Source organism: Chitinophaga sp. Ak27 (genome assembly GCF_012726295.1).
In the GTDB taxonomy this organism is placed as follows: Bacteria; Bacteroidota; Bacteroidia; order Chitinophagales; family Chitinophagaceae; genus Chitinophaga.
Genome location: NZ_JABAOB010000010.1, coordinates 1 through 57671, shown reverse-complemented (window position 1 = coordinate 57671; position 57671 = coordinate 1). Strand labels below are relative to the sequence as shown.

55 protein-coding genes (1 of these 55 running past the window's edge) are annotated in these 57671 nt (G+C 45.3%); 32 read left to right on the top strand and 23 right to left on the bottom strand.

Annotation, left to right across the window (positions count from 1 at the left end; translation table 11 throughout):
* Positions 1 to 963, top strand: the end of a protein-coding gene (locus tag HGH90_RS27045; RefSeq protein ID WP_169192323.1) for a hypothetical protein. The gene continues 1836 nt to the left of window position 1, outside the view; 963 of the gene's 2799 nt are visible here — the last part of the coding sequence; its start codon lies off the left edge, out of view; it ends in the stop codon at positions 961 to 963.
* Position 964: 1 nt separating this feature from the next.
* Here HGH90_RS27045 and HGH90_RS27040 read toward each other — a convergent pair whose 3' ends face one another.
* The 3 genes from HGH90_RS27040 to HGH90_RS27030 all read right to left on the bottom strand — a co-directional run bounded on the left by HGH90_RS27040 (position 965) and on the right by HGH90_RS27030 (position 5252).
* Complete coding sequence (locus HGH90_RS27040; RefSeq protein ID WP_168767171.1) at positions 965 to 1444, bottom strand: hypothetical protein; 480 nt, start codon at positions 1442 to 1444, stop codon at positions 965 to 967.
* A gap of 59 nt (positions 1445 to 1503) precedes the next feature.
* Positions 1504 to 4155, bottom strand: a complete 2652-nt coding sequence (locus tag HGH90_RS27035; RefSeq protein ID WP_168767170.1) for a valine--tRNA ligase — start codon at positions 4153 to 4155, stop codon at positions 1504 to 1506.
* An 80-nt stretch (positions 4156 to 4235) separates the two neighbouring features.
* A complete protein-coding gene (locus tag HGH90_RS27030) occupies positions 4236 to 5252 on the bottom strand; it encodes a threonine aldolase family protein (protein WP_168767169.1) in 1017 nt (338 codons plus the stop codon).
* A gap of 330 nt (positions 5253 to 5582) precedes the next feature.
* On the opposite strand from HGH90_RS27030, the gene HGH90_RS27025 reads away from it, so the two are divergent.
* From HGH90_RS27025 to HGH90_RS27005, 5 genes are all read left to right on the top strand, one after another.
* Positions 5583 to 6440: an RNA polymerase sigma factor RpoD/SigA gene (locus HGH90_RS27025; protein ID WP_012793808.1), complete on the top strand. Its 858-nt coding sequence runs from the start codon at positions 5583 to 5585 to the stop codon at positions 6438 to 6440.
* Between the two features lie 147 nt (positions 6441 to 6587).
* Positions 6588 to 7469: a DUF4249 domain-containing protein gene (locus HGH90_RS27020; RefSeq protein WP_168767168.1), complete on the top strand. Its 882-nt coding sequence runs from the start codon at positions 6588 to 6590 to the stop codon at positions 7467 to 7469.
* Between the two features lie 18 nt (positions 7470 to 7487).
* The gene (gene trxB / locus HGH90_RS27015) at positions 7488 to 8438 is read left to right on the top strand and encodes a thioredoxin-disulfide reductase (protein ID WP_168767167.1); all 951 of its coding nucleotides are present in this window, start codon (positions 7488 to 7490) and stop codon (positions 8436 to 8438) included.
* An 89-nt stretch (positions 8439 to 8527) separates the two neighbouring features.
* Positions 8528 to 8878, top strand: a complete 351-nt coding sequence (locus HGH90_RS27010; RefSeq protein WP_168767166.1) for a dihydroneopterin aldolase — start codon at positions 8528 to 8530, stop codon at positions 8876 to 8878.
* Between the two features lie 91 nt (positions 8879 to 8969).
* Positions 8970 to 9725: a hypothetical protein gene (locus tag HGH90_RS27005; RefSeq protein WP_168767165.1), complete on the top strand. Its 756-nt coding sequence runs from the start codon at positions 8970 to 8972 to the stop codon at positions 9723 to 9725.
* 7 nt (positions 9726 to 9732) lie between these two features.
* On the opposite strand, the gene HGH90_RS27000 is transcribed toward HGH90_RS27005, so the two are convergent.
* Positions 9733 to 11064, bottom strand: coding sequence for an MATE family efflux transporter (locus HGH90_RS27000; protein WP_168767164.1), 1332 nt, complete (start codon positions 11062 to 11064; stop codon positions 9733 to 9735).
* Positions 11065 to 11203: 139 nt separating this feature from the next.
* Here HGH90_RS27000 and HGH90_RS26995 point away from each other — a divergent pair, with 139 nt between their 5' ends.
* From HGH90_RS26995 to HGH90_RS26980, 4 genes are read left to right on the top strand one after another with little or no spacing between them, the layout of a single operon-like run.
* Positions 11204 to 12073: a DUF3822 family protein gene (locus tag HGH90_RS26995; RefSeq protein ID WP_168767163.1), complete on the top strand. Its 870-nt coding sequence runs from the start codon at positions 11204 to 11206 to the stop codon at positions 12071 to 12073.
* The gene (locus HGH90_RS26990; protein WP_168767162.1) at positions 12064 to 12618 is read left to right on the top strand and encodes an RsmD family RNA methyltransferase; all 555 of its coding nucleotides are present in this window, start codon (positions 12064 to 12066) and stop codon (positions 12616 to 12618) included. Before HGH90_RS26995 ends, HGH90_RS26990 begins: the two co-directional genes overlap by 10 nt.
* 29 nt (positions 12619 to 12647) lie before the next feature.
* A complete protein-coding gene (gene coaD / locus HGH90_RS26985) occupies positions 12648 to 13124 on the top strand; it encodes a pantetheine-phosphate adenylyltransferase (RefSeq protein WP_168767161.1) in 477 nt (158 codons plus the stop codon).
* A 15-nt stretch (positions 13125 to 13139) separates the two neighbouring features.
* On the top strand, positions 13140 to 13571 hold the full coding sequence (locus tag HGH90_RS26980) for a hotdog fold thioesterase (protein ID WP_168767160.1): 432 nt from the start codon (positions 13140 to 13142) through the stop codon (positions 13569 to 13571).
* Positions 13572 to 13621: 50 nt separating this feature from the next.
* Here HGH90_RS26980 and HGH90_RS26975 read toward each other — a convergent pair whose 3' ends face one another.
* Positions 13622 to 14239, bottom strand: a complete 618-nt coding sequence (locus tag HGH90_RS26975; RefSeq protein WP_168767159.1) for an NUDIX hydrolase — start codon at positions 14237 to 14239, stop codon at positions 13622 to 13624.
* Between the two features lie 148 nt (positions 14240 to 14387).
* Here HGH90_RS26975 and pyrE point away from each other — a divergent pair, with 148 nt between their 5' ends.
* Genes pyrE through HGH90_RS26960 form a run of 3 tightly spaced genes read left to right on the top strand, consistent with a single transcriptional unit; the run spans position 14388 to position 16070 of the window.
* Positions 14388 to 15023, top strand: coding sequence for an orotate phosphoribosyltransferase (gene pyrE / locus HGH90_RS26970; protein WP_168767158.1), 636 nt, complete (start codon positions 14388 to 14390; stop codon positions 15021 to 15023).
* Positions 15024 to 15072: 49 nt separating this feature from the next.
* Positions 15073 to 15450: a heavy-metal-associated domain-containing protein gene (locus tag HGH90_RS26965; protein WP_169192322.1), complete on the top strand. Its 378-nt coding sequence runs from the start codon at positions 15073 to 15075 to the stop codon at positions 15448 to 15450.
* 38 nt (positions 15451 to 15488) lie between these two features.
* Positions 15489 to 16070 carry a hypothetical protein gene (locus tag HGH90_RS26960; RefSeq protein WP_169192321.1) on the top strand — a complete coding sequence of 194 codons (582 nt, stop codon included), beginning with the start codon at positions 15489 to 15491 and terminating at the stop codon, positions 16068 to 16070.
* Here the strand turns inward: HGH90_RS26960 and HGH90_RS26955 are convergent.
* Complete coding sequence (locus HGH90_RS26955; protein ID WP_169192320.1) at positions 16056 to 16511, bottom strand: LEA type 2 family protein; 456 nt, start codon at positions 16509 to 16511, stop codon at positions 16056 to 16058. The two genes, HGH90_RS26960 and HGH90_RS26955, sit on opposite strands and share 15 nt — an antisense overlap.
* A 415-nt stretch (positions 16512 to 16926) precedes the next feature.
* Between HGH90_RS26955 and HGH90_RS26950 the strand changes: the two genes are divergently transcribed.
* Together HGH90_RS26950 and HGH90_RS26945 are read left to right on the top strand one after the other, a co-directional pair.
* Positions 16927 to 17565: a WbqC family protein gene (locus tag HGH90_RS26950; RefSeq protein WP_169192319.1), complete on the top strand. Its 639-nt coding sequence runs from the start codon at positions 16927 to 16929 to the stop codon at positions 17563 to 17565.
* A 252-nt stretch (positions 17566 to 17817) separates the two neighbouring features.
* Positions 17818 to 19224 (top strand): arginine decarboxylase, encoded by a 1407-nt coding sequence (locus tag HGH90_RS26945; RefSeq protein ID WP_145674920.1) that lies wholly within the window; start codon positions 17818 to 17820, stop codon positions 19222 to 19224.
* Positions 19225 to 19600: 376 nt separating this feature from the next.
* Here HGH90_RS26945 and HGH90_RS26940 read toward each other — a convergent pair whose 3' ends face one another.
* Complete coding sequence (locus HGH90_RS26940; RefSeq protein ID WP_168767153.1) at positions 19601 to 20434, bottom strand: hypothetical protein; 834 nt, start codon at positions 20432 to 20434, stop codon at positions 19601 to 19603.
* Positions 20435 to 20620: 186 nt separating this feature from the next.
* Positions 20621 to 21073, bottom strand: coding sequence for an Hsp20/alpha crystallin family protein (locus HGH90_RS26935; protein WP_169192318.1), 453 nt, complete (start codon positions 21071 to 21073; stop codon positions 20621 to 20623).
* Between the two features lie 239 nt (positions 21074 to 21312).
* Here HGH90_RS26935 and HGH90_RS26930 point away from each other — a divergent pair, with 239 nt between their 5' ends.
* The 15 genes from HGH90_RS26930 to HGH90_RS26860 all read left to right on the top strand — a co-directional run bounded on the left by HGH90_RS26930 (position 21313) and on the right by HGH90_RS26860 (position 35296).
* Positions 21313 to 21726, top strand: coding sequence for a BrxA/BrxB family bacilliredoxin (locus HGH90_RS26930; RefSeq protein WP_145674926.1), 414 nt, complete (start codon positions 21313 to 21315; stop codon positions 21724 to 21726).
* A 127-nt stretch (positions 21727 to 21853) separates the two neighbouring features.
* The gene (locus HGH90_RS26925; RefSeq protein WP_168767151.1) at positions 21854 to 23155 is read left to right on the top strand and encodes a prolipoprotein diacylglyceryl transferase; all 1302 of its coding nucleotides are present in this window, start codon (positions 21854 to 21856) and stop codon (positions 23153 to 23155) included.
* A gap of 9 nt (positions 23156 to 23164) precedes the next feature.
* A complete protein-coding gene (locus tag HGH90_RS26920; protein WP_168767150.1) occupies positions 23165 to 23596 on the top strand; it encodes a hemerythrin domain-containing protein in 432 nt (143 codons plus the stop codon).
* 165 nt (positions 23597 to 23761) lie between these two features.
* Positions 23762 to 24694: a DUF2167 domain-containing protein gene (locus HGH90_RS26915; RefSeq protein ID WP_168767149.1), complete on the top strand. Its 933-nt coding sequence runs from the start codon at positions 23762 to 23764 to the stop codon at positions 24692 to 24694.
* A gap of 362 nt (positions 24695 to 25056) precedes the next feature.
* Positions 25057 to 27531: an outer membrane beta-barrel family protein gene (locus tag HGH90_RS26910; protein WP_168767148.1), complete on the top strand. Its 2475-nt coding sequence runs from the start codon at positions 25057 to 25059 to the stop codon at positions 27529 to 27531.
* A 319-nt stretch (positions 27532 to 27850) separates the two neighbouring features.
* Positions 27851 to 28417 carry an RNA polymerase sigma factor gene (locus tag HGH90_RS26905; protein ID WP_168767147.1) on the top strand — a complete coding sequence of 189 codons (567 nt, stop codon included), beginning with the start codon at positions 27851 to 27853 and terminating at the stop codon, positions 28415 to 28417.
* Entirely contained in the window at positions 28417 to 28974 is a 558-nt protein-coding gene (locus tag HGH90_RS26900; RefSeq protein ID WP_169192317.1) for a hypothetical protein, read from the top strand. The genes HGH90_RS26905 and HGH90_RS26900 overlap by 1 nt, the downstream gene beginning before the upstream one ends.
* Positions 28958 to 30040: a DUF4097 family beta strand repeat-containing protein gene (locus HGH90_RS26895; RefSeq protein WP_168767145.1), complete on the top strand. Its 1083-nt coding sequence runs from the start codon at positions 28958 to 28960 to the stop codon at positions 30038 to 30040. Before HGH90_RS26900 ends, HGH90_RS26895 begins: the two co-directional genes overlap by 17 nt.
* Before the next feature lie 43 nt (positions 30041 to 30083).
* Positions 30084 to 30818, top strand: a complete 735-nt coding sequence (locus tag HGH90_RS26890) for a head GIN domain-containing protein (protein ID WP_168767144.1) — start codon at positions 30084 to 30086, stop codon at positions 30816 to 30818.
* A gap of 93 nt (positions 30819 to 30911) precedes the next feature.
* Positions 30912 to 31403, top strand: a complete 492-nt coding sequence (locus HGH90_RS26885) for a YajQ family cyclic di-GMP-binding protein (protein ID WP_168767143.1) — start codon at positions 30912 to 30914, stop codon at positions 31401 to 31403.
* Between the two features lie 74 nt (positions 31404 to 31477).
* Positions 31478 to 31729 (top strand): type B 50S ribosomal protein L31, encoded by a 252-nt coding sequence (locus tag HGH90_RS26880; protein ID WP_145674946.1) that lies wholly within the window; start codon positions 31478 to 31480, stop codon positions 31727 to 31729.
* Between the two features lie 69 nt (positions 31730 to 31798).
* Complete coding sequence (locus HGH90_RS26875; protein ID WP_168767142.1) at positions 31799 to 32977, top strand: putative sugar nucleotidyl transferase; 1179 nt, start codon at positions 31799 to 31801, stop codon at positions 32975 to 32977.
* A 13-nt stretch (positions 32978 to 32990) separates the two neighbouring features.
* A complete protein-coding gene (tpiA, locus tag HGH90_RS26870) occupies positions 32991 to 33752 on the top strand; it encodes a triose-phosphate isomerase (protein WP_168767141.1) in 762 nt (253 codons plus the stop codon).
* 135 nt (positions 33753 to 33887) lie between these two features.
* A complete protein-coding gene (locus HGH90_RS26865; protein WP_168767140.1) occupies positions 33888 to 34484 on the top strand; it encodes a 2'-5' RNA ligase family protein in 597 nt (198 codons plus the stop codon).
* 524 nt (positions 34485 to 35008) lie between these two features.
* Complete coding sequence (locus tag HGH90_RS26860) at positions 35009 to 35296, top strand: acylphosphatase (protein ID WP_247680036.1); 288 nt, start codon at positions 35009 to 35011, stop codon at positions 35294 to 35296.
* A 165-nt stretch (positions 35297 to 35461) separates the two neighbouring features.
* Here the strand turns inward: HGH90_RS26860 and HGH90_RS26855 are convergent, their stop codons facing one another.
* From HGH90_RS26855 to HGH90_RS26825, 7 genes are all read right to left on the bottom strand, one after another.
* A complete protein-coding gene (locus tag HGH90_RS26855; RefSeq protein ID WP_168767139.1) occupies positions 35462 to 36592 on the bottom strand; it encodes a C1 family peptidase in 1131 nt (376 codons plus the stop codon).
* A gap of 132 nt (positions 36593 to 36724) precedes the next feature.
* Positions 36725 to 39085 carry a M56 family metallopeptidase gene (locus tag HGH90_RS26850; RefSeq protein ID WP_169192316.1) on the bottom strand — a complete coding sequence of 787 codons (2361 nt, stop codon included), beginning with the start codon at positions 39083 to 39085 and terminating at the stop codon, positions 36725 to 36727.
* A 10-nt stretch (positions 39086 to 39095) separates the two neighbouring features.
* The gene (locus tag HGH90_RS26845; RefSeq protein ID WP_211093128.1) at positions 39096 to 39485 is read right to left on the bottom strand and encodes a BlaI/MecI/CopY family transcriptional regulator; all 390 of its coding nucleotides are present in this window, start codon (positions 39483 to 39485) and stop codon (positions 39096 to 39098) included.
* Positions 39486 to 39582: 97 nt separating this feature from the next.
* A complete protein-coding gene (locus tag HGH90_RS26840) occupies positions 39583 to 40458 on the bottom strand; it encodes a sterol desaturase family protein (protein WP_168767137.1) in 876 nt (291 codons plus the stop codon).
* Between the two features lie 115 nt (positions 40459 to 40573).
* On the bottom strand, positions 40574 to 41440 hold the full coding sequence (locus HGH90_RS26835) for a DUF4249 domain-containing protein (protein ID WP_168767136.1): 867 nt from the start codon (positions 41438 to 41440) through the stop codon (positions 40574 to 40576).
* Between the two features lie 20 nt (positions 41441 to 41460).
* Positions 41461 to 43842: a TonB-dependent receptor gene (locus HGH90_RS26830; protein WP_169192315.1), complete on the bottom strand. Its 2382-nt coding sequence runs from the start codon at positions 43840 to 43842 to the stop codon at positions 41461 to 41463.
* Between the two features lie 182 nt (positions 43843 to 44024).
* On the bottom strand, positions 44025 to 44237 hold the full coding sequence (locus HGH90_RS26825; protein ID WP_168767134.1) for a hypothetical protein: 213 nt from the start codon (positions 44235 to 44237) through the stop codon (positions 44025 to 44027).
* A gap of 108 nt (positions 44238 to 44345) precedes the next feature.
* Here HGH90_RS26825 and HGH90_RS26820 point away from each other — a divergent pair, with 108 nt between their 5' ends.
* Complete coding sequence (locus HGH90_RS26820; RefSeq protein WP_168767133.1) at positions 44346 to 45344, top strand: helix-turn-helix transcriptional regulator; 999 nt, start codon at positions 44346 to 44348, stop codon at positions 45342 to 45344.
* Between the two features lie 33 nt (positions 45345 to 45377).
* Here HGH90_RS26820 and HGH90_RS26815 read toward each other — a convergent pair whose 3' ends face one another.
* The 8 genes from HGH90_RS26815 to HGH90_RS26780 form a co-directional block, all read right to left on the bottom strand.
* The gene (locus HGH90_RS26815) at positions 45378 to 46007 is read right to left on the bottom strand and encodes an NAD(P)-dependent oxidoreductase (RefSeq protein WP_168767132.1); all 630 of its coding nucleotides are present in this window, start codon (positions 46005 to 46007) and stop codon (positions 45378 to 45380) included.
* A 264-nt stretch (positions 46008 to 46271) separates the two neighbouring features.
* Positions 46272 to 48482, bottom strand: a complete 2211-nt coding sequence (locus HGH90_RS26810) for a sodium-translocating pyrophosphatase (RefSeq protein WP_168767131.1) — start codon at positions 48480 to 48482, stop codon at positions 46272 to 46274.
* A 247-nt stretch (positions 48483 to 48729) separates the two neighbouring features.
* Positions 48730 to 50247: an NAD(P)H-hydrate dehydratase gene (locus HGH90_RS26805; protein WP_169192314.1), complete on the bottom strand. Its 1518-nt coding sequence runs from the start codon at positions 50245 to 50247 to the stop codon at positions 48730 to 48732.
* A gap of 86 nt (positions 50248 to 50333) precedes the next feature.
* On the bottom strand, positions 50334 to 50858 hold the full coding sequence (locus tag HGH90_RS26800; RefSeq protein ID WP_145674966.1) for a hypothetical protein: 525 nt from the start codon (positions 50856 to 50858) through the stop codon (positions 50334 to 50336).
* Positions 50859 to 50935: 77 nt separating this feature from the next.
* Positions 50936 to 52153 (bottom strand): Na+/H+ antiporter NhaA, encoded by a 1218-nt coding sequence (gene nhaA, locus HGH90_RS26795; protein ID WP_317166182.1) that lies wholly within the window; start codon positions 52151 to 52153, stop codon positions 50936 to 50938.
* A gap of 72 nt (positions 52154 to 52225) precedes the next feature.
* A complete protein-coding gene (locus tag HGH90_RS26790; RefSeq protein ID WP_168767129.1) occupies positions 52226 to 54115 on the bottom strand; it encodes an OstA-like protein in 1890 nt (629 codons plus the stop codon).
* A gap of 9 nt (positions 54116 to 54124) precedes the next feature.
* Positions 54125 to 55123: an MlaD family protein gene (locus HGH90_RS26785; RefSeq protein ID WP_168767128.1), complete on the bottom strand. Its 999-nt coding sequence runs from the start codon at positions 55121 to 55123 to the stop codon at positions 54125 to 54127.
* 128 nt (positions 55124 to 55251) lie between these two features.
* Positions 55252 to 56478, bottom strand: a complete 1227-nt coding sequence (locus tag HGH90_RS26780) for an N-acetylmuramoyl-L-alanine amidase (protein WP_168767127.1) — start codon at positions 56476 to 56478, stop codon at positions 55252 to 55254.
* A 329-nt stretch (positions 56479 to 56807) separates the two neighbouring features.
* Between HGH90_RS26780 and HGH90_RS26775 the strand changes: the two genes are divergently transcribed.
* Positions 56808 to 57671 (top strand): LPS-assembly protein LptD (locus tag HGH90_RS26775; protein ID WP_169192313.1); only part of this gene is annotated, 864 nt, incomplete at its 3' end.

The window sequence follows — 57671 nt, the reverse complement described above, 5'->3', positions numbered from 1 at the left end:
AGCTGGGTACCCTCTTTCAATGACCCGGATTATGGTATCTCCCTTATCGGCGAAAATATATTAAGCACCACGAATACCACGATTGGATATACCTACAACCGGAATGAAGAAAGCTCCAATATCGGCGCTGGATTTACCTTTGCCGGTTGGTTCCCGGTGCTGTACCTGGGCGCCGACTATACCATTAATCGTAACGGACTTGATCAGAACCGGCAGAGAGTATACTGGAATGAGGCCACCGCCTACATGGGTTTCAGCATACCACTCAATTTATCCGCCGGTATGTATAGCCGCAGCTTGTCTTTTGGCAGTAACTATAATATCCGTCACCGTTACCTGGACAGCAAATACAAGGGAAATGATTTACAGTTCCTCTCCAATTCAATTACCTTCAGTAATCAACGTATTAAGGGCGCCCAGAATATCTTTACTCATTTTGGCCAATACCTGGCCCTGCAGTACAACCATTCTGTGACCGGCTTATTTGCAGAACAACTGTATGGGCGGCTAGATCAGTACCTGCCGGGACTCTGGCATAACCATAACCTGGTATTACAGGGAGCGTTCCAGCAAAGGGACAAGTCGTTCAACTACACCTTCACCGACAATTTCGTATATGCAAGGGGATATAATACGCCTTTATATACCCGTATTTATAAGCTAGGTGCAAATTATCACCTGCCGCTGGCATATCCTGATTGGGGCTTTGCACAGTTACTTTACTTTAGCCGTGTCCGGGCCAACTTGTTTTATGATTATAGCGTAGCTAATTTTTACCAGCAGAATGTCAATACCCGCTTTACCTCTGCAGGTACGGAATTGTTTCTCGATACACGTTTAGGCAATGCACTGCCATTCACATTCGGGGTACGCTTCAGCCACCTGTTCGATAAAGACCCGGTAGACAATGCGCAGAACCGCGTGGATTTTATTATCCCGATCCAGCAATTATTTAACTATTGAGTTATTTAACGTTGATGCGGATGGAAGGCGCTTTGTAGTATTTTTCTTCCGCATATTTGATGATGATTTCATCGAAGTATAAGACATCGCCTGATTGTAAAGATTCCTTCAGGCCTTTGCTCCAGAGCGGAGTGAGGGATGGTGATTTAAAATTATCTCCCGTAAAATCTTTATAAATGGCCGGTTGGCCGGTAGTATCATTCAGATAAGGCTCATGCTTTTCGTAGGTAAAAGCAAAGGAAATGACCGGGTACTTGTTATTTTTTTCATCTCTTACTACCAATGCAGAATCGAGTAGTTTGGTTACTTCCGTTTTAGGCAGGGTATCGCTCAGGTAGATACCCCAACTGCTACGCAGTTTCATGGGTCTTTTGTTGCTGACAGCGGTAGTGGTAGCGGCAGGAACTTTTTTATGAGTTTGCGCAAATACCGGCATGGCAACAGCGGTGAGTAAGCAACTAAGTAACAGGTGTTTTTGCATGATAGTACCGGGATATAAAAAAATCGCCCGGTATAGTAACGACCGGGCGATAATAAAAATTATAAGGATTTTAAACTTTCCTCGATCACAGAAATTTTTGCTTCGGCGTCTGCTTTTTTCTTGCGTTCTGCTTCTACCGCTTCAGGTTTCGCTTTCTGTACAAAACCTTCGTTGGAAAGCTTCTTCTCCACAGATACCAGGAATCCTTTCAGGTATTCCAGGTCTTTCAGCAGCGTGGCTTTCTGTGTGGTGGTATCCAGCTCGGTTTCAGTGCCCAGGTAGAATTTATCTTTCCCGATAACCACTGTGATACAGCCAGGTACCGGTTCCTGTACGTAGTGGATGGCGGAGGCGTTCACCTGTTTCGCGAGCATACCTTCCAATTGTTTGAAAGTGTTGTCATGTTTGGTTTCTACGTGCAGTACGATCGGATCTTTCGGCTTAATCTGGTTTTTATTACGTGCATCACGGATGCCGGTGATAATTTCCTTAGCCAGTGTTCCTTCCAGCAGGGTAGCATGTACAGGAGCTTCTGGCGTAGTGAATTGTTTTATCATCAAAGAATCAACAGCGGCACGTTCCGTTAACAGCTGATAGATTTCTTCCGTAATAAACGGCATATATGGATGTAACAACTGCATGAGTTGCTCAAAGAAGTATACGGTTTTACGATATACAGATGCGGCAATGGGTTGCTCAAAACCAGGTTTCACCCATTCCAGGTACCAGCTGCAGAAATCATCCCAGATAAGGATGTAGAGTGCTTTCAGTCCTTCGCTGAGACGGAAATCTTTATGCAGCGCGGCTACTTCAGCCTGTACTTCATTCAGCCTGCTTTCAAACCATTTCACGGCGAAGTTATTGGCGGTAGCTTCGGCAGCGCCATCATCTTCCTGGCGTTGTTCCCACATTTTCACCAGCTTCAGGGCATTCCATATTTTATTACAGAAGTTACGTCCCTGTTCGCAGCTGGCGTCATCGTAGAGTAAGTCGTTGCCGGCAGGAGAGGAGATCATGATACCAAAACGTACGGCATCTGCGCCAAAGGAGTGGATCAGTTCCAGCAGATCGGGAGAGTTACCCAGCTGTTTACTCATCTTACGTCCTTGCTTGTCGCGTACCATACCTGTAAAGTACACATCGCTGAAAGGCTTCACGTCTTTATATTCCAGGCCGGCCATAATCATACGGGCCACCCAGAAGAAGATAATATCCTGACCGGTTACGAGTACGGAGGTAGGGTAGTAGTAGTTGATGTCTTCGTTGCCAGGTTGGGAAATACCATTAAATACTTCCATAGGCCATAACCAGGAGCTGAACCAGGTATCGAGGCAGTCCTCATCTTGTTTCAGTTCTGCTGCGCTGATGGTGATATTGCGGGTGGCAAATTGTGCGACTGCTTCCGCAGCGGTGGCAGCTACTTCGAAAGTGCCATCCGGTGCGTACCAGGCGGGTATTTGTTGTCCCCACCAGAGCTGGCGGGAAATACACCAGTCCTTTACATTTTCCATCCAGTATTTGTAGGTCGCCAGGAAGCGATCACCGGGATGTATTCTTACATCGCCATTTACCACTGCGTCCAGGGCTGGTTTGGCCATTTCAGCCATTTTCACAAACCATTGGGTGGAAATACGGGGCTCTACTACTGTGGTAGGGTTACGCTGACTGTAGCCAACGCGGGTAGTGTACTCCTGTTCCTTTACCAGCAGGCCAGCTTCGGCCAGGGCCGTTACAACTTTCTTGCGGGCCACGAAGCGGTCTTCTCCTACGAAAACAACAGCGGCAGCGCTGAGGGTACCGTCATCGTTCAGGGTATCTACAATTTCCAGGTGATGTTTAAGGCCCAGGTTATAGTCGTTGATATCGTGTGCTGGCGTTACTTTCAGCGCACCGGTGCCAAATTCTTTATCTACATAAGTATCAAATATTACCGGTATGCGACGGTTTACCAGCGGCACAATAGCAAAGTGACCTTTCAGGTGTGTATACCTTTCATCCTCTGGGTTTACGCAGATGGCGGTATCACCCATAATGGTTTCAGGGCGTTGGGTGGCGATGGTAATGTACTCACCGGTAGGCGTGCCTGTAGCGTCGGTGATGGCATACTTTACATGATATAGTTTACCCTGTATGTCTTTGTATTCGACTTCCTCATCGCTCAATGCTGTTTTGGCCTTTGGATCCCAGTTGATCATACGTGCACCACGATAAATTACTCCTTTCTTATAGAGATCAATAAAAACGGTGATCACCGCTTTATAATAATGATCGTCCATAGTAAAGGTAACGCGGTCCCAGTCGCAGCTGCAGCCAAGTTTTTTTATCTGGTGGTAGATGATATCACCATATTTATCTTTCCATTCAAAGGCATGTTTGAGAAACTCTTCGCGGGTGAGCTGGGATTTTTCAATTCCTTTTTCCTGCTTGAGCATATTTACCACTTTCGCTTCGGTAGCAATGGACGCGTGATCGGAGCCTGGTACCCAGCAGGCATTGAATCCGCTCATACGGGCACGGCGTACCAGGATGTCCTGTACGGTTTCATTGAGCGTATGGCCAAGATGCAATACCCCGGTCACATTGGGAGGGGGGATGACGACAGTAAAAGGTTGACGGCCATCCGGTTTAGAGCGGAAATAGCCTTTGTCCATCCATTGTTGGTACCATTTTTCCTCCACCGATGCCGGCAGGTAATTTTTCGAGAGTTCCATGCTATTCATAATATAAGGTTGCAAAAATAACGGAGATTAGGGAGAGATGAAAATTAAAAGAACGAGGATCTCCCCCGGTACTACGCCATTTCTGCGATTATTTCGCAGGTGCGCGCTACCATTTCCGGTGTGATATCGAGATGGGTGACTATTCTGACCTGTGTAGGAGAGATGGGCATCACTAGGATATCTTCGTTTTTAAGGTAGTCGGCAAAGTATTGCGGCGTCCAGTCGCCAGTAACTTCAAAGATGAGGATATTGGTTTCTACCGGCAGCATATGACCCACAAAGGATTTTTCCAGCAGGGCCTGGGCTATTTGTTTGGCGTGCAGGTGATCGTCGGCCAGCCGGGCAATATTGTTTTCCATGGCGTAGATGCCGGTGGCAGCCATGTAGCCGGCCTGCCGCAGGCCGCCGCCGAACTTTTTGCGGATACGGCGGGCAGATTTTATAAATGCTTCACTACCAAGTAATACAGAGCCCATCGGGCAGCCCATGCCTTTGTTGAGGCATACGGAGATGCTGTCAAATAATTGCCCGTATTGCACCGGATTCTGCCCCGTGGCTACCAATGCGTTAAATAGGCGGGCTCCATCGAGGTGGAGGGCCAGGCCATGCTCCTGGCAAACGGCTTTGATTTTTTCCATTTCTTCCCAATCGTAGCAACATCCGCCGCCTCGATTGGAGGTATTTTCCAGGCATACCAGGCTGGTGCGGGCTTTATGTACGTCGTCCGGGTTAATCGCAGCTTCCACCTGGGGGGCGCGGATCATGCCGCGGTCGCCGATAATGGCATGTACCTGGGCGCCTGAGTTGAAGGCAATGCCGCCTCCTTCATAAATATATACATGCGCAAGATTGCTGCAAACCACTTCATCCCCTGGCAACGTATGTACTTTAATAGCAATCTGGTTACTCATTGTGCCGGAAGGGCAGTACAAGGCTGCCGCTTTGCCAAAATAAGCTGCCATCATGGCTTCCAGTTTGTTGATACTAGGGTCTTCTCCGAAAACGTCATCACCGGTTTCTGCCTGTAACATAGCCTGCAACATGCCAGGGCCGGGACGTGTAAAAGTGTCGCTTCTAAAGTCAATCATTTTATTGAAAAATTTGCAACGCCTTAACCCATAAATTAGTTAAGATGTTAATTTGATAGTGATTCTTTATCAATTGTTAAAATTTGTATAAAGCAGCCTTTTACGGGGACTAAAGCACTATAAAATTCCGTTTTAAAACTGTATTTTGTTATAAGGCTGACAAATATAAGAAGGATTTGGTAGAGTGATTGGTTAGCACGATCTTTGCAGACTTATTTTTGAAGAAAACGATAAAAGCGCGGGAAACTTTGTAAGTTAATAATTTTTAAAAATTCGAACAAAAATTTTCTTTCGCTGTTATTTTATTTATAAACCAATACAATTTTTCATATGAGGCAACTTAAAATTGCCACCCAGATCACCAATCGTGATTCGCAGGCGGTAGAAAAATACCTGCAGGAAATCTCGAAGATCCCTTTGTTAACACCCGAAGAGGAGACCGTTTTGGCGCAGCGCATTAAAATGGGCGATCAAAAGGCTCTTGAAAGATTGACTACAGGAAACTTACGTTTCGTTGTATCTGTTGCAAAACAGTATCAGCACCAGGGGCTTAGCCTCAGTGACCTTATTAACGAAGGTAATCTTGGCTTGATCAAGGCAGCACAACGTTTCGATGAAACGAAAGGTTTCAAATTCATTTCTTATGCAGTATGGTGGATTCGCCAATCCATCCTGCAGGCGTTAGCCGAACAAGGTCGTCTTGTCAGGTTACCGCAAAACAAAATTGGCACCTATAATAAAGCTAACAAAGCTTACATGGCATTTGAGCAGGAAAACGAGCGTGAACCTTCTACCGAGGAACTCGCAGAAATCCTGGAAATGTCTGAATCAGAAATAAACAATATCTTCCAAAGCAACACCCGCCACATGTCACTGGATGCACCTGTGCACGAGGCCGAAGACGTTGCCATGGGCGATCTGCTGGAAGGTGGAGATATTACTGACGACGACGTTATGAGAGATTCACTCCGTGAGGAAATCCGCAGGGTCCTGAAATCCCTGAGCCCCCGCGAAGCTGAAATTGTGAATGCTTACTTTGGTCTGGATGGTGAAAACGGCGCAACAATCGAACAAATCGGTCAGAAATATGATCTGACAAAAGAAAGAATCAGGCAGATTAAAGAACGTGCTATCAAAAGGCTGCAAAAAGCCCGTTATAGCGGCGCGCTGAAATCGTATCTGGGATAATCCTTTTACTCCATTGGCCATACTGCTATATCGCGGCATGACCAGTTGAATAAATCTACTAATCCTCTTTATTCTATAAGAACACCGGCCTTGTAAATACATGGCCGGTGTTCTTATTTTAGTACACACCCCTTATTTTTGCAGTCTATGCGTAATTGGCTCTTCTTCCCGTTGCTTACACTGATCTTTTCCGCCTGTGAAAAAGATATCAGCGTTCACCTGCCTCAACAGGCGCCGCAACTGGTAGTGGAAGGCCGGATCGAAGATGGAACATATCCCCTGGTAATACTCACCAATAGCCTTGGCTATTTTTCCCGGATAGACCAGGCTACCCTGCAAAACTCCTTCGTGCACAATGCCACCGTCACCGTTTCCGACGGCAGCAAAACCATGAAGCTGGTAGAACAATCTGTAGATACCGGTAAGTTAAAGCTCTTTGCATATGTGCCGGATACCAACCAGCCGGCTGCCAACCTCTTTACAGGAAAAGTGTCAGGCACCTATACTTTAACAATCAGTGCTGACAATAAGACATACCAGGCAGTGACAACCATACCTACCGCCGGTATGAAACTGGACTCTTTGTGGTACAACTCCGTAATGGTAGACGGTTACGATAATAAGGTGCGCCTCTGGGTGAAAATCACCGATGCGCCGGCATTTGGTAACTATGCCCGCTACTTTACCAGCCGGAATAGCGAAACATTTCTTCCCGGACTCACTTCCGTGCTGGATGATAAGCTGGTGAACGGCACAACATTTGAAATTCCCCTGGACGCCGGCGTGAATAAAAATGAACGGCTGAATGCTGCTACTTATGCATTATTCAACACGGGCGATACTGTAACCGTCAAGTTTTGTAATATTGACAAAGCAACGTGGGACTTCTGGCGAACACTCGACTTTGCATTTAACAGTAATGGGAATCCATTTTCATCGCCCATAAAAATATTGGGAAATATTCCCGGCGCATTAGGCTACTGGGGCGGATACCAGGCAACCTATAAAACAATTATTATAAGCAAGTAATTATACAGCAAAAAAAGTATGGAAAACAAGCAACAAGAGCATGTACATTTATTGATCATCGGTTCCGGACCTGCCGGCTATACCGCTGCCATTTATGCTGCAAGAGCCAACCTTAAACCAGTATTATACCAGGGTATTCAACCTGGAGGACAATTAACCATCACCACAGAAGTAGAAAACTATCCCGGCTATCCCGAAGGTATCCAGGGCCCTGAAATGATGGTTGATTTCGAAAAACAGGCTACCCGTATGGGGGCTGATATCCGCTATGGTTTAGCTACCTCCGTGGACTTCAGCAAACAGCCTTATAAAGTAATCATCGACGAGGAGAAAGAAATTACCGCAGACGCGATCATTATCGCTACCGGCGCCTCCGCTAAATGGCTAGGACTCCCGTCAGAACAGCGCCTCAATGGCAGCGGTGTTTCTGCCTGCGCCGTATGTGATGGTTTCTTCTTCCGTGGTAAAGAAGTAGCCATCGTTGGAGCTGGCGACACCGCAGCAGAAGAAGCGCTGTACCTTTCTAAAATGTGCAGTACAGTACATATGCTGGTACGCCGCCATGAAATGCGCGCCTCTAAAGTAATGCAGGACCGCGTACTGAAAACATCCAATATCATCGTTTACTGGAATTCAGAAACAGATGAAGTATTGGGTGATAATAAAGTAGAAGCCATCAGGATCCTCAATAATAAAACAAAGGAAAAGAAAGAAATTCCGGTAAGCGCGTTCTTTGTGGCTATCGGTCACCAGCCTAATTCTGCCATCTTCAAAGATTACCTGGAGCTGGACGAACAGGATTACATCGTAACAGTGCCCGGCTCCAGCCGTACTACTGTAGAAGGTGTATTTGCCTGCGGCGATGTACAGGATAAGATCTACCGCCAGGCGGTAACAGCAGCTGGTAGCGGATGTATGGCAGCCCTGGATGCTGAAAGATACCTGTCAGCGAAAGAACATCACGCCTGACTTTAACTTTAGAATGTTATCCGGATAACCGGTTACTCTGGTAACCAGTTGTCCGGATAATCCGTTAATAACAGCACTAATTTTTTTGAATGCTCACCATTGCACTCGAACAGGCAAGCTTTTATGCCTACCACGGCTTATATCCGGAAGAAACCATTCTTGGCAATTACTTCATGCTGGATGTTGCCGTTCGTATACCCGGCACCGTGCCGGTAGATGACTTGTCTGAAACGGTGAACTACCAGGGCATTTATGAAATCGCTCAAACCGTGATGGCGGTTCCCCGCCCTCTGCTGGAGGAAGTGGTATATGAGCTGTCGGCTGCACTCAAACAACGTTATCCCACTATACAACATAGTATCGTTACGCTGCGCAAAATGAATCCCCCTATGGGCGCCAGTATCCGTAACTCTCTCGTATCACTGGAGAAAGATTATTAGTTCCCGTTTTTGGGATATGAATGATGTTTCTCATTTGTAATTTTCGTAGATTTATAGCATTAAGTTATTCAACAACGAAAAAACCTGTCCTATGTTTAAGAGGATCATGGCAGTTTGCTTTTTGTTATCAGCAGCCTTATTTGTAAAGGCTCAGAGTGTTAGTGATATGGTGGAAGAAGCCAAACAGCTGGAGAAGCAAATGAAGGAAAGTGAAGCATTCGAGAAAGATAAAGATATCCTGAAAATACAGCCTGCTCAGCTGGATGCCCTGAACCAGGCCAGCCAGTTATGTTCCCGTATAGGCAACCGGCAGAAAAATAAGGAAGATAAAGTCAACTATTATAACCAGGCAAAAAGTTACGCACTACAGGCCCTGAAAGTAAATCCAAACAGCCCGGATGCCAATTTATCGATGGCTATCGCTATGGGGCGCATGGCCTTGATCTCCGGTGCCAAGGATAAGGTGGCTGCTTCCAAAGATGTAAAGAAATACGCCGAGCTGGCCATTAAATTCAACCCCTCCCTGGCACAAGGTTATCACGTATTAGGTAAATGGAATTTTGAAGTGGCCAATTTAAATGCCTTTGAAAGGGGCGCTGCCAAAATGCTATTTGGCGGGCTGCCGGATGGCTCGCTGCAAAATGCCATCACAAATTACGAGAAATGCCGGCAGCTGGACCCCGCATTTGTCCTCAATTATTACGAACTGGCCCGCGCTTATAAAGAAAATGATCAGCAGGATAAAGCTATAGATGTACTCAAAAAGGCATTAACGCTGCGCAATATCGCTCAGGACGATGCCGGTATCAAAGTGGATTGCCGGAAAATGCTGGACGACCTCCAGTAGACACCGGTTAGATCTCTTTCCCTTTCCACCTGCCGCTGCGCAGGTACCAGTAACTCAGCCCGAAAATGATAGTCCAGTAGATGAAATCGGCTCCCCAGGCCCATTGCAGCTCGCTGCGCATACGTTCTATCACAATATCGCAATAGAGCATATAGCCTATTACTGCCGTGATTTCTGTAACCAGGTTCATACGGGTATTACCGGTACCAATTACCCCACTCATCGTTACTGCCGATACCGCCATGAGAATGGTACTTAAGGTAATGATCCGTATGGATGGAATAGCCACTGTAATCAGGTCGGCATTATTCGTATAGATATGCAGCAACGTGTAGGGAAACAGGTTGACCAGGATACATACGGTAGTAGCGCAAATCACACTGATACCCACTATTTTCCGGATGGCTTTGAATACCAGTTCAGACTTCCCCTGCCCGATCACATTGCTGACCATCGTATTGCAGGCCGCGGCCAGCGACCACGTAAAAATCCCGAAGAACCCGAAAATACTACGGAGCATATTAGATACGGCCAGTGGTCTTTCACCCAGGTGTTCAATAAATATAAAAAACACAAACCAGCTGCCAATGCTAAAAAGGAATTGTACAATCAGGGGCGCCGAAACATCCAGGATATTCCGGACAATAGCCCAGTTAACCCTCAAATAGCCAAACAGGCTGTATTTCCGGTGGTAACCTTTGATAAACAGCATACTGCAAGCCACCAGGCAACCCGTAAATTCAGCAATGATGGATGCTATGGCTGCGCCATTCAGGCCTATTGCGGGTAATCCCAGCTTACCGAAAATAAGGGTGTAATCAAAAAAAATGTTCATCATTTCCTGGCAGAGGGAAATCACAATCAACATCTTAGGATGCCCGCTGCCAATATAAAAGGCATCGGCCATATTGAGCAACATCAGGAAGGGGAGTCCCCAGATACGGATGCGGATAAACGATACCGCTGCTGACAGGATATGTTGGTCGTGCAAACTTTTTGCAAAGAACCAGGGAGCAGCCAGCAGCGTAATCAGGATAGCAATCAGGGAGAAAACAAGGCCCACCTGTATCCCGTTGGAAAACAATTGCCCGATACCCGCATACTGACCCTGTCCTGCTCTGCGGGCAATCAACACCTGTAGTCCGTTGTTGAGGCCATACACAATCATATACATCACCAGGTAATAAATCCCGGCGATGCCGTTGGCCGCCAGCTCAAATTCGCCCAATCGCCCCAGGAATGCGGTATTTGTAATATGATTGATTTGTGGAATAATCAGGGCAAGGCATATAGGTCCTGCTATCTTTATAATCTGCCGGGTGGTTACTTCCAGTTGCATGTATCTTCTGCTGATTGTGGGTATAAAAACAAATATATGGGAATCTGGTGATCATCTCCCCTGATAAAACAACAAAACGCCCCCACCAATTAACTAAAAAGACTATTATTGTAATTCATTTGAAAGGTAAATTATGCCCGTGGCTTATAACATCCATCCTGCATTTACAGTAGACGATGAAACCCTGCTGGAAACTGACCTGACGGCCTGCTATTTATTTGTATTGGTAGGAAGCGGCACCTTTAGTTATGTGGTGTATGATCCGGCTGTAAGGAAATTCCTGGCATTGAAGTCCTATCATTTTACCCCACGGAAAATGGCCCTTGCCGACCTGGAGATGATAGAGAATGTATTTGATACAGACAAACTGTTGTTTACTGCTTTTAAATCTATACTGTTGGCCTTTAATACCGGTAGCGGCGTATTGGTGCCCCACCTGTATTACATGCCGTCCATGAAGAAAGAATACCTGCATCTGGCCATGCCGGAAAAGATGCAAGAAGCCATCTTGTCGGATCTTCTTCCCGAATTACCCATGGTCAACGTTTACAGCGTTGATAAAGACCTGTTGGGCTTCCTGAGAAAAGAGTTTTCAACAGACCTGGTAATTCATGCCAATTCTGCCCTGTTGCAAGCCTATCCGCTGGACCTGGATTTCCACGCCAGCGAAGGGGTGGCTTTTGTAGAAGTACAACAGCAATGCTTTACACTCACTGTCTACGAGAAAGGAAAGCTCCTTATCCAACAGGAGTCGGACTATGAAACAGGATTGGATGTGGTATACACCCTGGTAAGTACTTTGCGCCAGTTAGGATTGGATGAACAGCAGGTGAAGGTAAAGCTGGGAGGGGTACTGGCTACCGATACAGGCGTATACCAGGAAATGTACAAGTTCATCCCGCGCCTGGAATGGATGCAACGATTACCGGGTTTCCACTACATCACTAAAATGCAGGAGATACCTGGTTATTATTTTCATAATCTATATGCGTTAGCGTTATGCGTATAATTGGAGGAGCGAGTGGAGGAAGAAGGATACAACCACCGGCAAAAATGCCGCATACCCGTCCTACTACAGATATTGCCAAGGGCGGTTTATTTAATATTCTTGAAAACAACCTGGATATTTCGGCGCTGAAAGCACTGGACCTGTTTGGCGGCACCGGGAGTATCAGCTATGAACTGGCTTCGAGGGGAGCTACCGATATTACCGTTGTTGAAAAAGATCCGGCCATGGCGGCCTTTATCGGCAAAACGGCGCAATCGCTGGGAATTACTACCCTGAAAACGGTAAAAATGGATGTTTTTAAATACCTCCAGCAGTGTACAGAGCAATTTGATCTGATTTTTGCAGACCCGCCTTATATGATGGAAACGCTGGATCAGTTGCCATTGCTGGTATTTGAAAGGGGATTACTGCATCCGGAAGGTTGGCTGGTGGTAGAACATACGCAGCATGAGAAATTCAAGGATTACTCCTATTACCGTTCTGAAAGAAATTATGGGGCTACGGTTTTCTCCATTTTTATCAACCGGGAGGCGCTCAAACGTTGACAGATATTATTTAAATCAATACCACTATCATGAGGATTTGTTTATTCCCAGGTACATTCGATCCCATTACACTGGGACATACGGATGTAATTAACCGCGGGCTCGATTTGTTTGACCGCCTGGTGGTCGGCATTGGTGTAAACAGCAACAAAACGCCGATGTTTGCACTGGAAGAGCGGATAGCGTGGATTAAAGAAATTTATAAAGATGATCCCCGGGTGGAAGTGGCTTCCTATTCGGGGTTAACGATTGACTTTTGTAAGCAGCTGGGCGCCCGTTTTATTCTCCGGGGTATCCGTTATGTCAGTGATTTCGAATATGAAAAGGCGATTGCCGATGTGAACCGGACGATAGCTCCGGGCATAGAAACCATTTTCCTGACCACTGTACCACAGTATTCCAGTATTGCCTCCACGCTGGTAAGGGATATTCACCGCTATGGCGGAGATGTGGCTCCTTTCCTGCCGGAAGTAGTGATGGAAGGCATCAGGCGTATTAAGCAATAACTTAAAGTAGTAGATATGAAAACGATCTGGCACAATACAAAAATTTCGCTGGATGATTTGAATGAGATGGGAGAAGCTACCATGGCCACTGTTTTGGGAATGGAGTTTACCGAGATAGGACCGGATTACCTGAAAATGATGATGCCGGTAGATCATAGAACCGTACAACCTTATGGATTGTTGCACGGCGGCGCCTCTGCTGCCTTGGCGGAAACCGTGGGCAGCATGGCATCAGGGCTCATTATCAACCCCGAAAAACAGATTTGCGTTGGAATGGAAGTTAATGCCAACCATGTGAGAGGGGTAAGAAGCGGGTATGTACATGCCTGCGCCCGTCCTTTGCATATAGGGGCCAACAGCCATGTATGGGATATTCGTATTACAGACGACCAGCACCGGCTGGTTTGCGTAAGCCGGCTCACCGTAGCCATCCTGGCCAAAAAGTAAACAGGCAGTACAGGTTCATCTGGAAAGATGATTCCAAATGAACCTGGTGCTTAAATATGTGCTGCCCTGAAAACTTCCCTGATATTTTCGTAGGAGTACTTCAAGTATTTATCCACGTTTTCAGGTCTGATCCATTGCAGGTCCTGGATGTCTTCTTCAATCTGAGGTACCGTCAGTTCTGTACCGGTAAAGTGCATACGGTACCAATAGGTATGTTTCAATACCTTCTTATTTTTCATCGGGTAATAGTGAAATGTTTCCGTAATTTTCTTTTCCAGGGAAACGGTATGTAAACCGGTTTCCTCCGCCACTTCCCGCAGGGCACAAATCTCCAGGTCTTCCCCGGGATCACGTTTACCTTTAGGCAAATCCCACTTTCCCCTGCGGAACATCATCAGCACTTCCCCGGCAGGATTGGTAATTAATCCACCTGCAGCCACCAAGGTAGTAAAATGCAGAGACACCTTTTTAAAGAGTTTTTTTACATCCGGCGCGATGAAAACCGCCGCATCTTTTTTCCCATTTTCCAGTTTCTGTAACACACTTTCCATTTTCTCTGGGTCGGGATTATTATACGCTTTAGCATGGGTAAAGTGTGCCGGCATCGCTGTATCCGCGGTTAGTAGAAGAGGTCGCTCGTTGAGATAGATCGTAATGTTTTCTTGCATGCCGCAAATTTAAGCAGAAAGCGGAAAGCAGAAAGCAAAAAGCTATTAAAGCGGATGACGACCTGCATAGATACTTCGCTTTAATAGCTTTTTGCTTTCTGCTTTCCGCTTTCTGCTCTTAAAAAAAACAAGTACTTTTGGCGATTGTATGAATAAAGTAAGCGAAAAACAAGTTGCAGAAAAATTACTGCAGGTGCAGGCCGTAAAATTAAGTCCTGCCCAACCCTTTACATGGGCTTCCGGCTGGAAATCGCCGATCTATTGCGATAACAGGAAGATTTTATCTTATCCTTACGTGCGTGACTATATTAAATCTGAGTTGTGCAACCTGGTATTTGAAACTTTTCCTGACGCGGCAGTAATTGCCGGTGTAGCTACGGCGGGTATTCCGCACGGAGCGCTGGTAGCTGATCAACTAAAACTTCCTTTTATTTATGTAAGATCCAAGCCTAAAGAACATGGCATGGGCAACCAAATTGAAGGCGTATTGCAACCTGGTCAGCCGGTAGTGGTGGTAGAGGACCTGATTTCTACCGGTAAAAGCAGCCTCGAAGCAGTACAGGCTATTCGTGCTGCCGGCGGCGAAGTTATTGGCATGGTGTCTATCTTCAATTACGGATTTGATGTAGCGGTAAAAGCGTTCGAAGCAGCCGGAGTTCCTTTCCATTCGCTCAGCAATTACAATGCAATGATTGCGCTGGCAGAAGAAAAAGGTATTGTTTCTACCGATGAAATCAGCACCCTGCAAGCCTGGAGAGCCGCTCCGGATCAGTGGGGCCGTTAGTTCAATGGTATATCACTTTTTTTGTATATTCGGGTATAATATTACAACTATGCGTATCCTAAAATTAGTCGTGTTATTCCTGTTTGCCAGTGTGGGCATGACCATGGCACAACAGAAACAGAAGTCCATCGAAACCGTAAAGATCAGCACACCTACCGTGCAATGCGAATCGTGCAAAAACCGTATTGAAAGGTATATGTCGCACGAAGAAGGCGTACAGGCCGTGAAGGTAGACTTCAAAAAGCATATTACCACGGTAAAATACTGGACCGACCGTACCAATATTGAGAATATCAAGACAGGTATTGCCAATGCGGGATACGATGCAGATAATGTAACTGCTAATCCTGAATCTTATGCCAAACTGCCTACCTGCTGTAAGAAGCCGGAAGACGGCGGTGGTATGGATCCCAAGAAAAAGCATTAATGAATAACAGCAACAGCCTTTAACCCAGTTAAAGGCTGTTGTGTTATATACTTTCCGCTTTTAAACCTACTCCTATTCCCATACTTTTTAACCCGCTGAAGCATCATCTCGCTGCGCTCCAGCATACGCTTTTACAATCGGAGCCATCCGAAATCCGCCAAAAATTACTGGCGCTGGGCAATTCCCAGATGGATATGTATGCCGGGGAGCTGGATACCACCACTATTTTCAATAAAGTCAGAAACTGGTTACAGGAACGAAGGATCTACGAAAAAACGGCTTATGCCGCTTTCCTGGTACGGCAACAGGGGTATGCCACGGTGGTATTGTCGGATACCTCCCGTTGGATATTACGGATAGCGGCTGACCAGCAGTTGTATATCCATCTTCATCCAGGGCGCTATAGTCCTCATACCTTCCGGGTAAAAGCTACAGCGCTTAAAACGGCCCTCGCTTACCGGGTAGCAGAACGGCACCGGTTATTGACAGGTAATTTGCTGCAGGATCTGAATGCATTGCGGAAAGAGCTTCAACTGTCGCCGTTAAGAAGCGCCACAGAAAGCAGTCATATTATGGAAATTATTGACTTATTAAAGCGAACGGGATCAGAAGAAATTTAAGGCTTGTTTGGTTTCGCATTTAATCGGGAAGGGGAGAAAGATGCCTCCTTTACCTACTTTACAGCGGCCGTTGGCCCGGATGGTTACTTCTTTATTGGAGAAGGCGGACATGGCATTTTTGAAAATGTTGCCCATATTTACTTCTAGTTTTACCGGGAAGTAAAAAGTATCCCTGGCAGGTATGGCGATGGTAGAATCCTGGATAGAATGACCTACCGGGGTGTCATCAAAAAAGAGATCGAAGTCGGCATCTTTTAACTGGAGCCGGTAACTATTGGGATTGTAATATGCCAACGTCAGCCGTACAATACTTTTAGACATACCGAACTCGTCCATACTCACACCAGCTACCCTTACAAACTGAATATCCTTGTTTTTTTCGCAAGAGCTTGCTAGTCCCCAAACAATAAAAATGGCCAATATTAATCTAAGCAGTTTCATCAGTAAGCCGGTAATTTAAATTTACCCAAACCTACTGCAAAGCTTTTAGTTCTCAAAACGGGATAGTTGAATTGGGAAACTTTTAACGATACCCCGTTTTCAATGGCAGAAGTGGCTTAAAAGAATGATGCATTAAATACATATAAATAAAAACTTTCTTTAGGAGAATATGTTATCTTAGCATTCCTTCCTGTGTTCGCTAAAAATGAACGAAAAAGCGACTAATTTCTTTAGTATTTTTGCATTCCGGAGACTTTTTGACTAAAGTAAAAGCTACTAATTTTATTAGCATATTATTATAAATGCTATGAATTCTTAACCAATTACTTAAAGTAAATTGTTAAGTAACTGACTTGAAGTAAACGCCAGGTAAAAAGGGGAATGTTCGGGTACCTGGTTTTAAAAATTTGACATTATGACAGCGACTGCAAAAATGAGAGTATTATTAATTGAATCTCAGTATTTTCCACCCATTGATTCATATAAAACTTTATTAAACCACGATATATTACAGATTGAGAAATATGAACACTATCAAAAGCTGAGTTACAGGAACCGTTGTTATGTAGCGGGCCCAAATGGACGAATGATTTTGAGTGTGCCCTTGACCCGGGGGAAGAACCAGCGGACCGTGATGAAGGATGTGAGGATCAGCAATGAGGAAAAATGGCAGAGTTTGCATTGGAAAACGCTGGTGTCTGCTTATCGTCGCTCTCCCTGGTTTGAATATTATGAAGCGGATTTGCAGGAGTTATATGAGCAGGAATTTAAATATTTGCTGGATTGGAACCTGGCTTGTTTTGAATGGATGAATAGCAAGCTCGGCATTGTCGTGCCGATTACCTTTACCGAAAGTTATCAAAAGGAAACCAGCGGAGTGACAGATGCCCGGGATACGATACTGCCGGGACCGGTAGTTACGGGAGGGCCTGCTTTGTACACCCAGGTATTCCAGGAACGTACCGGATTTCTCCCGGGATTAAGCTGCCTCGACCTGCTTTTTTGTGAAGGAAAACAGGCATTAAAAGTACTGCAGGAGGGCAGTGGAAAATAGTGTTTAATATTATTTAACTTATTGATTTGTAATTGTCTGTATATTTGCCAGGGTAATGAGGCCTGTAAAATCAATACCTCCCGAAAAAAATTAGGGTGGCAATCAACAAAATATTTAGATTTGCAACCTATTTTGCTGGGGTTCGAACTGACGTAGGTGTGTAAACCAGGAGTTTCCCAGTGAGGGAAAAATGGATTGTTATCCTGATATTTTTTTCTATTACTAATTCCTAAAATTCATTTGCAGTACTAAATGAACAACACCTACACAGACCTGGTTAAGCAGACTTTTGAATTTCCCCAGGAGGGCTTTGAAGTAAAAGACAACTACCTGGAATTTAATGGTCTGGATATTAAGGCATTGATTGACAAGTACGGAACTCCATTTAAGTTGACCTTCCTTCCTAAGATCGGAATGCAGATCAACAAGGCTAAGAAGATGTTCCAGGACGCCATTAAAAAGAACAGGTACGATGGAGAATACTTTTATTGCTACTGTACTAAAAGTTCACATTTCTCCTTTATTATGGAGGAAACGTTGAAGCATGGTGTTCATATTGAAACTTCCTTTGCCTACGATATCGACATTGTCAATAAGTTGTATGAGCGTAAGAAGATCAGTAAGGATACTTACATTATCTGCAACGGGTTTAAGACCAAGGCCTACACACGGGCTATCTCCAGGCTGATCAACAGTGGATTTAAGAATGTGCTGCCTATTCTGGATAACAAGGAAGAGCTGGAAGATTATAAGAGAAACGTTCGGATCAAGGATAAGGATAAAGTGAAACTGGGAATACGTGTGGCAGCAGAAGAAGAGCCTAGCTTTGACTTTTATACCTCCCGCCTGGGCATTCCTCCGCGTGATATCCTGGAATATTACGTGGATAAAATAAAAGGTAATGAGAAGTTTGAGCTCAAGATGCTGCACTTCTTTATGAATAAGGGGATTAAGGATGATATTTATTACTGGAGCCAGTTTAACCGTGTAATGAATCTCTACTGCCAGCTAAAAAAAATCTGTCCTGAACTGGATAGCATTAACATAGGCGGTGGGTTCCCTATCAAACACTCTCTTGGTTTCGATTATGACTATAATTATATCGTAAACGAGATTGTGGCCAATATCAAGAGCATGTGTAAAAAGAACAAGGTACCTGTACCGAATATTTACACAGAGTTTGGCTCATTTACTGTAGGTGAAAGCGGCGCCGTGATCTATAGCGTAGTAGGAGAGAAAATGCAGAATGATCGCGAGTCATGGTACATGATCGATAGCTCTTTCATTACTACCTTGCCTGATACCTGGGGGATCGGGGAAAAATTCCTGATGTTGCCGATTAATAAATGGGACCAGGAATACCAGGAAGTACATCTTGGCGGACTTACCTGTGACGGATACGATTTTTATACATCTGAAGAACATATTAACGCCGTATTCCTGCCTAAGCAACAGGCGTCTGGGGAGCCACTGTATATCGGATTTTTCCATACAGGCGCTTACCAGGATCAATTGAGCGGCTATGGAGGGATCAAGCACTGCCTGATTCCTTCCCCCAAGCATGTGATTGTGGGATACGATAAAAATGGCCAGTTGAAGGATTGGTTATATGCGAAAGAACAAACTTCTCAGAGTATGTTAAAGATTTTGGGTTATTAAAAAAATGGGTTAGTAATCCTACTGAAAGCCCCCCGATTATTCGGGGGGCTTATTTTTTTCATTTTTTTCTCTCAGTATAATAAAAAAAAGGCTTTCATTTTATTGAAAGCCCATCATGGCATAGGTTATAAATAATATTCATCGGCATAAGGAAAATAGGTGATGAATTTGATAGCGCGAAGATAGGGTTATCCTATAGCACTGATAAGCCCCGAAAGTTGTAATTTTTTCTAATCTCTTTTTGATCAAACAACCGGCTAAAGCAATAATTTATTATCATGTTGGTCCAAAATAGGACAAATGGTAATATTTACTCATCCATATCCATCGAAAGGTTTCAATAGCATTTAAGGTGGTATAACACAGATGTGTAAGATTACATTTCGCCGGGTTCATTCAGGAAATCAATAGCAGTACCACATTGTTTTTCGATTTCTGTAAAACAGGCTTCCAGGAATTCCGTCTCTCCTTTCAGGAAGGCAGATTTCCCTGAGCGGGAAAATCCTTTTACCAGCAGAAACTGTTTGGTTAAATGTTGATTAATCAGGGAAAGGTGCTGTTGTTGTTTTTCGGCTGTTCTTTTTTGCTCCAGGGAGATAATGTTCCGGTAATATTGTCCGAGCGCCCTGATAAGAAACAGCAGGTACATGCCCACAATCAGCGGATTAGCCAGGTATTGAAAAACGGGTGAATAGCCGGGGCTTACATACACCGCAATATTATTGAGTTTAACATAGGCTATCGTTACCAGGTAAGTGCAGAGGATAAGGCTCCATAACAGTGTGGCTGCGAGGTTGGCTGTAATGTAGCAGAGCAGGATGCTCATAATCCATATCAGTGTGTACTTGGGGCTTAGGTCCTGGTTGTTGAGAAAAGATGAAATGATAGGAATGATGAGCGTGGTCATAGAAGTGAGCAGCCCCACTTTCTTAGCCGCTACTCCCTTTCTGAGCAACATCAGGCAGCCTATAAGAATACCGATCATCACCGGGATGAGTATCATATTCACCCTGTTCATGCTAAGCATATTGATGAACAGTAAACTCATGAGCAGTACCGCATAGAAGAATGCATAATCAAAGATGAGTTTGATCTTTGCCTGTTCATAAGTGTTTGGGGTGTGAAGGATCACATGGCCAATTACCGCCTTTTCTGCGTTTAAGTAGATATTTTTTATGAATAACCAACCTTGTTGGAAGCGCTTTGCCATTAGTAGGTGCTTAGGCAGGCAAATTATTCTTTAATCAACTAGAAGAGATTCAACGTTTGTGTGAATTCTACACAATAGAAAAATGTAATATGAGCGTCTGGCAGACAATAAAAAAAGGCTGCTCTATACAGAGCAACCTTTTTAAACCCTACTGTTACCAAGTTCCCTTACGGGAACCTGCTTCCCTTATTCCACTACTATTTCTTTAGGGGTGTCCTGTTTGTTTTCCTTTTTGCCAAGGGTTACTTTCAGGATACCGTTATCGTATTTTGCGTTGATCTTGCCAGCGTCTACCAGTTCACTGATAGTGAAGGAGCGTTTGAAAGATTTGAAGTTGAATTCCCGGCGTACCTGCTTGTCGGTTTCATTCTTAGCTTCGGTTTTCTTTTCTGCGCTGATGGTAATCGCCTTATCGTCGGCGCTGATCTTAAAGTCTTCTTTAGAAAATCCGGGAGCTACTACATCAAGCAGGAACGCTTCTGGTGTTTCTACGATGTTTACCGGAGGATGAGTGGTAAAATAATCGTTGGTCAGAAAATCATCTTTTACATACTTATTCAATCCTCCATTGAGAATGTCTTCTACAAATCCACCAAATGTTTTGGGAAGCGGGCTGTGGTTAAATTTAATGTGTGTCATAGTTGCTATAAATTTTTTTTAGTGAAATCAATTTTTGTTTTGATACCCGGTACAAATCAAATGGGATACCATGCCAGTAAAACTGCTATTTTGTTAGTAAAAACGTTACAGATTGTGACATAATGTCGTTTGTATTGTATTTTTTATGTCAAAAAGTCTATGTGAGTATCCATTTTTTTACTTTTTCCGGGTATATATTTAACTTTGTAAAAAATATAAACAGAAAAAACTCTAATTATATGTATCCAGCGGAACTAGTAATGCCCATGAAGGCAGAATTGACAGATAACGGCTTTGAAGAATTGCTCACGCCGGAAAGTGTTGACACTACATTGCAGAAAGACGGAACTACCCTGGTGGTTATCAACTCTGTATGTGGCTGTTCGGCAGGTACTGCCCGTCCGGGTGTATTAATGGCGGTAGCACACAGCGAAAAGAAACCAGACAGACTGACGACCAGTTTTGCAGGTTTTGACGGTGAGGCGGTTAAACAAATCCGTACCCACCTGATGCCTTATCCCCCTTCTTCTCCAGCGATTGCTTTATTTAAGAATGGTGAATTGGTACACATGATTGAACGTCATATGATTGAAGGACGGTCTGCACAAATGATTGCAGCCAACCTGCTGGACGCATTCGAACAGTATTGCTAAATATTCACATTTCTAAAATCCAACTTAGAAATTCGAAATTGCATCGTACTTTGGTGGTTTGATTTTCCTTTTGATTAAATTCGGCTTTGTTCATAGGAAAACTCAGATCACCAATTTTTTTACGGCTATGTATCCTAATCTATATTACGCGTTCAGAGATCTGCTCGGCTTAGAATTACCATTTTTAAAGATTTTCCAGACGTTTGGTTTTTTTGTGGCCATCGCTTTCCTGGCGGGGGCTTATATTTTAACGCGTGAGTTAAAACGCCGTGAACAACTGGGGCTGCTGATCGGCATTCCCGAAAAGATAGTAACGGGGTTGCCCGCTTCCCAGGGGGAGATTATTGGCAATGCCGTGGTGGGTTTTCTGCTTGGATACAAAATTCTCGGTATATTCTTTAATTGGGACACGGCTTCCCAGGACTTACAAGGTTTTGTGTTTTCCGGCCAGGGTAGTCTGTTTGCCGGTATATTGCTGGCAGCTGCCATGGGAGGGTATAAATACTATTCCAAAAAGAAAACGGCGAAAGCCAAGCCTGAAGAGCATACGGTGTTGGTGATGCCTCATCAGCGGGTGCCGGATATTATCGTAATGGCTGCCATTGCCGGTTTGCTGGGCGCTAAAATTTTTCACAATCTCGAAAACTGGAACGACTTCGTACAAGACCCGGTAGGCGCCTTATTGTCGTTCAGCGGGCTCACCTTTTATGGAGGGTTAATTGTGGCCACCATCGTAATTCTCAGCTATGCTAAAAAAAGGAAGATAAATATCCGTGCTCTCATCGACAGTGCAGCGCCGGCATTGATGCTGGCGTATGCGATTGGAAGAATGGGTTGCCATTTTTCCGGAGATGGCGACTGGGGAATTTATAACAGCGCCTATACTATTGATACCAACACAGGGCATACCGTAAAGATGGCGACGGCCAACTTCAACGAGGCCGTACAGAAGAATGCCGCTTTCTTCCAGCAACAATATCCCAGTATTGATAAAATACCACATGCCGCTTTTGAGAAGCCAGCTGCCCTGGGCTTTTTACCGGACTGGTTTTTTGCCTACGGCTATCCCCATAACGTAATAAAAGAGGGCGTGCAACTGGCTGGTTGCGACGGACAGTACTGTAAGGTGCTACCCATTGCCGTATATCCCACGCCGTTATATGAAATATTGGGATGTCTGGTTTTATTCCTTGTGCTTTGGGCTATTCGTAAAAAAGTAAAAATACCAGGTGTGCTGTTTGGCATATACCTGATATTAAATGGCATTGAGCGGTTTTTTATCGAAAAGATTCGGGTAGATACCCGCTATGATATTTTCGGCTATCATCCCACACAGGCGGAGATTATTTCTACGCTCCTGGTTATTGGTGGTATCGTACTGATTACCATCTACCGTAAAAATAATGCTGGGTCCAATAAGCTTTCCTGATAATAATTTATGCAACGTCACTCGTCTCTATTACCTCTGTCGCACGAACACAAGCGTCTTTTATTCGTATGCCGCTACCTGAAAAAAGATGCGGCACCCTATGAAGGGTTTCCATTAGAAACCCAAGCCAGATTTGAATATATCGTTAAGGTATTCCAGGAACTAATGGTACCCCATATACAGAAAGAAGAATATCTTTTTGAAAAATGCATTGGGAAAAATGTGGCTATCGACGCCATGATAAAGGAATTACAGGAAGAACACCTGGTAATATCCCGGATGTACAGCACACTTACCGACAGTGTTGACCTGGACACCGCAATGGACGCGTTGGCCAGAAGCCTGGAAGCACATATACGGAAAGAAGAACGGGAGTTTTTCGAATTACTGCAACGCGAATTACCGCAACTCCTGGATGCATTACAACTGGAAAATCAATAAATGTATTGAACGTGTTATTGTACAACTTTTCGAGAAGTATTAATTTTTCATTAGAGTTATAATCGCACTGAGAATCCCTAATATTGGTCTGTCTACTATCCTGATATTTATTGTTTCTCCTTGTTTGTTGAGCTGGTAGTAACCTGTGGCTATTTAAATAGTTTTATGCGTACGTTATATTATAGCTTCATCATGTGTTGCTGCTTATCTGTAAGCCTCCAGGTGTTGGGATTATCGAGAGAAGACAGTCTTAGTAAATATGACAAGCTGGACTCATCGGAAATAATTGCAGCTTCTTTTACTTATAAGGTAGGTGAACAAGAGCTTGGTCAGGGAGCTATTTTGTGTGTCCCTGATGGATATCGTTTGCTGGATGCACGGCAAAGCCGGTTATTGGTGGAAAACATATGGGGCAATCCGGAGGATCCGAATATGCTGGGGGTATTGTTGCCTCCCAAGACCGCGCCTACAGACAAAGATTTCAGTGGATTTGTGATTTCGTTTGAGCCTTCCGGCCACCTGGACGAACAGGAGGCGGGAAAGATCAATTATAGCCGGTTGTTATATACTATGAAGGAGGAGTTGAAAAACTATAATGTATTGCGCACCCGGCATGGAGAAGGGACGATCAATAGTATGGACTGGGCTTTTCCTCCCTATTTCGATAAAAAAAATCATTCCCTTCACTGGGCCAGGGTATTGCATTTTGCCGACAAGCAACCTGCTATACTGAATTATGAGGTCCGGTTTCTGAGCAGAAATGGTGCATTATGTTTTACTGCTGTTGGTAAACCTACGGATATGGCTCGTTTGCGGAAACAGATGGAGTTGGTGACGGCCGCTGCCCGTTTTTCCGCTGGAAATAGCTACACCGATTTTAATCCCAGGACAGACGTCGCCGCCCAATGGACCCCTGAAATCACTATGGTGAGCAACAGCCTCCTGTCTGTCGACAAACTCTTGTCTGGATTACGGAGTATATTATTAACAGTATTGGTATCTCTATGTATGGTATTATTTGTATATGTTATGCAATATTATCATCACCACCGTCGTAAACCTACCTATCGTAAGATGATAGATGAGCGTTTGAATTAGGCGGAAGCGTAAAGCTGAAAGCAAAAAGCTATTATACAGTATAATCTTGGCGAATAATAAAAAAATCGCGCTGGTCATACTATATAATAGCTTTTTGCTTTCAGCTTTACGCTTTCTTGCCTTTTTTGTAACATAACCCTTCCTTAGTCGTCTTTTTATCGTCCCATCAAACTTTTTACCGTTCATACCTTTCTATAAACCGTTTGTGTAATGCTATGTACTGTGTAATGCATAATACCTACTTTTACATCGTAGTAGTTAATCTAATGTAGTAGTTTAACCACTGTAGTATATGAGCTAAGGTTCTAAAGAAATAAACTATCAAACCAAACAACATCTAAAACACTCTAAATCAACCTTATATGAAACCAGGTTTTAAAGCTTTCGCGTTATCAATGAGCATGTTAACCACAGCTTTAACGACAGTTGCCCAAAATGCCCCAGGGGTAGCGGGTCAAATCACCCAAAATGGAAACAATCCGGTAGAGTTTGCTACGGTGACATTATTGAAAGCAAAAGATTCATCGCTGGTAAAAGGAGCGATTGCAGATATAAACGGTAAGTATGAATTTGAGCAGGTGAAACAGGGCCGATATCTGATAGCCGCAGTATCAGTAGGTATGAACAAAGCCTACAGCCCTGCCTTTGAAGTAGGTAACAGCCGTGTAAATGTACCAGCTGTGGGCCTGGAAGCAGTTTCCAAAGCATTGAAAGGCATTGATGTTACCGCCCGCCGGCCTTTTGTAGAACAGAAAGCCGACAAAATGGTGGTGAACGTAGAAAACAGCATTACCGCTTCCGGTGGTTCGGCGATGGAAGTATTGGAAAAGTCGCCTACCATTACTGTCGATAAAGATGGTAACATTTCAATGAAAGGCAAGGCGGGCGTGGTAATTATGATAGATGGCAAACCAACCAATATGACCTCCCAGGACGTTGCCGAGCTGCTCAAAAGCATGCCAGCTGCTAATCTCGACCAGATTGAGCTGATTGCAAATCCTTCCGCCAGATATGATGCAGCCGGCAATGCGGGGATCATCAACATAAAACTAAAAAAGAATTCCAACTACGGAACCAATGGCAGTATAAATCTCGGAGGCATACAAGGGGAGCGGCCCCGCTACAATGGTGGCCTGAACCTGAATCACCGCAATGCTAAAGTGAACGTATTCGGTTCCTATAATTATAGCCATTGGGAAAACCATCAGGAACTTACTGTTTACCGTTCCTATATGGAAAATGGCCAACCGAAGGTATACGATCAGTCTAACAGCATGACACAAAAATCAAACTCCCAGGGCGGAAAAATAGGGGCAGATTACTTTATCAGTAAAGGACATACCATCGGGGTAATGGTAGACCTGTCTGCAAGGCACCGTTTTTTCCCAACCTATGCCAACACGCTTATTGGTAACGGACAACGGGTGGATTCTACCCTGAGCACAAATACTGATTATGATGGAAAATGGAAAAGGGGTGCCTATAATATTAACTACCGCGGCGTGCTGGATTCTACCGGCAGAGAGCTGAATGTTGACCTGGACTATGCCCGGAATACCAACCACCAGCTAACCAATTTATACGCCTTTTCACGGGGTGCCAATGAAAAAGCATTGCTGGGCAGCGATACTTCCCGTTCTAACCAGCCATCAACGATTGACATCAAAACAGCAAAAATAGATTATACCCAACCGCTGAAAAATCAGGCTAAGCTGGAAGTGGGCGCGAAAGTAAGTTTTGTGACCAGCGATAATAACGCCCGCTTCGATTCTCTCAGAATGGGTAACTGGATGTTGGATGAAAACCGTACCAATCACTTTATCTATAAGGAAAATATCAATGCCGCTTACATCAATTATAACAGGCAGTTTAAAAAGATTGGTGTACAGCTGGGGCTTCGCGGGGAACAGACGCATATTTCGGGTAGCTCTACATCACAGAAAGCGCAACAGCCGGTGCAAGTAAAAAATGATTCTACTTATTTTAACCTGTTTCCCAGCATGGCACTGACGTATAACATGAATAAGAATAATACGTTCGGTTTAACGTATAGCCGCCGCATTCAGCGTCCGAGTTACGACGATCTTAATCCGTTTGAGTTTTACCTCGACAGGTATACCAAAGAAGCCGGTAATCCTTATCTGAAACCACAATATTCCAACAACTTTGAAATCACTCATACATTCAAACAATTCCTGATCACGTCCCTTGGGTATTCACATACTAAAGACATGATGACCCGACTGCTGGAAGCAGATGTTGATAAATCTACCGGCGATAGTTCCATCCTGCGTTACAAGTACATGAACGTGGCGAAATCAGATAATTTCAACCTGAATGTATCTATGCCAATGCCTATCACAAAATGGTGGACGAGCTTTACCACATTATCTGTTTCTTATTCCAATTTCCAGACAGTTGTGAATAACAATACTGTGAAAACTGCTTCTGCTGCCTTCTTTGGCCGTACGCAGCACACCTTTACCATTACTAAAAAAGTTGCTGCAGAAGCTACCTTCTTCTATGTATCTCCCCAGGTAACCGAGGAAGGGTTATTTAAAATGAAGGCGATGAGTTCACTGGATCTGGGCGCCTCCATAAAAGTGTTGAAGAATAAAGGATCAGTGAAACTGAATGTGAGTGATATTTTCAGGACTAACTACTTCCGGGGTGATTTCAACAATGAGGGCAGATATACTGCGATTGCCAGCAGGTGGGATTCACGGCAGGTGCGTTTAAGCTTCAACTACCGCTTTGGTAACACTAATGTAAAGGCGGCCCGCACCCGTCAAACCGGGTTGGAAGCAGAGCAGAGCCGTGTAAAAGGTGGGAACTAAGATGGTTTTTTAGGTATATAAGGACGGAAAAACGTAGTCAGTTAGCTGGCTGCGTTTTCCTTTCGCTCTTTTCAACATGAAGATGTACGGGTTTCATCACAGGAAATGGCCGTTTGGTATAATTTGATGACGTTGGGTAGGTGATTCTGCTAATTTTGAAAAACTTTTTTACCCCGACCCCTTTCATCCTTTTTTTATAACTAGCTAATAATTAACTAGATAGGCACATTCGAATTTACTGAATGCCGGTATTATGTCACATTGAACGGGAAAAACTAATTGCCACCGTGCAACCTTTTTTACAATTACTGTCTTTATAATGAAAGCATCAGCCACTAACTTGAATCAAACGCAAATAGCAGAGAATGTAATAGACCGCTGCAAGAAGGGGGATGTACGTGCATTCCATGAATTGTACAACGCCTATGCAGCTGCTATGTATAACATCTGCCTGCGTATGACCAACAACGTGAGCGATGCGGAGGATACTTTGCAGGAAGCATTTATCCAGGTACACAAGCATATTGGGAAGCTGGAAAGGGACGCCAGCATCAGTGCCTGGATAAAACGGATTGTGGTGAACCACTGTTTAAATACCTTACGTAAAAAGAAAGTGTATTTTGAAGAAGTGGAAGAGGTTGATGTAATGGCGGAAGACGGCATTGATGAGGCTCAGTTCAGCTGGACCGTTGCCGCTGTGAAATCTGCCATCCATGGCTTACCACATGGGTACCGCACGGTGTTGAATCTTTATCTTTTTGAATCGTATTCACACCGGGAGATAGCAGAAATGCTGGGTATCACGGAGTCGACCGTTAAAACGCAGTACATGCGTGCAAAGGAGAAGGTAAGACAGATTGTAAAACAGCAAAATGTAACTCGTTGATGCCAGACAATTTTGAAAGTTTTATCCAGCAGCACCGGGATGAATTCGAGGGACCGGGGCCATCGCCACGGGTTTGGGCTGCATTGGAAAAAGACCTTACGGAACAGCGCCAGGGGAGGGTAATACAGCTTTTACGGAAAAACTGGTTTAAAGCCGCGGTGATAGCTGTTTTGATGATTAATGCTGCCGCTATATTTTATTTTACCGGGCATAAACGGCATCAACAGCAGGAGCTTTCAGCTATACCGCCGGATTTGCAGGAAGCCCGGGCCTACTATACCACGCGGATAAATGCCAAACTTCAATTAATAGATGCATACCCTGTCAATGAGCTGGGGCTGGACAGCGCCGCCCGGCAGGAACTGCAATTGCGCAATGATACCTATAAAGCACTGGAGAAAGAGCTGAAAAATAACCCGGGCAATGAAAGAATCCGTGCTGCACTCATACGTTATTACCAGCTAAAGCTGGATCTCCTGGACAAAATATTAGAAGAACTGCAGGATAGACATGCAGCTCCCGGTCATACAAAAAAACAATATGAAGTTGAGATTTAGATGCTTATTATTTCTGCTACTGCCGCTACTGGCGCAAGCTCACAACGGATCTACAGTGTACAAGAAAACAGTCGTGAAAAGTTTTTCCGTTGGTGATAATGCGGCGTTAAATCTTTCCAACAAATATGGCAAGATTATTTTTCACGCCTGGAATAAGAACGAAATCAAAGCTAACATTACCATTACCGGTTTTGGAAAGAACGAAGAACAGGCGCGTTCCATTGCAGAAATGGTAGATATTGATGCTGATCAGAGTAACAGCAGCGTATCAATGCGTACCGCCTACAGCCCTGGCAAAAGTAGTTCCGGCTGGTTTTCCTGGGGGGGTAAGATGGATTCCAAGGATTATGTGAATATTGACTACGATGTATATATCCCCGAGAGTTTAAGAAAGCTGATGGTCACCAACCAATTTGGCGATGTGATAGCAGATAAGTTTAGTTTCCCGGTGGTAATGGAATTGAACTATTGCACATTTGATATCCGGGAAGCGGAAGACCTGAGTTTACGGATCAATTACTGCGATAAAGGCAAAATTGGCAAAGCGGATAGAGTAGAGGTGAGAGGAAGCTATTCCAATGTGCGCGCCGACCAGCTAGGAAGCCTGAGCACCAGCTCTAACTATAGTGACTACGCTGTAGACCGGGTCGGCGAATTGAAAATTTCCGCCAACTATGATAATTATAAAATAGACCGCGTAGATCAGGCCAGCGGCAGATGCACCTATTCCGATGTGCGTATGCAGGAACTGCAACAAGCTATTAATATGAACATGACTTATGGAGATGTGAAAGTAGGTAAGGTGGGCACAGGTTTTAAATCCGCCGATTTCCAGCTTACCTATTCAGATATCAAGATAACTTTTTCCCGCCGCCAGCCACTGTCTATCGTTGCCAACCTCGTATATGGCGATATAAAAGTGGACGGATTTGAACTGAGGAATGTTGTTTCCAACAAGAAAAACGCGAACCATGATTACACTGCACTGGCAGGGGGAGCAAGTGAATCATCTCCCTATATAAAAATACGGGGCACCAACTCAGATGCTAAACTAGATACTTACTAACCTGTTATAACGCCATTCTAAAACCTGATAAATGAGTTACACTATGAAACGTTTTTTCAATTATTTCCTTTTTGCATTACCATTACTGTTGGCCGCTACTTTACTTGTTTCCTTTTCCTGTAACAGGCAGGAGCGGATCAGGGGGAATGGTGAAGTAAAGGAGGAATCCAGGAATGCAGCTCCTTTTAAAGATATCAGTACCTCCGGTGTATATAAAGTGATCATACAACAGGGCAACAGCCACAGTATTCGTATAGCTGCGGAAGAGAACCTGTTGCCATATATCCAGACAGAGATATCAGGTGAAGAGCTACAGGTTTATACCAAAAAGGGCTATAATATTCAGCCGACCAAAGATATTATTGTATATGTGACCCTGGAAAAGGTGGGCATTTTATCGGCCAGCGGGGCCAGCGGATTTATCAGCAAGGGTACGCTGAACAGCGATTTACTGGAGCTGAGATTCAGCGGGGCAGCAGATGCCAAACTGGAGATCAACGCCCGTAAGCTGAAGGTGGGAGTGTCCGGCGCCAGCAAAGTTAAGCTGAGCGGTACTTCTGACCGTGCTGAGTATGGAATATCCGGTGCTGCCGATATCAGGGCACTGGACCTGGCCACAGACGACGCACACGTTGATATTTCCGGTACCGGGAAAGCAGAAGTGTTTGTGCAGAAAAAGCTGGATGTGGGCATTTCGGGCATGGGTAAGGTACATTATAAAGGAGATCCTGCCGTTACCAAGTCGATATCCGGTATAGGTAATATCAGTAAGATTTAATAACAAGTTAGATTTAGAGTATATATCGGGCCGGTAGTTCTCTACCTGCCTTTTCTTTTTTATATTTGCTGTTCGAATATAAAATTTATAGTTATGCCGTCCTTTGATATTGTCAGCAAAGTAGATTTACAGACCCTGGATAACGCTATTAACACGGTGAAGAAAGAGATCACGAACCGGTATGATTTCAAGGGATCACATGTAGAGATAGCGTTAAATAAGAAAGAACTGACGCTCAATATAGAGGTAGAGAGTGATATGAAGCTGGGACAGTTACTGGACGTATTGGTGAGCCGTACCATGCGCCAGGGATTGGATGCCAGTATTTATGATCTGAGTAAGGAGCCATACCAGAGCGGGAAGGTATTTAAAAAAGATGTGACAGTACGTAATGGGATTAAACAGGATGACGCCAAGAAAATTGTGAAGCTGATTAAAGATTCCAATTTGAAGGTACAGGCTGCCATTATGGATGATATTGTGCGAGTAACAGGTAAGAAAATAGATGATTTACAGGATGTTATACAAAAGTGCCGGGAAGCCAACCTGGGTATTCCGTTGCAGTACATAAATATGAAATCCTGATTTTTTTAATAATAATCTTTGGGTGTTAAAGAAATTTAGTTAACTTTGCACCCTGTATTTACAATAATTTTGATATGAAACAGGGAATCCATCCAGAAAGTTACAGATTTGTGATATTTAAAGATATGTCAAACGGAGATAGCTTTTTAAGCCGTTCTACCGCGCCTTCCAAAGAAACTGCAAAGTGGGAAGATGGTAACGAGTATCCGTTGATTAAGTTGGAAATTTCCAATACTTCTCACCCTTTCTATACTGGTAAGAATGTATTGGTGGATACTGCAGGACGTATTGATAAGTTCAACAAACGCTACGCTAAGAAAGCTTAGTTGCTAAGTAAAATATTTTTTAGGGAAATCCCATCGGCTTATCGATGGGATTTTTTATTTTAGTTCCTTATGGAGCGTAATTACATTCTTATTGACACGCCCGTACGTGAACTGTTATTCCCCTTTACGCATACGAGACCCGTTGCCACCTGCAGAGTAGGAATACTTACCATACAGGAAAAATGGGAGCGTTGGCTGGGTACAGGAGTGAGCCATTTTACCGTACCGCATCTGCAGGATAAGTTTCCGTTGCAGCATAAGTTACCCGATACTATGAATATTTTAATCTGTGGCCATTTGCTGCCGGATGCAGATTTTTTAGCAGCAGTCCTGGCATTGGAGCCGGAGCAGGAGTTGTATAAAGACAATCATTTGCTGGCGAAAGCGGTATTAGGAGCGGAGGCGCCGGTATTAGCCAATGGGCAACGTAAAAATTATCCGGGGGAAGTACTGGGAATTTATAAGCCTTGGGATATCTTTGCGCTCAACGACAAAGCGATCAGGGCAGACTTTAAGCTGCTAACGGCGGGCAGAACCTCTGCTCCCATATCATCCACCAATCAGATCATACATCCTGCGGATATTTTCCTGGAGCCTGGGGCTACAGTAGAGTGTAGTGTATTAAATGCAGCTACAGGACCGATATATATTGGGAAAGACGCGCAGGTGATGGAGGGGTGTTTGATCAGGGGAGCTTTGGCGATGAATGAGGGCGCGGTGTTGAAGATGGGAACGAAGGCGTATGGGGCCACCACACTGGGGCCTTATTGTACAGGGGGGGGAGAGATAAAAAATAGTGTGTTCTTTGGTTATTCCAATAAAGGGCATGATGGTTACCTGGGAGATGCGGTGATTGGAGAGTGGTGTAACCTGGGCGCCAATACTTCCTGTTCCAACCTGAAGAATAATGTATCGGATGTGAATGTTTGGATGGAGGGCCTGGGACAGCCTATGGCGGCGGGTACCAAATGTGGGGTACTGATGGGAGATTATAGTCGCTGCGGCATCAACACCATGTTGAATACCGGTACTGTGATAGGGGTGTCCTGCAATGTATTTGGCGGGCATTTCCCGCCCAAATTTGTGCCTTCTTTCAGTTGGGGGGACGAAGGGCAGTATCGTTTGCCGGAGGCGCTTAAAGACGCAGGTAAATGGATGGCTTTGAAAGGACGGGAGCTAACAGTAAAAGACAGTAGTGTGCTGGAGACAGTATATGAATTAATTTATCAGAAAGACCTTAAAACTTAATATCACAGTATTTATGAGAAAGAAAATTGTTGCAGGTAACTGGAAAATGAATCTTACGCTGGCGCAGGGCGAGCAGTTGATTAACGACATTCTGCAGGCTGGGCTCCGGTTAAAAGAGGGGCAGGAAGTAGTGGTAGCTACGCCGTTTCCTTATCTGCAGAAGGCAAAGTCTTTGCTGAAGAATTATCCTGGTTTTTACGTAGCGGCGCAGAACTGTTACAGTGAAAAATCCGGCGCTTATACTGGTGAAGTATCTGCCGAGATGCTGCAATCAATTGGCGTGGATTATGTGATCCTGGGTCACTCTGAGAGAAGGGAATATTTCCAGGAGAGCAATGCAATGCTGGCAAAAAAGATTGACCAGGCGCTGGCGAATGGACTGAAGCCTATTTTCTGTTGTGGAGAGCCGCTGGAAATACGGCAGGCAGCAACACAGAATGCTTTTGTGGCGAAGCAGCTGGAGGAAAGTTTGTTTCACCTGACGGTAGAGCAGTTGAAGCAGGTAGTGATTGCGTACGAGCCTATCTGGGCGATAGGTACGGGTTTAACGGCCAGTGCAGCGCAGGCGCAGGATATGCATGCTTTTATCCGGTCGCAGATTGCTAATAAATTTGGCCGGGAGGCGGCGTTACATACAACGATTTTATACGGAGGCAGTGCCAAGCCAGGCAACGCCGCAGAGCTGTTTGCTGAAGCCGATGTAGATGGAGGGCTTATTGGTGGTGCTTCTTTGGTAGCAGCGGACTTTGTAGCTATTATAGAAAAGCTGTCATAAATAAATAATTGAGCAATACGCAGTTAGTGAAGCTGCGTATTTTTTTAGTAAAAAATGCTAAAAAAATTAGTATTTCCGAAAAAAGGTTGTATATTCGTATTGTCATTCTAACAGGAAGAATTAAAATATCAGGTTATGAATACGAATTATGAGATTTCGGAAGAGTTATTTGATTATTTGTTGGTGGTGAATCCGGATGCTTCAGTGGCTAAGGATGTGACCCGGGTTCGTCAGTTTGTAGCAGCGGAGTTGGGTGATCCGGGGATGTCTGGTGCGCCGGTTCATGTAGCGTTGTTCAGGTCTGCTTTTCCGGAGCGTTTCCAGGAAGACTTTGTGATGATGCTGGAAGGCGTAGCGCGTAAGCAATCGGGGTTTGCGGTGTATACGGCCAAGATGGATGCTTACCGTCATGCTGATGGCAACAATAGTGTTTTCATCAATGTGGCTAATCCCAAACCTTTGGTGGAGTTACACCGAAGCATTATGCAGGCTTTTGAGCTGAAGCCGCAATCTTTCCGTCCGCATATTATGCTGGCCAGGGGATTACATGATGCAGAGGTAAACATGATTATGCCATCACTGGCCCAGCAGGTATTTGTACGCAGTTTCAATTGCCATTGTTTCAGTTTGTTGAAACGTCCTGCAAGCGGCGGTAAATATGAACGTGTAAGAGATTTTGTATTTGGAGATATTGAACATATGGTTGGTTCATTGTTTAATTATGCTGCATAGTCAGCTCATGATTATCTGACCAGGGCATTAGCGGATAGCAGATCCGCAGCATGGATGAAATTAGACGGATATAGTAAGCGGATGTAATAATTTGTTTACCCCTATATTACCCCTATATCAATTTTCATCAGTGTTTGATTCCCTCAAGTTAGCCACCTTTCATACTGTTGCTGTTGCAGTCTTCAACTGCTGTCTGCTGATGGAAGCGAAGCATGCAACATGTTATTAGATCCGTTGTTCCCCCGGTTTCCTGTGGTGCTTCGTATCTGCTGTCTGGTAATGCCTGGTTCAGATATTTGGATCTGAAAAGATCCTGTATAGATCAATAAGCTATTTGTTCATTCGGATAAATTGTTCGTTAAATGCCTTGTTAATGTTCAATCCCCCTTCAGCTTTTGGAATAAACTTTGGGTTGTTTGTATCTTTGCCGGAAAATTGGCTTTTTGAATAGCTGTTTATGTAGCAGTTATTGTTATGTAACATATTCAGCATCAAGCCAATACTAGCTAATTTTATAAATATTTATGGCAACAGGAACAATGGTACACAAGGAAATTATTGTGAAAGGTCGTGTGCAGGGGGTGGGATTCAGGGCTAATGCTAAACGCGTAGCGGATTCGATGAATGTACAAGGGCAGGTAAAAAATCTGTTGGATGGAAACGTGTGGATCCTGGCAGAGGCGTCGGAAGATGCAATGGAGGCCTTTATAGACTGGTGCAAGTCAGGTCCGGCGATGGCGGCGGTGAAAGAATTAGACATTACCACAGGTGAAGTACAACATATCAAAGGGTTTACTATCCTTTATTCATAAATCCTCCCGGTACGGTAACAGCAGGTGTTCAGTTACCTATGCCATCATCAATTGTAGTGAAAAAGTTAACCGTGACGGGTTGACAAGAGGTGCAAAGAAATTTACGGAGCATCGCAACTGAATACCACCGTGTAAATTTCTTTGCACTTTTGTCATATGATAGCGTTAGTTGAGACTGGTATATTTCTTTTGTAAAGATTTGTCCAGAGCAGCTTTAGGCACTACAATGGTAATGGTGTTTACTGCAAAATAAGCCTCAGAAACATTCAGGTACCCACCAAATGGGCTGGCATTCTTACCCCAGGAATTTTTCACCAGGAAAAAAGTCTTGCCCTTAGGCGTTTTTTCAATACCGGTGATATGCATCAGGTGGTCATCCTGCGTAATCAATTCTTCGTATAGTTGTTGACGTGAATCCTGGGTATAGCTGGGCTCCTGCATTTCAGGGTCTATGCTATCCTTGGACAGGGGAACATTGGAAGAAGTAAGCAGTGCGTAACCCCGGCTGCCGGCAAACCCTTTGTTACTTACATCGGCATCCCATAATACAGTATAGCCTTTTTGCAGCGCAGTTTCAGTAATGCTGGTGAGCTCTTTCAGCGGTACGTTAAAGTACGCGCCATTAGAGAAATTATCAGGCACCTCTACAATAAAAGACTTATAAAAAGGGTGATGGGTGAAGGAAGTCAGGAAAACATAGTCGTCTTCGTTAAACTTTACCACTTCTTTGGCAAAGCTCTGCGGCGTATAGGTTTTTCCATTGTATTCGAAGGTAGCAGGGGGCTTACCCATGTAAGTATCGAGAATACCGGTAAATTCATTTACCCAGTTGTCGGGAACGGGTGATACCTTAATGATACTGTCCAGGTATTTTTTCATAGCGATCACCATTTGACCGTGGTCATGCATGGCGGCATTATTTTTTAAGCCGCTGTAAACGCTTTCAGGCTCTATGCCATAAGCTGCAACAGCGCGAATGACATCATGTGCCAGTCCGCCTTCGTCGAAGCGGGCAAAGCCCTGGCGCCGTACATAGTTCTTGGCTTTTTCTATATAAACGTTACGGGCCGTAAACATTTCAGACAGATCGAGCTCGGGTAATCCTTTACGTAAACTTTCCGATTCAATCATGGAAGTGGAGGAGAAGTCCCAGCAGGTGCCTGTCATGCCTTGGTTTTTCACCGGGGTGGCGGCGTTGATCCGGCCTTTTTCGAGGGTGTTAATTACCATGCCTTTTTCCTGTGCATTGACTGCGGTGGCGGCAAACATGGCAAGTGTAATACAAAACGCTTTCATAAACTATTTCATTAAGTTATATATCTAAAGGTAAGTGAACCCACTTGAAAAAAAATACCATTACCGTATGAACGGTAATGGTACCTGTGTTATCCGCAATAGAATGGCAGTGATCGGCTTTTTATTGGAGCACTATGATTTTTTTATAGTCACATGCCCGCCGCCCTGAAGATATTGTTCATATTTGGCGTAAACGCTTTCTGGTTGCTTAACTCCATTGATGAACAGACCTTCGCTGGTTTTTTCTATAGTATATTTTTTGGATGGGTCGATTAGCTTATCGGCCGCCATCTTTTCAATCATTTCCTGGTTTTTTTTAGCCCTTTCGGCTGCTTCAGCTGATCTTTTTTCAGCTTGTTTGGCTCTTTCTGCAGCTTCCTGGGAGCGTTTGTCTGCGTCTTTGGCGCGTTGTTCGGCCTCGGCGGTCCTTTTGCGGGCGTCTTGCTCATGTTGTGCCGCGTCTTTACTTCTTTTCTCTGCCTGTATTTCCCGGGTTCTAGCCTCTTTTTCCCTGATCCTGGCTTCTTTTTCCCTGATTCTTGCTTCTTTTTCTCTTTCGGCGGCTTCCGCGTTGCGTTGAGCGCCTTCCCTGGTGCGACCAATGCCTTCCCGTGTTCTGCGGGCAGCTTCCCTGGCTCTGGCAGCATTAGCCAGGCCTTCTTCGCGTTGTCTGCGAACGTCCTCCTTATCGATGGTGGTATCAAAGCTGAATCTGTCAGTCTGTATGCTTCTTAAGGCGTTGTTGACGTTCCTGTTAACATTGCGGTTAATGGCTTCGAAGTCGATATTTTTCAGGGCTTTGGCGGCTTCCTGTTGAGCATTGGTGAGCTTGTCCCAGTCAATGTTTTTCAGGGCAGCCATGCTTTCAGCCTGTGCCTTTTTTACTTCAGCAGACAGGTTGGCCATATTGATATTTTGGGTAGCGATGCGGATATCTTCCTGTACCTTTTTCATATCCACATTTTTCAGCTGCTTCATAGCGACGTCGATGCTTTTTTGGGCAGCTACAATCTGTCTGCGTATTTCTTCCCGGTCTACAGCGGTATCGTTGTAAAAGACCTGGTTACGGGTGAAGAGGTAGTTTTTGGTGTTGACTTTTACATTGGCAGTAACGTTTTGATTGATGAGGTTATCTAGTTTCACGTCTTGTATTTTCACGTTAGCTACGCTCAGGTCTTGTACGTCGTCAATCTGGGTGTTCATTGACTGATCCGGAGCCTGGGTGGCCACTGGACTGAGTGATGAAGAAGGTCCTGTTTGCAGGGGGGCCAGAGGGCTCATGGAACCTGCGGGTTCAGGCAACACTACATCTTTCATCTCCACGGCATTAGCGGCTGGTGCAGGACTGGCAACATCCAGTTGTTGACGGAAAGTATTGGCGGTACCTGAAGTAGATTTACCTGTTTCCCGGGCAGTATTGTTTTTGGGAGCGGTAGTATCGGCAGGGTGTTCAGCTGTTTTATGTTCTTTTCCTTTAGCGGGATTGAACCATGCAATGGATACGAGGCCAGTAGCAATGATTAAGACAGCAAGAAATTTTTGGCTATAATTGAGATTTTTTGTCTTCATTTCCATGATGCGTTTAATGCGGTGAAACAGATGTTGTTTGCTGTTTGCCGCAGCCATAGTAAGCCGGTTGGCGGTTAACCGGTACTCTTCCAGGGCTACGAGGGCATGAGCATATTGCAATGGTTGAACGGTGCTGGCAATAACGAGGTCGTCGCAGCAGTGTTCTCTTTCAATGCGGATGGCTTTGGAAATCAGCCATATAAAGGGATTGAAGAAGAGGATTGTTTCAACAATTGACTGGAAGATATTCAACAGATAATCATTACGTTTGATGTGAGCAAGCTCGTGCAGCAATACCGCTTCCAATTGTTCTTCGCTGAGGTTATTCACCATGGCTATGGGCAAGAGGATGAGTGGTTTTAGGAAGCCCAGCATCACCGGTACCTGTACATGCTGTGAGATCAGCACTTTCACCTTGCGGGGAATCTGTAACCTTGCGGTAAGTTTGTCCAGGTGTTTATCCCAGGCATTGCCCATCGATTCGATATGGGTGGTGCGGATGCGCTGTAAATGAAATAGGTCAGACAACAATTTGATGGTCATAATCGTCATTCCGGCAACATAGAGCGTAACCAGGAAAGGAAAATAACCTTCGAGGTTGGGAAGCAGCCATACCAGCGGTTCCTGGCTATGATACACCACCGGGTTCGGCGTTGTGATGTATACGGTATCCACCATTTGCGCAGCTGCTTCTCTTGCTTCCGTAATGCGTTGAATATGCATGAACAGGGTCGCCAGAAACCAGGTAAAAATGCCCGAGAGGGATAGGAGCGATAAGTTATACTTGATCTTTGCCCCTGCCTGAGGCCACAATTTAAACACTATCCGCAGGCAGGCATAGATAAAGCATGCCTGCCACATGGAATGAAGGATCGTCCATCCCAGGGCGCGTACAAAATCGCCCGTAATAGGTAGTAATTGCATGGTAATAGATTTACCTGTTTTTCTTTTGTTGTTTTTCCATCTCTGACAGATACTGACGAATTTTATCCAGTTCTTCTTCAGATGATTTATGCTGGCCCAGGGCCTGCATAACCAGCTGGGAGGCCGAACCGCCAAAAACAGTATCTATCATTTTATTCAATAGCTGTTGCTGCGTTGTTTGCTGTGAAATGGCGGCAGTGTATACATGAGTTTTACTGCTGGTATCGCGCTGCAGCAGTTCTTTCTCATGCATAATCTGCATCAGTTTCAGGGTAGTGGTATAACCGGCATCTTTCGTTTGAGATAAGATATCATGTACCTCACGAACGGTGCTGGGGCCTTTTTCCCAAAGTATACCCAGAATTTCCAATTCACTTTCTGTAGGCCGGATCTGTTTCAAAACGATGATAATTAAAAGATGATTATTGTTGTACGAATATCTTCGTAATCAAATGTACGATAGTTTTCGTAAATGCCAAATATTTCTGCATTTTTTCTTATTCTGCGGAAGGCGGTGGCTGTTGTCGCAGCTGCCGCGTGGTTTTGCGGCTACCATCGGCACTCCATCCTGGTGCATCAAAGATATAGTGCCAGGCTTCCCGGGGGGAATGGGCTTGTCGCAGGTCTTTCCAGATATCTATCCATTCGTGTGTAGCGATCCGGAAGGGGTTGTAAGTATGTATGTTTTTAGTGAGACCATAAACTGGCCGCTGTTTTTCAGCAGTAAACGTCCCAAACATCCTGTCCCAGATAATGAGGATGCCGGCATGGTTACGATCGAGGTAATCGAGGTCGGAGCCATGATGCACGCGATGGTGAGAGGGCGTATTAAAGATATACTCGATGGGTGCAGGTAGCTTGTTGATAACTTCCGTATGTATCCAGAACTGGTAAATAAGGCTAATGGCCTGCATGCTCATTACCATCACGGGGTGGAAGCCTACGAGCGGCATCCACAGCCAGAAAACGAAGGTGCCGGTGAGATTGCCTGTCCAGTTTTGCCGCAAAGCAGTAGCCAGGTTATACTTTTGGGAAGAATGGTGGATAACGTGAGAAGCCCAGAAGAAACGGATGGTATGGCTGGATCTATGGAACCAATAATAGCTGAAATCGTCCGCAAAAAAGCAGAGTACCCATGCCCACCAGGCAAACCCCAGGGTAAAAAGCCGTAACTGGTAAATGGCCAGGTAAATGCCGAAAATAACGGCCTTGGTGAACAACCCGATGAATACGTTGCCAAGTCCCATGGCAATGCTGCTCAGGGCATCTTTGGGCTCGTACAGGTGCTTTTTATCGATGGTGGTAAAGATAATCTCCAACAATATCAGGAGCACAAATCCAGGGATGGCATATGAAATCAGGTCGGGAGGCATACGTAGTTGGTTTATGCTACTGAAGTTAAGAAATAAAGCAGAAAGCCTGAAAAGCAAAAAGCTATTATAGCGATCAATTGCTATAATAGCTTTTTGCTTTCTGCTTTTTGCTTACTTACTTAATAATTGTTTTCTCTGCCCTGCTTACAGCTGAGGTACCGAAGCGCCCCAGTATCCTTATCTTACCATTAGCCGTCGTATTTTCTACATTGCTTTTCACATTTTCCAGCACCTTTGCAAACAAGCCACCAGCATTTACCTGGTCGTTTACCTGTTTGAGGAATTCGTAGCTGGTATAAGTGAGGGAAGACAACCGGACGATTACTTTTTCATTCAGCTGAAATGGTTTCTGGTAGTCTGTTATACCTTCCTGGAGCGGCAGGATAAAGGGGATACCATCTGCCACGCCATCATCAAAGGTGCCATCTACAGAGAAATTATCTTCCAGCCGTCTGAGCGTATCATTGCGGTAGGAGCGAATCCAGTAGTAGTCGGTGCCCCCTGCAATATCTTTGGCATAAAACTTTGCGTAGTAGCCTTCTTTTCCGCTGAGCGCTTCTTCTTTTTTCTTGAACTCGTAGGTGATAGAATCTATTGGTGGTACTCTTTTGATGCTGTCGTAAGCATCGAAGGTTTCATTTTTATATTGAATGTGCAGTTTATAGGTATGTCCAACTACGCCGATGGGCTTGCTGGTAGCGTCGTAGCTGTACATTTTATCTTTAAACACAAACGGGTAGGAGGTGCCGGTGGTGAGGTCTGTTAGCGTGATAGTAGCATCATTAATGATGGGAGCTGGATTATCATCTGTATAAGGAACAGACATTGTAAACCGGATGTTTTGCTGACCGGTTTCGGTGGTAATCCAGGCATCAAGCACGGGGTAAGACGTGCCTTTGGCGATGTTCAGATCGATTTTGTCTTCACAGGCAGTTAATCCTGCTACGACTGCCGATAATATAAACAACAATGATTTTTTCATCTGATTGAATTTTTGGACAATTAGAACTTAAAGTTGTACGTGATACCAGGAATGATAGATCCTATGATAGAGAGGCGGGTAGCTTCGCGTTTGGTAGGATCGTCTTCATTCTGTTTAAAGTAAATGGTATATGCATTTCTGCGGCCATATACGTTGTACAGGGAGAACACCCATTCACCTTTCCAGCGCTTGAGTTGTTTGCCTTTAAGCGTCATAGACAAGTCGAGGCGATGGTATGCCGGTAAGCGGTAATTGTTACGTTTTTCGGTGCTGTTGTAAGGTATGTCCCAGTCCTGGAATTCCAGCCTGTTATCGGCGAACGTGCCCGGGGTGCCGGAGGCAAATACCCAGTTGGCCGACAGGGAAGTCCGTTTGGTGAAAGTATGTGTTAGCACGAGGTTCAGGTTATGTGTGCGATCGTAGCGATTCAGGAACCATTCATTCATGCTGATACCGGGTGTTTTTCTTTCGGTGCGTGACAGCGTATAGCTTACCCATCCGGTGGTTTTACCGATATCTTTTTTTGCGTAAAGTTCCAGGCCGTAGGCGCGTCCCTGTGAAGGCAGCAGGTCGGCTTCAATCAGCGGGTTAAGCTGGAGGTTGGCGTTATCGATATAATCTACCTGGTTATCGGTGGTTTTATAGAATACTTCTGCCGACAGTTCGTAGGCGTCGTTAGGTGCATTGTAGAAGTAGCCGACTGTATACTGGTCTGCTACCATCGGTTTGATATTGTTGGTGCTGGGTGTCCAGATGTCCAACGGAGTAGGAGATGCGGTATTGGAGAGCTGGTGCATGAACTGGGTTGTTCTGCTATAGGCCACCTTTACGGCATGCTCATCGGAGAAGGCATACCTGGCGCTGATTCTGGGCTCGAAATAGTAGTAGCCTTTTATCAGTTCATTGGAGCCGTATTGTTTGATGTCGAGCAATCTTTTGCGGATACCGGGCGTAGTATCGGCATACATGTAGGCGTTGCCATTACCTATAAATTGATAGGCAGATAATCTTCCGCCGTACTGGATACCAAATTTCTTAGAAGGCTTGTATTCGTGATCGATGTATACGGCCGATTCCAGCGCATGTTGGTCTGTGATTTTCTTCACACGCACATCGCCATCGTTTACGCTGGTGCCTGTACCTGGCTTGAACGTGTAGTAAATACCCTGTACGCCAAAATGAAGGCTGTTAGAGGAATTGATATAGTAAGTAAAGGAAGGTTTCAGCCCGTAGTTGATGATGTTGGACGTCCAGTCATAAGCTTGTTCCACTTCTCCTGGTTTTTTCTTGGAGTCGTTGGTGAACTTCAGACTATAGTCGTATTTGCTATAGTAGGTGGTGAGGTTGAGGAACAGGCGGTTGGTGAAAACGTGGTTCCAACGCACAGTGGCAGTACTGTTACCCCAGTTCATATTTACATCTTTACCGAAGCCGAATACATCTCTCCCAAAATAACCACTTACGAAGAGGGCGTTATTTTTATCGAATTTATAGTTGGCTTTGGCGGTGAGGTCATAGAAATTGAGTTTGGTATCCTTCATATCTCCCTTTACAAAGGGTTTCATAAGCAGGTCGATGTAGGATCTTCTGCCAGCCACGATAAAGGAGCCTTTATCTTTTACAATGGGAGCTTCTACCGAAAGGCGACTAAAGATGTTACCGATACCGCCGTTGAGGGTGAGGTGCTGGTTATTACCGTCTTTCATACGGATATCGAGTACAGAAGAAGTCCGGCCGCCATACTCCGCGGGGAATCCGCCTTTGATAAGGTTGAGGCTTTTCACGGCATCGGGGTTGAATACGGAGAAGAACCCGAGCATGTGGGTGGAGTTATATACGGGGGCTTCATCCAGCAGGATGAGGTTTTCATCGCTGTTACCGCCGCGAACGTTGAATCCGGATGCCCCTTCCCCTACAGTATTTACGCCGGGGAGGGTTTGGATAGCCCTGAGTACGTCTACTTCTCCCATGAAGGTGGGCATCTTCTTCATTTGCTGAATATCCAGTTTGTTGATACTGGTATTGAGTGTATTCACCGTTCTTTCCTGCTTCTGGCCGTTTACCGTTACTACGTTGAGCTGGCTGCTGGTAGCTTCCATGCTTACGTCGATAGTCGTGTTTTTTGTCAGTTTAACGGTAGTTTTATAAGGAGCGTAGCCCATGTAGGAGAATTGTATTTCATGTTCTCCTGCAGGAAGCGTCAGTGAATAAAAGCCGTATTGGTTGGTAACAGTACCGATGGTGGTACCGCTTTTACCGATGGAGATGCCTACCAGGCTTTCTCCGTTTTGTTTGTCTTTAACATAGCCGCTTACGGTATATCGTTGCTGCTGAGCAGTCGTTGTTTGTCCCGCCAGCAATAGCAGTAGCAGTGACAGCAACAGGGTCGCCTTAGTTTTCATAAAAATTAAGTCCGGTTTGGTAAAGTATGCGTGCTGATTTTCCAACACGTAAATAAGACGTGGCAAAAATATTGTACCCCTACGGCAATAAATTATTTTTTTTATAATAGAAAAAAGCTGCCGGCGCGGATAAGATATTATCCAGTCGCCGGCAGTCTAACAAGGCAACTTGCCAGGTATGATCAGTCGAGTATATCGCAGTAAAATCCAAGCCTGGTAACAAAATCAATGATGGTTTGTTCAGCCATTGACTGAAGGCTTACCACCCGCAATACCCGGTCACAGTCTTCCAGGTCCAGTGTACAATCTTTAACCTTGAATTGTGAGGAAATGGCGCTAATCACATGGTTTCTATCCTGAACAGTTGTAATATTGGTACGGAATATTCCCAGCATAAAGTACTTATTTTAAATATTCGGAATATTTTTACGCAAATTTGCGCTAGTTATCCTATATGACTGTTACACGAAACGGATAAACACTTATACGAAACGGATTATTTTATGGGCATAGTTATTACAGATGATGCCAACCAGGTACTGTTATCAGAGAAAACGCCCTTTGATTTCAAGAAATACCGTAACCAGGCAATCGTAGAACAAACACAGGAAATGAGGCATCCTTTTGGGGCGGCCAATTTCCATGAGTTCTGTTTTGATGGTATTGCTATTGCCGCCTGTACTGCCGATGTGTATGAGAACATTCATATTTTGTCGGATTTCCAAGAGCCCAAAGTGATGATGTTGTTCATGGAGCGGGGAGACATTACTACCAGCCTGGATGGATTCTCCAATAATTTTAAGTTCCGGAGCCTGGAGCATAATCTGATGTATAGCCCTTGTGAGTCGGAATCGGCCGGGGTAAAAAAGCAGCGGGATATGTTATTTTTCGGGTTATCCTTTTTGCCGGAGAAGTTCCTGCAGCTGGCGGAGAATAATGGACGGGTGCTGGATGGGTTGGCAAATAATATTGCAGGCAATCGTACTACTACATTGACCGACAAATTTAATCCCCGTATTACGCCGCGTATGCAATTGATTATGGAGGAGGTGCGTCAATGCCGGTTTCAGGGTGGCTTGAAGAAGCTCTTTCTGCAGTCGAAAGCGCTGGAGCTGCTGGCCTTGCAATGTGAGCAGATAGAGTCGGCAGAGTTACGGTCTGTTCCGGTGCGTCCTAAAGTATCTGCGTCTGATGTTGAGAAATTACATTATGCGAAGGACTTGCTGGTGCAGCATTTACAGCAGCCATTAAGCCTGGGCGACCTGGCCCGTAAATCGGGGTTGAATGAATTTAAGCTGAAGTCGGGCTTTAAAGCCGTTTTTGATAATACCGTATTTGGCTACCTTAATGATTGCCGGTTGGAGCTGGCGCGGGAGCTGATACGGGAGGGCAGGTTGCCGTTATCGGCCATAGCCCTGGAAGCAGGGTATTCCTCTCCCCAGCATTTCAGTAATGCTTTCCGTAAGAAGTTTGGGATAAGTCCCAGTAAGGTTTATCAATAGCCCAACAGGAGTATGTCCTGTTGGGCCAGCCTGTTAATACGCTAAAGTAAAGCGTTGTTTGATATGTTGAGGTTGTTCCAGTTCGTTTATGAGGGCAACCGCGTAGTCAGCTGTAGAGATTTTGCTTTCTCCTTTTTCATCGAGTACCACCTGGTCTTTACCCAAACGGAATTTACCGGTACGTTCGCCGGGAGCGATCATCATAGCCGGACTTAAAACGGTCCAGTCGAGGTCATTTTGCTGCCTGATTACGTAAAACGCTTCACGGGTAGCGGTAGCGCCGGCTTTCCATTCGGCTGGAAATTGTGGGGTATCCAGCAACTGTACGCCGGGGGTAATTTCCAGGCTACCTGCTCCGCTAACGGCGATCAGGCGTTTGATACCTGCTTTTTTAGTGGCGCTGATGATAGCGTTGATGGCTTTCACATAAGTATCCGTATCGTGCGCGTTATAAGCTGAAATGACTGCCTGGTTGCCGGTTAACAGCGGAATCAGGGCTGTTTCATCAGTAACATCAGCGGCTTTAACGGTCAGATGTGCGTTTTTTACGGTTATTTTTTCCGGGTTACGAACGATGGCCGTTACTTCGTGTCCTCTGTTCAGGGCTTCGTTTAAGATAGCAGTGCCTATAAATCCGGATGCTCCGATAATCGCTACTTTCATGATTTTTTATTTTAGATGATTAGTTATTACAGCCTTTAACAGCTAATTGTTTGAATTGTTATAATAAATATTACAGTTATAGAGATAAAAAAACAGATGCTTAATCTGTAATAAAATTAATTACAGTACAAAGGTAAACGAATAATGTTAACTACCAAACGAATTTTTTGTTTTCGGAGAAAAGGGATATTCCGGCCGGCAAAGGGAGCTAAATAAAAAGCCCGTCAGCATCAGCTGACGGGCTTTTCTATACGTAATCACATATTATTTCTTCAGGAGGTAGGCAGTGGCTTTGGCATCGGGCGCCTTGGCAGCTGGTTTTACCGTTTCTGTTTTAGTGGTAACAGGTACCAGTGGTACCTTGGTATGGTATAATTCCGCCAGGGTAGGGGCAATCACCAGGGATACAATCGACATCAGTTTGATGAGGATGTTCATGGAGGGACCGGAGGTATCTTTAAACGGATCGCCTACAGTATCGCCGGTAACAGAGGCTTTATGTGGCTCAGATTTTTTGTAGTAGGTTTCGCCATTGATTTCCACGCCTTTTTCGAACGATTTTTTAGCATTGTCCCATGCGCCGCCGGCGTTATTTTGGAAAAGGCCCATCAGCACACCGCTTACGGTAGCGCCGGCCAGGAATCCGCCCAACACTTCGGGGCCGGCCAGGAAACCTACCAGCAGGGGAGCAATGAGAGCAATAGCGCCGGGCAGCATCATTTCGCGAATAGAGGCTTTAGTAGAAATGGCCACGCACTTGTCGTATTCCGGTTTACCGGTACCTTCCATAATGCCAGGAATTTCGCGGAACTGGCGGCGTACTTCTTCTACCATGGACATCGCCGCGCGACCTACGGCCGCAATGGCAAGGGAAGAGAAAATGAATGGAATCATACCACCTACAAATAGGCCGGCCAGTACATTAGCTTTATAGATATCGATACCGGGAATGCCGGCCACGCCGACAAAGGCAGCAAAGAGCGCGAGTGCAGTGAGGGCGGCTGAAGCAATGGCAAAACCTTTACCGGTAGCGGCGGTAGTGTTACCTACGGCGTCGAGGATATCTGTTTTTTCGCGTACATCTTTCGGTAATTCGCTCATTTCAGCAATACCGCCGGCATTATCGGCAATAGGGCCGAAAGCATCGATAGCCAGCTGCATAGCCGTGGTGGCCATCATACCGGCAGCTGCAATGGCTACACCATATAAGCCTGCCATTGAGAAGGAGCCGGCAATACCTGCGGCCAGTACCAGAATAGGAAGCATGGTAGATTCCATACCTACTGATAAGCCACCAATGATATTGGTAGCAGCACCAGTGGCGGATTGGCGGATAATAGATTTTACTGGGCGTTTACCCATCGCGGTATAATATTCGGTAATAATACTGATCAAAGTACCTACTGCGAGGCCTATCATAATGGCGCCAAATACCTGTCCGCGGGTAAATTCGTGATGACGCAGCGTCATGATGCTATCGGGCAGAATCCAGTTCACCAGGAAGTAGGAAACGATCGCCGTTAAGACAATAGAGCCCCAGTTACCCATATTCAGCGCTTTCTGTACCACGCCGGTATTGAGGCCGGCGCTATCGCCGATTCTTACAAACAGGGTACCGATAATAGAGAAGATGATACCGGCGCCGGCAATCATCATTGGAAGGAGTATGGGAGCGATGCCTCCGAAGGCGTCCTGTGATACGGTTTCAGAGCCAAGTACCATGGTAGCCAGCACGGTGGCCACATAGGAACCGAACAAATCGGCGCCCATACCAGCTACGTCTCCTACGTTGTCGCCCACGTTATCCGCAATGGTAGCGGGGTTGCGGGGATCATCTTCAGGAATGCCTGCTTCTACCTTACCTACCAGGTCGGCGCCCACATCGGCTGCTTTGGTGTAGATACCGCCGCCTACGCGGGCAAACAGGGCGATACTTTCTGCGCCCAGTGAAAACCCGGTGAGTACTTCAATGGTTTTAATCATTTCAGCGGTATTGGCAGCTGCGCCAAAGTATGATTTCAATATAATAAACAATGATCCGAGCCCCAGTACTGCCAGGCCGGCTACGCCCATTCCCATTACAGAACCGCCGGTAAAGGATACCTGCAGTGCTTTGGCGAGGCTGGTACGAGCTGCATGCGCGGTGCGCACATTGGCTTTGGTGGCGATCCTCATGCCTATAAAGCCGGCAGTAGCCGAAAATACGGCGCCTACCACAAAGGCGAGGGCAATAGACCAGTGTGAATTTTCATGTGTTGCGCCCATATAGCCTAACAGCAGGGCCGCGATGATAACAAAGTAAATAAGGACTTTATACTCAGCTTTCAGAAATGCCATAGCCCCTTCAGCAATATGCTGCGCTATCTCTTTCATTTTTTCATTGCCAGCCTCCTGTCGTGTAACCCAGGCGCTTTTAACAGCCGTAAATAGCAAAGCCAATAATCCAAAACAAGGAACGAGATAAACTATACTCATGTACGCGAAATTTATTAATACTGGTTGACAAAAAAGTTTAGTAATTAAAAAATTATAGGATTCTCAAAAAAATATTTCAAATGAATATAAAACATAAATTATTAATTGTGTAGAGCGTCCGGAAAAATATTAAACACCTTCGCCATGAGCAAGGATTTGGGCGTAAAAAATAACCTTGGAGTGGGAAAAATGATTATATGTTGGGGAGCAGCGTCACTTTATTGCCATGGCGACAGCAGGGAATGTGTCAAATGCCTTCCAGGAAAGCCTTTCCGAGCCATTGTATGATGTCGGCAGCAGTCATGGCTTCCTGCGACAGGTGGGCAGCGGCCAGGTCGCCTGCAAACCCATGCAGCCAGGCACCCAGGATAGCGGTGGCTTTAGAACTATAACCCTGTGCCAGCAAACCGGTCAGTATGCCGGTGAGCACATCGCCGCTGCCCCCGGTGGCCATACCGGGATTGCCTGTATTATTGAAATAGACAGCGCCATCCGGGCAGGCAATGGCAGAATACCGGCCTTTGAGCAGGATGTATATCTGCAATTTGATTGCCTGTTGAGATAATAATTCCAGGCGTGCCACTTCATTGGGAGTAGCGCCAAACAGCCGCTCAAATTCTTTGGGATGAGGCGTGAGTATAGAGCCTTTCGGTACCTTGTATAACAGGGACGGATATACGGAAAGTAGATTAAGTGCATCGGCATCAATGACCATTGGCCGCTGATAGCTGTCCAGCAAATGTTCCAGGGCCCTGGCCGTACCCGGTTGGGTATCCAGCCCGGGGCCTATACCGATCGCTTTGTAAGCAGTGTTGTTGATGCTGCTATGAAAATGGAGACTATAATGCGGATCTTCATCCGTGATACACATGGCACAGGGCTCGCTGAGCTGCATAATATTGTAGCCGCATTGCGGCACGTAACAGGTAAGCAGTCCCACACCGGCACGCAGGCACGCCCTGGCACTCAACACCGCGGCGCCCATTTTGCCATAGCTTCCGGCTATGAGCAGCGCATGTCCGTAAGTACCCTTATGGGCAAAGGGGGTGCGGGGCTGGTAAATGGTTTGGATAATGCCTGGATCGGTGAGCAAATAGCGTGTGGGCGTGTGCGTTATATAGTCCGGATGTAGTCCTATAGGAAGTATATGTACTTCTCCGGTATAGGGTGCATTTTCCGGGAGCAGGAATGCGAGTTTATAACATTCGAAACTTAAAGTGTGATGCGCTTGTATCACCGTTTGTTGCACGCTGCTTTCATCGGCCCGCAGCCCGGAAGGCATATCTACTGCAATGATGATATGTTTGCCGCGTTGTCCATTGAGATGATGCACTACGCCAGTCAGCCACCCTTCTATAGGCCTGCTCATACCAGTACCGAAAATGGCATCTATAATGATCGCATCCGGGGGCAGGGCAGGGATATCTGACACATCGCCTATCGGATACAGACTGGCGGGGTATTGCTGTTGCAGGGCTTCCAGGTTCAGCTGGTGATCGGGGCTAGCCTGGGCGCCATATTGTAATATTCCGGCGCTGACCTTATAGCCATGATCGAGTAGCAGGCGGGCTATTACCAATCCATCTCCCCCATTATTTCCTTTTCCGCAAAAAATATATACCGGGTAGCGAGGAGCATAATGTTCTTCCAGCCACGCCGCGCATTTGCCGGCGGCCCTTTCCATCAGTTGAGCGCTGCTGATGGGCTCATGGGCGATCGTGAAGGCATCGGCCTCGCGGATTTGGGGGGCGGAGAAGATTTTCATGTAATAAAATTACTTCAAAATAGGGAACATAAAAAAACGGACCATGCTTGCCTCATGATCCGTTTGTAATGAAGTGGTCAGCGGGTTTAGAAAGCAAACCGGGCAGACACACCGCCGATCTCCTCACCCATGTAGTTGGTGGGTCCAACAAACTGTACGTAAGGTTTCAGATCAGCACTGATGTTTAAAGGAAATTTCTTGAAGGTATACTCAATACCAATGATACCATCCAGTCCGGGTGATACGTAAGTGCCTTTACCTTTTTCTACATAACGATCCCAGTCATAATCGCGACGGTCGTAAAAGCCGATATGTGCACCGCCACCAGCATACATCACGAGTTGGGGTACGCCAATATTCCAGTTGTATTCGTATAACCCCGTAACGGTTACATTATTCCTGTGTTCGTGGTTGGTAGTTACCAGTCCTTCAATGGCATGAGGGCCCTGGATAAAATGTTTAACGGTAAATCCAACTATCCATGGATTCAGACGAATACCTAAAGCGGTATTATAGTTGGAAGGATCGCTGCTTTTGTAGCTTCTTTTTTGCGCGTTAGCCTGTATCGCGAGTACAGCGATCATGCTGAAAAGTAACACGACTTTTTTCATAGATGTGTTTTTTGAGTGGTCCGTAAAATACACGTTTAGAAACGTTGGCTTTTTTCCTAGAGTATGCACGACGAAAATTAAATCAAAGGTTGCTTTACAAGAACAGTGCCAACCGGTTTCATGAGGCGGAGAAAAACGAAGCCGGCTATGCCTGCCAGCAGGGAAGCGGCGATCACTGAAATGATCGCAATGATCTGTAAATCACGTTCCTCGTAAGCCAGGGAAGAGATAAAAATAGACATAGTAAAACCTATTCCGGCGATGAGTCCAACACCCAATAATTGTGGCCATCCGGCTCTGGAGGGCAGGGACGCCCATTTGCATTTAACAGCAATAAACGACAGGGTGAAAATTCCCAGTGGTTTGCCCAGCAACAAACCTGCCATGATGCCATAACTGACTTCATTGTGCAGCGCTGCGCCAATATCGGCCGGGAGCTGTATCGCGGTGTTGGCCAATGCAAAGATGGGCATAATAATAAAGTTGACCGGATCATGTAAACCATGTACCAGGTCGGATATCTTATCCAGTGGAATGCAGAATGCAAGTAATACTCCGGCGATAGTGGCATGTACACCTGAATTGAAGAGGCAATACCACAGCACGATGCCGGGGATAAAATATAAAATGAGCCGTTGTACTTTCAAAAAATTCAGTAGCAGTGGAATTAAGAATACACCGCCTCCAATCAACAGGTATTTTACATCCAGGTGGGGCGTATAAAATATGGCGATAGTGAGGATGGCACCCAGGTCGTCGATGATGGCCAGGGCCATCAGGAAGATTTTAAGCCCCACCGGAATCCTTCGGCCGAGCAGGGATAAGATACCCAGGGAGAAGGCGATATCAGTGGCCATGGGGATGCCCCAGCCATGGGTAAAGGAGGTATTTTTATTAATAACAGCGAAAATGACAGCAGGAAATAACATACCGCCAATAGCCGCCAGCACCGGCAGAATGGATTTACGGAGGGAAGACAGCTCGCCTACAGTTAGCTCCCGCTTGATCTCCATGCCTACAAGAAAAAAGAACAATACCATCATACCGTCGTTTATCCATAACAGGTAGGAGTTGGGCAGGTGGAGCGCGCGGTATTGATAGTGATGCCCGGTGCTGGGATCAAACAAATTGTTCCAGAACCCTACGTAATCCGTTTGTACACCTGAATTGGCCAGCACCATGGAAATGATGGTGCAGGCAATGAGTACAATGCCTACTGCGCGGCTGTCTTTAAAAAACACATAGAGTGGCGACAACAGCGTTTTACGGATTAATTTGATAGAGTTCTTTAGCACGGTGTATGGTTTAGGTGAGGTAATATTCCCGGGTATAACAGGCAGTATCGTGCTGCCTGTTATACCTGGAAGCTATTGCATTAGCTCGTATTTGCTCTTGGGCTGCCGTTTAATGTCCCATTTGAAATTTTCCAGTTGCAGCTGGTCTAACGGACGTTGGGTAAACGGATATACGACCCCTTCAGGGTCTTTGACGAGGACCACTTTATTCACTTCACTTTTCTTAAAGTAGATATTGATAATGGCGCATTGTGCTTTATTTACACTCATATAGGCGCCCGCCTGGTCTTTGATATAGTTAATGGTTTCGGCATTTCCTTCCACGTGCATCCAGTCGAGTGTTTCGCCAAGGATATAGCCGGTGATGATGCTGCCTTTAATCTGGTTATACATACCGGGGCCTGCTTCGTTGATAATGAAGCCGTTATTTTTCAACAGCATTTTATCGGCTGTCTGATTTTTGGTAAACATCAGGATGGTGTCGCCGCTTAGCTGGGTGGTGTTGTTAGACCAGAAAACGGGTTTGCCATAGAAGCGGAATATAGAGTCCCTGGAGGAGTAGAATACGCTGTCGGCTACGCCCTGTAGGGAGTCGGAAAATATTTTTACGTGATGATAAGCGAGAATATAGCGTTGTTCGCTGGTATCCTTTGGTGCGCTCAGCGCCATGCTGTCGGCGTGATGCTTAATACCTGGCAGGGAATCGTGCAAGACTACGTTAGCAGGGGGGGCTACTTTCACCGTTTTCATCTTCACTGAATCGAATGTCTGTTTGGTTTTAGCCATTGCGCTATCGGCCATGAACGCGGATACATTGGGTGCGATATTGTCGTTTTCCTGTTTCCGGGCAATGGCGTCGCCTTTTGTGAGCGGCGAGATGGTGGCAGTGAATCTATCGGGAGGCCTGATCGTTTGCAGGCTTCTCAGGTTTTTGGTGGGTGATTCGGGAATACGTTTTAAACCTGCTACAGATGGAATAGAGAGGCTGTCGTCTGGTTTGATGACGCCGGAGAACAGTGTATCGGCGGCCATGTACAGCGTATCTTTATTTTTTTCCATGATGAGCAATGGCTTCTGGGTGGCCAGTATGGTTTTTTCGCGTTGGTTTACCACGCCCTTGTTGGCCAGCAGGGACATTTTGCGGGCGGTATCCTTATACACCATATTACCGGTGGCATAGGCCATGCCGGTGAGCTTATCCATTTCTATATTATCGGCGGTAATGGTACCGGTACTATCTTCGATTGTGGGGCGGTTACCAAAATTGCCGTATCCTTTATCGGTATCATAATAGCCGCTGGTGGCGTACATGGTACTTTTATCATTGTTGTTGATCGTGGTGGGTGCAATGATGGTGGCTATTTTAGTACCGGTGTTATAGAGTAGTTCGCTGGTACTAAGGGTATACTCCGGGTCTACCAGCAACACATTCTGCATGAAATGCATCTCTTTTGTTTCTGTGTAATAGTAACCTTGTTCGCTGGTAAGTACACTTTTGCCGTTGACGAGGCGTCCGCCCTGTGTATACGAACCAATTTTGGCATTCATATCATATTGTAGTTCCGGGCCGGTGATGGTTACTTTACCATCTGTGAGCCTGGCGTTATCGCGGAGCAGTGCGATGCGGGTGTTGGCATCATAGTTCAGGTAATTACCATAGATATGGATGCTGTCTGCCTGGTTGATATGAATATTGCCATAGGCATCGATAATATTGGTTTTATTATTTTTTACGGCGCTGTCGCAGTTGAACAGGGTAGTTCCCTGTTTGAATACGGCGCTGCCTACGAAGCGGGTGAGGCTTACGGAGTCGCGTTCATACATGATGAGTGTATCCGCGTGAATAATTTCAATAACGGACCCTGTTTTCGGCGCTGGTTTGGCCGGAAACTGGGCACTGGCCGACATTGCGAAGAAACAGATGACAGCCAGGAAAATCCCTGATTTTATGTATCGATGCATTGATTCTTATTATTGTGCCGCTGCTGTATCTGAAGGAAGCGGTTTCGTTTTATCTTTTTTGCCAAACAGGGAGAAGTGAACATAGCGTTTTGGATTGACGCGGAGGTCTTCCAGTAGCTTATTCAGGTTGCCCAGTGAGTATTGGAGGTTGTTGTACACCTTTTTATCATTGAGCAACAGGCCGGCGGTACCGTCGGTGGTATTGAGTTTGCCGATAGTCTGGTTCAGGTTATTGACGGTTTGCTGCAGTTGTAGCAGTGTTTTATCGATATTACCTTTAGCCAGTGCGTCGGTCGCTTTCTGGGCATTATCGAGGATACCGGTAATTTTCGCGTTATTATCTTTCAGGTTACCGGAAATAGATGCCAGGTTATTGAAAGTTTTGGACACACTTCCTTTATCCGGGTCCAGCATATTGTTGAGGGAGGCGGAAGTATGTGAGAAGTTGCGCATGGTGATGTTAAGGCCACGGATAGCTTCCTGAAGATTTCCTTTAGCGGTAGTATCCAGGATACCATTTACGCTGAGCAGTACGGAGTCGATATTTGACAGGGTCCCTTGCAGTTTTTTAACCAGGGGGCTGAGCTGTTCTTTCACGGCGTCTGTAATGGAGCCGTCTACTGCGGCGTAGAGGGTATCCCCATTTTTCAGATATTCGCTGGCGTTACCCAGGTCGAGCTGCACTGTTTTCGTGCCCAGCAGGTCGCTGCTGATGCGGGCTACAGAATTGCGTGGGAGATCAATTTTTTTGGTGATGGTGATGGTCACCAATATCCTGGAGGCATCTTTGCCCATTACTTCGAGGTTGCTGACGCTACCTACTACCAGTCCATTTACCTGTACCGCGTTGGCTGGTTGCAGGCCATTCACCTGTTTATATACGGCATAAATGGTTTTATTATGTGAAAACAGGCTTTTTCCTTTCAATAAATTAAAGCCCAGCACAAGTAAGGTTATACCCAGCACCGTCAGTACACCTACTTTGGTTTCATTAGATAATTTGAGCATGAGATTCGTATACGTTCACGCAAAAATAATCAAAAAGCATGCACGGGGCGTAGTTGGGTAAAAATGTTGGTAATAAAAAAGAGGGGGAGGGGTAGATGATGGTGGGGGGATGGGGAAGAAGGGGGGAATTAGCAGTTGGTCACGAAAGCGCCTTTAAATCCCAGCTTGCGGGCTTTGCGGAGGGCGTTCGAGGCCTGCTGATCTGTTTTGAAGCGTCCCCACATATATTTGTTCATTTTTTTTTTATTCATGACAACCGGCTGCCGGTTGATATCACCAGGGAGCTTCCTGAAAATGGAAGCTCCTGGTTTATAAAGTTTGTCGGTGATCATGAGTTGTACGCAATAGCCATCGCCGGGATCCGGTTGGTTCTTTGCGGGTTTGCCTGGTTTCAGCATCGCGGCGTTGTTGTTGCTCCTGGAATTGCTCCGGGTGGTAGCGGGTGAGCTGTTCCGGTTGTTGGTAAACCTGTCGAGTTCCTCGCGGTAACGTTTAATGGCTTTGTAGATGCAGTTAGCCAGTTCCTGCTGGCCGCTGCCGGAGTTGAGGTAGTCTTCTTCTTCCGGGTTGCTGATAAAGCCGAGTTCTACGAGTACGCTGGGCATGGCGGTAGCGGAGAGTACCCAGATACCTTTTTCATTTCTCTGCCTGGCGCCGCGGCTGATGCGGCCTACCCGGGTGAATTCATCTTCGATGAGGGTAGAGAGGCGGAGGCTTTGGTCGAAGTAGGCGTTTCTCAGGGTATTTAAGAGAATAAAGGTTTCGGGATCGGTATCATCCATCAGCTGCTTTGTTTCTTCTGAGTTGGCATCCAGTACGATAACGGAATTCTGTTTAAGGGATTCCATTTTGGCGTTGTTTTTACTGGTAGCCCAGATATAAGTTTCAGTTCCTTTGGCATTACTGGGATAATAGGCGTAGATAGGTTGTTTGGACGCAATTTTCCTTTTCCCTTTTCTGTGGTATACGGTTTTATACCCGGTTACTTTACGGATTTTGCCGGTAGAGTTACAGTGGATAGATACGAATAGTTCACCTTTGTTGTCGTTGGCGATCTGGGCTTTTTTGCGGGGATCGTCAAAGCGGTCAGTTTTTCGTGTATACACCACCTTTACATCGGGCATATTTTCTTCCAGGATTTTGCCCAGTTTGAGGGCTACTTCGAGGGTGACTTGTTTTTCCGTAGAATAGCTACCTTTGGCGCCGGGATCTTCACCGCCGTGGCCGGCATCTATTATAATTGTTCGTATAGGCTTATCCTGTTTCCTGGTAACGGGATTATTTTTGGCCTGAATAAAAAAGGTACAGGTGAATAGTGTTCCCAGTCCTAAAATCCAAAATCGGTTCCAGCGCATGATTCTCATTTTAATGGGTGCTGTTTTTCACAAAAAATAAAAAAATAAGTTTATCTGTTAAATTAATCATCTTCTTTCTCCATGCGAGTTTCGACTACCTTTCAATATAAGTGTTTTCAAACATTACAAGTTACCTTTTGTAATAAATTGTATAAAATCTTGTAGGTTTGTGGCCGCCGTAACACATGAACGCTAGCTACAAAAATAATTATAAAAAGTTTTTCCGACAGACATACCTGGTTTTTGCCGGTATGTTGATTGCCATTCCTTTTATTATAGATGCAGTTGCAGGCTCCAGGCCACAAGCTTTTTCATTTTTTAACAAAAATTTGGCAGATACCGTCCAGCCGGTTGTCCGTAAGGACAGCTCCAAAGTAAAACGCCCTGTTCCGGTGGCAGCCCCGGTAGCAGATACCAACATCTTGTCGCCGGATGCGGATACCAGCAAAGGGACAACGGTAGATACGCTGTTTGTACCGAAGATTTCCAAGGATACCCTGGATGCCCCGGTACATTACAAGGCTAAGGACTCTATCATCCTGATGGTGCCGGATAAACGCTTTTATTTATATGGCAGCGCCAACACCAAGTATAAATCCATCGACCTGACGGCCGAAAAGATGAATTTCGACCAGGAGACCGGCATTCTCGAGGCTACCAACGCCAAAGACACCGCCGGTAAGCTGTTTGGCGGCCCTATCATGAATGACGGGGGACAGAGCTTCGAGTCGGACACCCTCAAATATAATTTTACTTCCCAAAAGGCAAAGATCTACAACACCCGTTCCCAATACGGGGAAGGCTATATCCACAGTGCACAAACCAAAAAAGCGGCTGATAATACCATTTTTGGGTTTAAAAACGGGTATACTACCTGTAACTTGGATACACCCCACTTTAGCTTTCGCGCACGTAAAATAAAGGTTATCCCTGATAAATTGGTAATTTCCGGGCCGGCAAACCTGGAAATTGAAGGGATCCCCACTCCATTATTCATCCCCTTTGCCATTTTCCCGATTACACAGGGGCAGCGCTCCGGTATCCTGCCTCCGCAATATGTGGTGAACCAGCAGAAAGGGATTGGCCTGGAAAACGGGGGATATTATATCGGCCTGGGAGAGCATTTTGACCTTACCATGCGGGGAGATGTATATTCCTACGGTAGCTGGAGCCTGACGGCCAGTCCCACGTAC

Bases quoted from the DNA above. Each gene is read 5' to 3' on its own strand.
- HGH90_RS27000 (WP_168767164.1), bottom strand. From the start codon at position 11,064: ATGCAACTGGAAGTAACCACCCGGCAGATTATAAAGATAGCAGGACCT.
- HGH90_RS26895 (WP_168767145.1), top strand. From the start codon at position 28,958: ATGAAGTTGAGATTTAGATGCTTATTATTTCTGCTACTGCCGCTACTG.
- HGH90_RS26880 (WP_145674946.1), top strand. From the start codon at position 31,478: ATGAAACAGGGAATCCATCCAGAAAGTTACAGATTTGTGATATTTAAA.
- HGH90_RS26810 (WP_168767131.1), bottom strand. From the start codon at position 48,482: ATGAGTATAGTTTATCTCGTTCCTTGTTTTGGATTATTGGCTTTGCTA.
- HGH90_RS26850 (WP_169192316.1), bottom strand. From the start codon at position 39,085: ATGCAATTACTACCTATTACGGGCGATTTTGTACGCGCCCTGGGATGG.
- HGH90_RS26825 (WP_168767134.1), bottom strand. From the start codon at position 44,237: ATGCTGGGAATATTCCGTACCAATATTACAACTGTTCAGGATAGAAAC.
- HGH90_RS27025 (WP_012793808.1), top strand. From the start codon at position 5,583: ATGAGGCAACTTAAAATTGCCACCCAGATCACCAATCGTGATTCGCAG.
- pyrE (WP_168767158.1), top strand. From the start codon at position 14,388: ATGAATAAAGTAAGCGAAAAACAAGTTGCAGAAAAATTACTGCAGGTG.
- HGH90_RS26820 (WP_168767133.1), top strand. From the start codon at position 44,346: ATGGGCATAGTTATTACAGATGATGCCAACCAGGTACTGTTATCAGAG.
- HGH90_RS26835 (WP_168767136.1), bottom strand. From the start codon at position 41,440: ATGAAAAAATCATTGTTGTTTATATTATCGGCAGTCGTAGCAGGATTA.
- HGH90_RS27040 (WP_168767171.1), bottom strand. From the start codon at position 1,444: ATGCAAAAACACCTGTTACTTAGTTGCTTACTCACCGCTGTTGCCATG.
- HGH90_RS26910 (WP_168767148.1), top strand. From the start codon at position 25,057: ATGAAACCAGGTTTTAAAGCTTTCGCGTTATCAATGAGCATGTTAACC.
- HGH90_RS26915 (WP_168767149.1), top strand. From the start codon at position 23,762: ATGCGTACGTTATATTATAGCTTCATCATGTGTTGCTGCTTATCTGTA.
- HGH90_RS26840 (WP_168767137.1), bottom strand. From the start codon at position 40,458: ATGCCTCCCGACCTGATTTCATATGCCATCCCTGGATTTGTGCTCCTG.
- HGH90_RS26890 (WP_168767144.1), top strand. From the start codon at position 30,084: ATGAAACGTTTTTTCAATTATTTCCTTTTTGCATTACCATTACTGTTG.
- HGH90_RS27010 (WP_168767166.1), top strand. From the start codon at position 8,528: ATGCTCACCATTGCACTCGAACAGGCAAGCTTTTATGCCTACCACGGC.
- HGH90_RS26975 (WP_168767159.1), bottom strand. From the start codon at position 14,239: ATGCAAGAAAACATTACGATCTATCTCAACGAGCGACCTCTTCTACTA.
- HGH90_RS26945 (WP_145674920.1), top strand. From the start codon at position 17,818: ATGAACAACACCTACACAGACCTGGTTAAGCAGACTTTTGAATTTCCC.
- HGH90_RS26865 (WP_168767140.1), top strand. From the start codon at position 33,888: ATGAATACGAATTATGAGATTTCGGAAGAGTTATTTGATTATTTGTTG.
- HGH90_RS26920 (WP_168767150.1), top strand. From the start codon at position 23,165: ATGCAACGTCACTCGTCTCTATTACCTCTGTCGCACGAACACAAGCGT.
- HGH90_RS26935 (WP_169192318.1), bottom strand. From the start codon at position 21,073: ATGACACACATTAAATTTAACCACAGCCCGCTTCCCAAAACATTTGGT.
- HGH90_RS26965 (WP_169192322.1), top strand. From the start codon at position 15,073: ATGCGTATCCTAAAATTAGTCGTGTTATTCCTGTTTGCCAGTGTGGGC.
- HGH90_RS27030 (WP_168767169.1), bottom strand. From the start codon at position 5,252: ATGATTGACTTTAGAAGCGACACTTTTACACGTCCCGGCCCTGGCATG.
- HGH90_RS26940 (WP_168767153.1), bottom strand. From the start codon at position 20,434: ATGGCAAAGCGCTTCCAACAAGGTTGGTTATTCATAAAAAATATCTAC.
- HGH90_RS26830 (WP_169192315.1), bottom strand. From the start codon at position 43,842: ATGAAAACTAAGGCGACCCTGTTGCTGTCACTGCTACTGCTATTGCTG.
- HGH90_RS26905 (WP_168767147.1), top strand. From the start codon at position 27,851: ATGAAAGCATCAGCCACTAACTTGAATCAAACGCAAATAGCAGAGAAT.
- HGH90_RS26815 (WP_168767132.1), bottom strand. From the start codon at position 46,007: ATGAAAGTAGCGATTATCGGAGCATCCGGATTTATAGGCACTGCTATC.
- HGH90_RS26780 (WP_168767127.1), bottom strand. From the start codon at position 56,478: ATGCGCTGGAACCGATTTTGGATTTTAGGACTGGGAACACTATTCACC.
- HGH90_RS26790 (WP_168767129.1), bottom strand. From the start codon at position 54,115: ATGCATCGATACATAAAATCAGGGATTTTCCTGGCTGTCATCTGTTTC.
- trxB (WP_168767167.1), top strand. From the start codon at position 7,488: ATGGAAAACAAGCAACAAGAGCATGTACATTTATTGATCATCGGTTCC.
- coaD (WP_168767161.1), top strand. From the start codon at position 12,648: ATGAGGATTTGTTTATTCCCAGGTACATTCGATCCCATTACACTGGGA.
- HGH90_RS26785 (WP_168767128.1), bottom strand. From the start codon at position 55,123: ATGCTCAAATTATCTAATGAAACCAAAGTAGGTGTACTGACGGTGCTG.
- HGH90_RS26955 (WP_169192320.1), bottom strand. From the start codon at position 16,511: ATGAAACTGCTTAGATTAATATTGGCCATTTTTATTGTTTGGGGACTA.
- HGH90_RS27005 (WP_168767165.1), top strand. From the start codon at position 8,970: ATGTTTAAGAGGATCATGGCAGTTTGCTTTTTGTTATCAGCAGCCTTA.
- HGH90_RS26930 (WP_145674926.1), top strand. From the start codon at position 21,313: ATGTATCCAGCGGAACTAGTAATGCCCATGAAGGCAGAATTGACAGAT.
- HGH90_RS26885 (WP_168767143.1), top strand. From the start codon at position 30,912: ATGCCGTCCTTTGATATTGTCAGCAAAGTAGATTTACAGACCCTGGAT.
- HGH90_RS26980 (WP_168767160.1), top strand. From the start codon at position 13,140: ATGAAAACGATCTGGCACAATACAAAAATTTCGCTGGATGATTTGAAT.
- HGH90_RS26950 (WP_169192319.1), top strand. From the start codon at position 16,927: ATGACAGCGACTGCAAAAATGAGAGTATTATTAATTGAATCTCAGTAT.
- HGH90_RS26855 (WP_168767139.1), bottom strand. From the start codon at position 36,592: ATGAAAGCGTTTTGTATTACACTTGCCATGTTTGCCGCCACCGCAGTC.
- HGH90_RS26925 (WP_168767151.1), top strand. From the start codon at position 21,854: ATGTATCCTAATCTATATTACGCGTTCAGAGATCTGCTCGGCTTAGAA.
- HGH90_RS26990 (WP_168767162.1), top strand. From the start codon at position 12,064: ATGCGTATAATTGGAGGAGCGAGTGGAGGAAGAAGGATACAACCACCG.
- HGH90_RS27035 (WP_168767170.1), bottom strand. From the start codon at position 4,155: ATGGAACTCTCGAAAAATTACCTGCCGGCATCGGTGGAGGAAAAATGG.
- HGH90_RS27020 (WP_168767168.1), top strand. From the start codon at position 6,588: ATGCGTAATTGGCTCTTCTTCCCGTTGCTTACACTGATCTTTTCCGCC.
- HGH90_RS26900 (WP_169192317.1), top strand. From the start codon at position 28,417: ATGCCAGACAATTTTGAAAGTTTTATCCAGCAGCACCGGGATGAATTC.
- tpiA (WP_168767141.1), top strand. From the start codon at position 32,991: ATGAGAAAGAAAATTGTTGCAGGTAACTGGAAAATGAATCTTACGCTG.
- HGH90_RS26875 (WP_168767142.1), top strand. From the start codon at position 31,799: ATGGAGCGTAATTACATTCTTATTGACACGCCCGTACGTGAACTGTTA.
- HGH90_RS26860 (WP_247680036.1), top strand. From the start codon at position 35,009: ATGGCAACAGGAACAATGGTACACAAGGAAATTATTGTGAAAGGTCGT.
- HGH90_RS26800 (WP_145674966.1), bottom strand. From the start codon at position 50,858: ATGAAAAAAGTCGTGTTACTTTTCAGCATGATCGCTGTACTCGCGATA.
- HGH90_RS26805 (WP_169192314.1), bottom strand. From the start codon at position 50,247: ATGAAAATCTTCTCCGCCCCCCAAATCCGCGAGGCCGATGCCTTCACG.